The 57671-nt window shown below is 60.9% G+C and carries 46 protein-coding genes (1 of these 46 running past the window's edge); 28 read left to right on the top strand and 18 right to left on the bottom strand.

The window, feature by feature from the left end; genetic code table 11:
• The 4 genes from JIN84_RS20710 to JIN84_RS20695 form a co-directional block, all read left to right on the top strand.
• Positions 1–417, top strand: partial view of a zinc-binding dehydrogenase gene (locus JIN84_RS20710; protein WP_200353012.1) — the end only. Its footprint begins 678 nt before the window's first position; only the last 417 of its 1095 coding nucleotides appear in the window; the start codon falls outside the window, past its left edge; its stop codon occupies positions 415–417.
• A 1336-nt stretch (positions 418–1753) separates the two neighbouring features.
• The gene (locus tag JIN84_RS20705) at positions 1754–3895 is read left to right on the top strand and encodes a beta strand repeat-containing protein (RefSeq protein ID WP_200353011.1); all 2142 of its coding nucleotides are present in this window, start codon (positions 1754–1756) and stop codon (positions 3893–3895) included.
• Positions 3896–4271: 376 nt separating this feature from the next.
• Complete coding sequence (locus JIN84_RS20700) at positions 4272–6467, top strand: DUF1549 and DUF1553 domain-containing protein (RefSeq protein ID WP_200353010.1); 2196 nt, start codon at positions 4272–4274, stop codon at positions 6465–6467.
• Positions 6445–7851, top strand: coding sequence for a DUF1501 domain-containing protein (locus JIN84_RS20695; RefSeq protein WP_234043638.1), 1407 nt, complete (start codon positions 6445–6447; stop codon positions 7849–7851). The genes JIN84_RS20700 and JIN84_RS20695 overlap by 23 nt, the downstream gene beginning before the upstream one ends.
• A 31-nt stretch (positions 7852–7882) precedes the next feature.
• Here the strand turns inward: JIN84_RS20695 and JIN84_RS20690 are convergent, their stop codons facing one another.
• From JIN84_RS20690 to JIN84_RS20675, 4 genes are read right to left on the bottom strand one after another with little or no spacing between them, the layout of a single operon-like run.
• Positions 7883–8323 (bottom strand): arsenate reductase ArsC, encoded by a 441-nt coding sequence (locus JIN84_RS20690; RefSeq protein WP_200353008.1) that lies wholly within the window; start codon positions 8321–8323, stop codon positions 7883–7885.
• A gap of 27 nt (positions 8324–8350) precedes the next feature.
• Positions 8351–9019 carry an MIP/aquaporin family protein gene (locus JIN84_RS20685; RefSeq protein ID WP_200353007.1) on the bottom strand — a complete coding sequence of 223 codons (669 nt, stop codon included), beginning with the start codon at positions 9017–9019 and terminating at the stop codon, positions 8351–8353.
• Positions 9020–9023: 4 nt separating this feature from the next.
• Positions 9024–9503, bottom strand: coding sequence for a DUF6428 family protein (locus JIN84_RS20680; RefSeq protein ID WP_200353006.1), 480 nt, complete (start codon positions 9501–9503; stop codon positions 9024–9026).
• On the bottom strand, positions 9500–9880 hold the full coding sequence (locus JIN84_RS20675; RefSeq protein ID WP_200353005.1) for an ArsR/SmtB family transcription factor: 381 nt from the start codon (positions 9878–9880) through the stop codon (positions 9500–9502). The genes JIN84_RS20680 and JIN84_RS20675 overlap by 4 nt, the downstream gene beginning before the upstream one ends.
• Before the next feature lie 447 nt (positions 9881–10327).
• On the opposite strand from JIN84_RS20675, the gene JIN84_RS20670 reads away from it, so the two are divergent.
• The 5 genes from JIN84_RS20670 (at position 10328) to JIN84_RS20650 (ending at position 15843) form a co-directional block, all read left to right on the top strand.
• Entirely contained in the window at positions 10328–11620 is a 1293-nt protein-coding gene (locus tag JIN84_RS20670; protein ID WP_200353004.1) for a hypothetical protein, read from the top strand.
• Positions 11621–11687: 67 nt separating this feature from the next.
• Entirely contained in the window at positions 11688–12356 is a 669-nt protein-coding gene (locus tag JIN84_RS20665; protein WP_200353003.1) for a hypothetical protein, read from the top strand.
• Between the two features lie 8 nt (positions 12357–12364).
• Positions 12365–12937, top strand: coding sequence for a hypothetical protein (locus JIN84_RS20660; protein ID WP_200353002.1), 573 nt, complete (start codon positions 12365–12367; stop codon positions 12935–12937).
• Positions 12938–13027: 90 nt separating this feature from the next.
• Positions 13028–14530: a hypothetical protein gene (locus JIN84_RS20655; RefSeq protein WP_200353001.1), complete on the top strand. Its 1503-nt coding sequence runs from the start codon at positions 13028–13030 to the stop codon at positions 14528–14530.
• The gene (locus JIN84_RS20650) at positions 14527–15843 is read left to right on the top strand and encodes a hypothetical protein (RefSeq protein WP_200353000.1); all 1317 of its coding nucleotides are present in this window, start codon (positions 14527–14529) and stop codon (positions 15841–15843) included. Before JIN84_RS20655 ends, JIN84_RS20650 begins: the two co-directional genes overlap by 4 nt.
• Before the next feature lie 111 nt (positions 15844–15954).
• On the opposite strand, the gene JIN84_RS20645 is transcribed toward JIN84_RS20650, so the two are convergent.
• The 7 genes from JIN84_RS20645 to JIN84_RS20615 form a co-directional block, all read right to left on the bottom strand.
• Positions 15955–16650, bottom strand: coding sequence for a hypothetical protein (locus tag JIN84_RS20645; RefSeq protein ID WP_200352999.1), 696 nt, complete (start codon positions 16648–16650; stop codon positions 15955–15957).
• A complete protein-coding gene (locus JIN84_RS20640; protein ID WP_200352998.1) occupies positions 16647–18218 on the bottom strand; it encodes a hypothetical protein in 1572 nt (523 codons plus the stop codon). Before JIN84_RS20640 ends, JIN84_RS20645 begins: the two co-directional genes overlap by 4 nt.
• 209 nt (positions 18219–18427) lie before the next feature.
• On the bottom strand, positions 18428–19699 hold the full coding sequence (locus tag JIN84_RS20635; protein ID WP_200352997.1) for a hypothetical protein: 1272 nt from the start codon (positions 19697–19699) through the stop codon (positions 18428–18430).
• A complete protein-coding gene (locus JIN84_RS20630; RefSeq protein WP_200352996.1) occupies positions 19686–20885 on the bottom strand; it encodes a hypothetical protein in 1200 nt (399 codons plus the stop codon). The genes JIN84_RS20635 and JIN84_RS20630 overlap by 14 nt, the downstream gene beginning before the upstream one ends.
• Positions 20886–21071: 186 nt before the next feature.
• Positions 21072–22193, bottom strand: coding sequence for a hypothetical protein (locus tag JIN84_RS20625; RefSeq protein WP_200352995.1), 1122 nt, complete (start codon positions 22191–22193; stop codon positions 21072–21074).
• The gene (locus JIN84_RS20620; protein WP_200352994.1) at positions 22190–23395 is read right to left on the bottom strand and encodes a hypothetical protein; all 1206 of its coding nucleotides are present in this window, start codon (positions 23393–23395) and stop codon (positions 22190–22192) included. Before JIN84_RS20620 ends, JIN84_RS20625 begins: the two co-directional genes overlap by 4 nt.
• Positions 23396–23545: 150 nt before the next feature.
• Complete coding sequence (locus tag JIN84_RS20615) at positions 23546–24724, bottom strand: hypothetical protein (protein ID WP_200352993.1); 1179 nt, start codon at positions 24722–24724, stop codon at positions 23546–23548.
• A gap of 280 nt (positions 24725–25004) precedes the next feature.
• On the opposite strand from JIN84_RS20615, the gene JIN84_RS23455 reads away from it, so the two are divergent.
• A complete protein-coding gene (locus JIN84_RS23455) occupies positions 25005–27143 on the top strand; it encodes an exonuclease domain-containing protein (RefSeq protein WP_200352992.1) in 2139 nt (712 codons plus the stop codon).
• A 75-nt stretch (positions 27144–27218) separates the two neighbouring features.
• Here the strand turns inward: JIN84_RS23455 and JIN84_RS20605 are convergent, their stop codons facing one another.
• The 6 genes from JIN84_RS20605 to JIN84_RS20580 are packed head-to-tail and all read right to left on the bottom strand — an operon-like array spanning position 27219 to position 31541.
• Entirely contained in the window at positions 27219–28970 is a 1752-nt protein-coding gene (locus JIN84_RS20605) for a lactonase family protein (protein WP_200352991.1), read from the bottom strand.
• Positions 28971–28993: 23 nt separating this feature from the next.
• Positions 28994–29515: a phage tail protein gene (locus tag JIN84_RS20600; RefSeq protein WP_200352990.1), complete on the bottom strand. Its 522-nt coding sequence runs from the start codon at positions 29513–29515 to the stop codon at positions 28994–28996.
• A gap of 40 nt (positions 29516–29555) precedes the next feature.
• The gene (locus tag JIN84_RS20595) at positions 29556–30050 is read right to left on the bottom strand and encodes a DUF6916 family protein (RefSeq protein ID WP_200352989.1); all 495 of its coding nucleotides are present in this window, start codon (positions 30048–30050) and stop codon (positions 29556–29558) included.
• Positions 30051–30070: 20 nt separating this feature from the next.
• Positions 30071–30598: a phage tail protein gene (locus JIN84_RS20590; RefSeq protein ID WP_200352988.1), complete on the bottom strand. Its 528-nt coding sequence runs from the start codon at positions 30596–30598 to the stop codon at positions 30071–30073.
• A gap of 37 nt (positions 30599–30635) precedes the next feature.
• Positions 30636–31163, bottom strand: coding sequence for a phage tail protein (locus tag JIN84_RS20585; RefSeq protein WP_200352987.1), 528 nt, complete (start codon positions 31161–31163; stop codon positions 30636–30638).
• 30 nt (positions 31164–31193) lie between these two features.
• Complete coding sequence (locus JIN84_RS20580) at positions 31194–31541, bottom strand: DUF6916 family protein (RefSeq protein WP_200352986.1); 348 nt, start codon at positions 31539–31541, stop codon at positions 31194–31196.
• Positions 31542–31628: 87 nt separating this feature from the next.
• On the opposite strand from JIN84_RS20580, the gene JIN84_RS20575 reads away from it, so the two are divergent.
• The 13 genes from JIN84_RS20575 (at position 31629) to JIN84_RS20515 (ending at position 48703) form a co-directional block, all read left to right on the top strand.
• A complete protein-coding gene (locus JIN84_RS20575) occupies positions 31629–32117 on the top strand; it encodes a GNAT family N-acetyltransferase (protein ID WP_200352985.1) in 489 nt (162 codons plus the stop codon).
• 53 nt (positions 32118–32170) lie between these two features.
• Positions 32171–32965: an aspartyl/asparaginyl beta-hydroxylase domain-containing protein gene (locus JIN84_RS20570; protein ID WP_200352984.1), complete on the top strand. Its 795-nt coding sequence runs from the start codon at positions 32171–32173 to the stop codon at positions 32963–32965.
• Entirely contained in the window at positions 32962–33924 is a 963-nt protein-coding gene (locus tag JIN84_RS20565) for a sulfotransferase family protein (RefSeq protein WP_200352983.1), read from the top strand. Before JIN84_RS20570 ends, JIN84_RS20565 begins: the two co-directional genes overlap by 4 nt.
• Positions 33925–34041: 117 nt before the next feature.
• A complete protein-coding gene (locus JIN84_RS20560) occupies positions 34042–34503 on the top strand; it encodes a MarR family winged helix-turn-helix transcriptional regulator (protein ID WP_200352982.1) in 462 nt (153 codons plus the stop codon).
• A 45-nt stretch (positions 34504–34548) separates the two neighbouring features.
• Complete coding sequence (locus tag JIN84_RS20555; RefSeq protein WP_200352981.1) at positions 34549–34947, top strand: DUF1398 domain-containing protein; 399 nt, start codon at positions 34549–34551, stop codon at positions 34945–34947.
• A 178-nt stretch (positions 34948–35125) separates the two neighbouring features.
• A complete protein-coding gene (locus tag JIN84_RS20550) occupies positions 35126–36742 on the top strand; it encodes an arylsulfatase (RefSeq protein WP_200352980.1) in 1617 nt (538 codons plus the stop codon).
• Positions 36739–38094, top strand: coding sequence for a sulfatase family protein (locus JIN84_RS20545; RefSeq protein WP_200352979.1), 1356 nt, complete (start codon positions 36739–36741; stop codon positions 38092–38094). Before JIN84_RS20550 ends, JIN84_RS20545 begins: the two co-directional genes overlap by 4 nt.
• 84 nt (positions 38095–38178) lie before the next feature.
• Complete coding sequence (locus tag JIN84_RS20540; protein ID WP_200352978.1) at positions 38179–38814, top strand: hypothetical protein; 636 nt, start codon at positions 38179–38181, stop codon at positions 38812–38814.
• A gap of 5 nt (positions 38815–38819) precedes the next feature.
• Positions 38820–40298, top strand: a complete 1479-nt coding sequence (locus tag JIN84_RS20535) for a DNA polymerase Y family protein (RefSeq protein WP_200352977.1) — start codon at positions 38820–38822, stop codon at positions 40296–40298.
• Complete coding sequence (locus tag JIN84_RS20530) at positions 40295–43429, top strand: DNA polymerase III subunit alpha (protein WP_200352976.1); 3135 nt, start codon at positions 40295–40297, stop codon at positions 43427–43429. The genes JIN84_RS20535 and JIN84_RS20530 overlap by 4 nt, the downstream gene beginning before the upstream one ends.
• Before the next feature lie 193 nt (positions 43430–43622).
• Entirely contained in the window at positions 43623–45527 is a 1905-nt protein-coding gene (locus JIN84_RS20525; RefSeq protein WP_200352975.1) for a sulfatase-like hydrolase/transferase, read from the top strand.
• Between the two features lie 4 nt (positions 45528–45531).
• Positions 45532–47145 carry a sulfatase family protein gene (locus tag JIN84_RS20520; protein WP_200352974.1) on the top strand — a complete coding sequence of 538 codons (1614 nt, stop codon included), beginning with the start codon at positions 45532–45534 and terminating at the stop codon, positions 47143–47145.
• Between the two features lie 22 nt (positions 47146–47167).
• Positions 47168–48703: a sulfatase family protein gene (locus JIN84_RS20515; protein ID WP_200352973.1), complete on the top strand. Its 1536-nt coding sequence runs from the start codon at positions 47168–47170 to the stop codon at positions 48701–48703.
• A gap of 241 nt (positions 48704–48944) precedes the next feature.
• On the opposite strand, the gene JIN84_RS20510 is transcribed toward JIN84_RS20515, so the two are convergent.
• Positions 48945–49322: a hypothetical protein gene (locus tag JIN84_RS20510; RefSeq protein ID WP_200352972.1), complete on the bottom strand. Its 378-nt coding sequence runs from the start codon at positions 49320–49322 to the stop codon at positions 48945–48947.
• 833 nt (positions 49323–50155) lie between these two features.
• Here JIN84_RS20510 and JIN84_RS20505 point away from each other — a divergent pair.
• The 5 genes from JIN84_RS20505 to JIN84_RS20485 form a co-directional block, all read left to right on the top strand.
• Entirely contained in the window at positions 50156–51376 is a 1221-nt protein-coding gene (locus tag JIN84_RS20505; protein ID WP_200352971.1) for a hypothetical protein, read from the top strand.
• A 110-nt stretch (positions 51377–51486) separates the two neighbouring features.
• On the top strand, positions 51487–52422 hold the full coding sequence (locus JIN84_RS20500) for a DUF4350 domain-containing protein (protein ID WP_200352970.1): 936 nt from the start codon (positions 51487–51489) through the stop codon (positions 52420–52422).
• A 76-nt stretch (positions 52423–52498) separates the two neighbouring features.
• Positions 52499–52657 carry a hypothetical protein gene (locus JIN84_RS20495; RefSeq protein WP_200352969.1) on the top strand — a complete coding sequence of 53 codons (159 nt, stop codon included), beginning with the start codon at positions 52499–52501 and terminating at the stop codon, positions 52655–52657.
• Between the two features lie 128 nt (positions 52658–52785).
• A complete protein-coding gene (locus JIN84_RS20490; protein ID WP_200352968.1) occupies positions 52786–53742 on the top strand; it encodes a S8 family serine peptidase in 957 nt (318 codons plus the stop codon).
• A 222-nt stretch (positions 53743–53964) separates the two neighbouring features.
• A partial coding sequence (locus JIN84_RS20485) for an FG-GAP-like repeat-containing protein (protein ID WP_200352967.1) occupies positions 53965–57671 on the top strand: 3707 nt, incomplete at its 3' end.

Here is a 57671-nt window from a genome sequence, read left to right as displayed (position 1 = left end):
TCGCAGTTCGGCTCCACGGCATTCAGTCATCCTTCGAGCCTGTTGGAAGATGTCCGCGAGCGGACCCTCGGCCGGGGGGCGGATGTGACGCTTGAGTTCTCCGGATCGGCGGCCGCCGTTTCCGGAGCGATCGCCGCCACCCGGACCGGTGGTGTTTCCGTCATCGCGGGAACCACCACTCCGGGTGGAAAAATCGAGCTGGATCCGAACGATCTCGTCCGCCGGATGCTCACCATCCGCGGCCTCCACAACTACCGCCCGGAGAACCTTGTGACCGCCATTGATTTTCTAATAGAAGCCTCCGGGACAGTTCCTTTCGGCCTGCTGCAAGGTGACCGATTCGAGCTCCGAAACATTGAAAACGCGTTCGCCTCCTCCTCCTCCCGGAGTGGCCGGCGCACCGCCGTACTGCCCTGACAGCATCTGATTTCACCAACACCCGCAGGCGACCTCTGCCAATCATTCTGGCAATTTCCGTAACCGCGGCATCGTACAGCTTCTGGCTTCCACCCTTCGCTGACCCTGTATCACAACGAGGGCGTTCTGACTTTCCGACCATGCCGACTCGGCACGATCGCGCCGCTTGCTTCAAGATGCTCATAATCGGTTTCTTCGAAAACCTTCCCATCGAACGCGCCATCCCCAGCCGCCCCGCCGATTCGCTCCCGCCGCGTCGGCTACGGGCTCGAGGAGGAAACCCCGAACCGCTCCAGCCTTCCGGTCACCCGCACCCGGCGCGGCCGGAGGTGGATCGCCCTGCTGGAAACCATGGTGACCGGTATCGCCGAAGGACGGTTCCTTCCTCAGATCGGCATGGCCTGGGCAAAGTGTCCTTTCCGCAACGGATGTGCGGGGTGGTCACCAGTCTGTCATTACGGAAAGGAGTGCGGCATGACCCGATGATCCGAATCCTGCCGTCCGTCCTCTACCTGTCATTTGCCGCCTGTGAAGAAGAGCGGTCCGGCATGGGGCGGGAGGATCGAGCTACCGGGGTCGGAATAGGGAACGGTCCGGAACTCCGGTGAAATTTCCGGATGCCCGAAGGCCGCTCTTTCATGGCTGGAACCGCGCCCGAGTTATAAGCCAAGGCAGCTTGCTCCTGGCAATCTTGTGCCACAACGCAGGGTTCTGTTAGTTGCGAAGTTGCGTATCCTTAACACGATTCGTGAGAAGCGGTGTCAGTTATGTCGTTCCACAATCGAATCGCCTGAGGTGAATCCGGGATGGACTTTCATCGCCGTCGGAAACAAAGGTGATTTTTTGAAAATCGGTTTCCGTGGAGTTTGAACGAATCCAGCGCTGCCGATCCTGCTGGATATGAATTATTCAAGTCGCAATACATTTATTGTGTTGATGTTGTGAAGTTTGTTGATCTTGATTCAACAGGATTGGCCGTGTTCAAATCGGAATGAATTCCCGACAATCTAACAAGTGTGGCGGTGGTGTTCTTCAAGGTGATGATATTAGGATTTGACGCCCCGTAGTGAAGTTTGATTGCTTTCTGCAAGTGAAAGGCCCGATCCCACCGCATCATGCCAAATGGGTATCATTCATCACCGCACCGACCCTTGTGGTTTTCTGCCGGCTCTACGGACAAACGCTGGGAAAGCGGAAGCAGGGATCAGGGCTGAACGCCTCCTTCGCATGTGATTTTTTTTGCGGGTATGATTTACAAGCCGCGTGACCAGGTCCGGCGGCGCGGCATTCCGTCCCGATTCAGAATAACCCAGCCTCAATCTCTAGAAACCTCCCGATGAAAACCACCCGCCACAATCAATATCTGGCTGCCGCCATCACCCTCACCATCACCGCCTCGGTAATGGTTCCCGCCCTTCTTCATGGAGCGGCCACGCTTGATTCCAAAGACGTGTTCATTGTGACAGGAGTCGTGGATGGCAATGTCATCGTCCCGGGGGATCTGAGCGTTGTCAGGGGAATCGACCTCGGAGCCACGGCTTCCTCGGCGCTGCAGATCGATTATGTCGGAGGCTCTACGGACAGGGCGACATTCGGCACCACCGAGGCGGCCAATGAATTCCTATGGAGGGACAATGTCAACGCCACTCCGAGAAACAAGCTGCTGCTTGGCACGGGCAACATCCTGACGCTTTACAAGGCGGACGGAACGACGAATGGCATCATCCTGGCACCTGACACGGGTTCGATCGTCCTGCCGGCGACAGGTGGAAACATCAAGGTCGGCTCGGTCACGGCGTTGACGGCGGGCACCACTGGAGAACTGACTTTTCCCAGCGCTCCGACTTTCTCCAACGGACTTCTGGTTCCGGGAGGACAGCTCAACGTGAGCGCCACAACGGCATCCAACGGCCCGACCTCGGGAGCTCTCACCGTTGCCGGTGGTCTCGGTGTGCAGGGAGACATCAACGGCGTGAAAGTGGGAAGAGGCGGTGGCAACATCGCGAGCAATACGGCGGTCGGGGTCAGCGCCCTAGGTGCCAATACCACCGGTGCTGGCAACTCCGCGTTCGGAAGCCAGGCGCTTTTCGCGAACACCACCACCAATTCCAATTCCGCGTTCGGGAGCCAGGCCCTTTATGCGAACACCACCGGCTTTGACAATACCGCGACCGGTGCCGGGGCCCTACGCACCAACACCACGGGCTATTTCAACTCGGCACACGGGAGTTTGGCTCTTTATTACAATGTCGGCGGCAATTATAATTCCGCTTTCGGGTATCAGGCTCTCTATCTCAACACCACTGGCAATGCCAACACCGCATACGGGGTACAGGCCCTCCGCGGTAACACCACCGGCCAACAGAACACGGCGACGGGGACCGGCGCTCTTTACACCAACGGTACAGGCTCGGACAATACGGCGATTGGAACCAACGCGCTCTATATCAACGGATCGGGCGCTCAAAACACCGCGATAGGATCTCAGTCCCTCCGCGGCAACACCACGGGCTACAACAACTCGTCTACCGGCTACCAAGCCCTTTACACCAATACCTGGGGCAACAAGAACGTCGCGACCGGCAGGCGGGCGCTCTATTTGAACACCTACGGCAGCACGAACTCCGCGCTCGGACATCAAGCTCTCTATTCCAACACCATAGGGAATAACAATACCGCGGTCGGGGGAGATGCACTCTATTCAAACACCGACGGGGCGGCGAACACCGCAATCGGAGTCGATGCCATGCGTTCGAGCACCTGGGGGGCGTACAACACCGTGGTCGGCTATCAAACCCTCCGCAACAACTTCTACGGCGGTTATAACGCCGCTTTGGGAACCCAAACTCTCCAAGCCAATGTTACCGGGTCGAGCAATGTCGCACTCGGTGATTCCGCTCTCTATTCCAACATCTCCGGCCATTACAATGTCGCGTCCGGATCCTGTGCGCTGTTTTGGAACACCACAGGCGAGCTCAACGCCGCCGGAGGGTTTTACGCCCTCTTCGCCAATACCACCGGCAGCCAAAACACGGGTATGGGCGAATATTCGGGAGCGGGCAATACGACGGGTGGTGGCAACCTCTTCCTGGGTTCTTATGCCGGCAGATACCAAACCGATGGCACAACCGATCTCGCCGATCCCCAGAACAGCATTTACATAGGAGCCAACTCGCGGGGCAAGGATGACGGCGACGACAACTCCATCGTCATCGGCGCCAACGCCGTCGGCGAGGGCGCGAACACCAGTGTCCTGGGCAACGCCTCCACGGAAAAGGCACACGTTTTCGGACAGACCACCCTCACCAACACTCCTTGGAAAACGCGGGCCGTAGGCGTTTCCCCCCTGGCAGATCCAACCATGTCCGAATCCGACAACGGAGGCGACGCCCTGGTGATCGAAGGGCACACCGTGATGAAGGGGAAGGTGACGGTTTCCGAGCCGCAGGGCGACATTCCGATGTTCTCAGGCTACTGAGCGGGGCGTGCTTTTTCGCCGTTTCCCAATTCATTTTCCAATCCCTCCGAGCATCCCCATGTCGAGCCGCGCCATCATACCAGGCATTCTTTTTCTCTGTATCGCCTCATCCGTCTCCTCTCCGCCTCCTTAGTGGGCCTCCCGCGGTGCGACGGACTGCAATCCGAGGAATAATGATGCGCCGTTCAACCAGGTTCAGCTCAAGCGGTTACGCAGAAGGCGGTCCTGGAGCTGGATAGCAGCATTCCCGGATGAGGTTTTTTCCCTTTGTTTCCGGAAGTCTGGTTGTCCGGAATCACCAGCCATTTGGATAGTTGTGGAGATGGATCGAAAGGAGGGGAACCTTTCCACCGTTGTGGTGGTTCAATTTCCAATCATGATGAGGCTTTCACTGGCGAAACTGGTTCGATGCCGCGTGAGATCACGTCGGGTCGGCGTGATGCTGGCAGGCGTGGCCGTCGTGGCGGGCGCGAACCATTCCTTCGCCGCCGACAATCCCGGCGACCTGCTGTGGTCGCTGGCACCGGTGAACCGTCCGGTGGTGCCGGAAGGTGACGCTGCCATGACGAACCCCATCGACCGGTTTCTCGAAGCGGAACGTGTGGCCAAGGGGCTCGGGATGGTGGGTCCTGCGGACAAGTTGACCCTGCTCCGTCGCGTCCATCTTGACCTGACCGGACTCCCGCCTTCTCCTGAGGAACAGGAAGCTTTTCTCACAGACACTTCTCCGGAGGCCTACGAAAAAGTGGTGGACCGGCTTCTGGCTGGGGAACAACACGCGGTGCGGTATGCGCGGCGTTGGCTGGATGTCCTGCGCTATGCGGATGTGGATGAAAAGATGGGCCCGGGGTCGGGAATCCATCTCTGGCGGGACTGGGTGGTCAACTCCATCCGCGACGATCTTCCGTATGACCAGTTCGTGCAGCTCCAGCTTACCGGCCGCCGCGTCGGCGAGCGGACCCAGATGTCGGATACGGGCTTCCGCTCGCGCAAGGAGCCGAGACCGGGTGATGTTTTCGCATTGGGGTTTCTGGCCCGTGGTGTGGGGGCGGATCCACAGGATCTGGCAATTAATGCGGTGGACACCGTTTCGACGGCGTTCATGGGGCTGACCATCGGTTGCGCGAAGTGTCACGATCACAAGTTCGATCCCGTTTCGCAGGTCGATTATTATTCGATGAAGGCGTTGTTCGACCCGCTGGTGGCGAAAAAGGTGAATCTCGCGAGCTCCGCGGATCTGGTTGCGGCTGGAAGGGCGATGGAGGAGACGCAGAAAAAGCGGGCGCCTCATGAAAAGGAACTCGCGGCATTTCTCGATCCCTACAAGTCGAAGCTCCGCGAGGAACGGATCCAGATGCTGCCACCGGAAGTGCAGGCGGTCATCAGGAAACCCGAGAAGGAGCGGACGGTGGAGGAGCAGAAAACCGCCGACGATTATTTCCCCATCCTCCGCATCGACGACGGCAAGATCGAGGAAGTGCTGCCTGCGGAAATGGTGGGCCGGTATCGTGATTTGAAAAGGCAGGTCGAAGAGGCGGGGCGGGGGAACTCCGCCCCGGAGCTTCCGGCCTTCACCACGGTGGATGTGGACCGCGGCCGGGAGCAGATGAAAAGCTACATCCTCACCAGCGGGGAGCCGGCCCGTCCCGAGCTTCAGAACGAGGTCAAGCCCGGCTGGCCTTTTGCGGCCGGGGATTACGATTTCCGCGACGGACGTATCGAGGCATTCGCGGATTGGCTTACAAATCCATCCAACCCGCTGTTCGCCCGGGTGGCGGTCAACCGTCTGTGGCAATGGCATTTCGGCGTGGGACTGCAGAAGCTTCCCAGCGACTTCGGATTGCAATCCGATGGTCCGTCGCACCCGGCCCTGCTGGATTGGCTTGCTTCGGAATTCGTGAAACAGGGCTACAGCATGAAACAGATGAACCGCCTGATGGTGACATCGCAGGCCTACCGGATGAGCTCCGAGGTGCCGCCTGAATCGATGGCGAACCACAAGATCGATCCGGATGACACCTATCTCTGGCACTTCAGGTTGCAACGTCTCGAAGCGGAGCCGATCTGGGATTCCATCCACGCGGCGGCGGGTAATCTGGATTTGCAGGTCGGTGGCCGCTCCTTCGACCCGAATGGTGGCGGGCAGGGACGCCGTGGTGGGGATGATGCCTCCAGAACAAACGCTTCCGTAAAACGCCGTGCCGCTTACATGATCCGTGGTTATGCTCCGAGCCGTGACGTCACTCCCGGTTTCCTGCAGTCCTTCGATGTGGATGACGGACGGGTTCCCTGCCCGGTACGCACCCAGACGGTGACCGCACCGCAATCGCTTTTCCTCATGAACAGCCCGGAGATCGAGGCCGCGACGAACGGACTGGCAGAGCGGTTGAAAAACGAATCCGGTGGAGACCTGAACCGCGCGGTGGATCTGGCCTACCGCCTGACCATCGCCCGGCCACCCAGCGCTCCGGAGATCGACCGCGCCACGGCCTACCTCGAGGGCGATCCCGAGCGGCTCAAACCGTTTTCCTGGCTCCTCTTCAACCTAGATGAATTCACCTATGTCCGGTAATCCGAATCCATTCCCTTGCGGACGTATCTCGCGCCGGAACTTCCTCTTCCAGGCGGGCGGGGGATTTCTGGGCACCGCGCTCGGCGGCCTGTGGGCGCAGGAAGGCGAGATCAGGGACGCCATTCTGGGACCTCATTTCCAACCCAAGGCGAAGTCCATCATCTTCCTCTTCATGTGCGGCGGGGTCAGCCACATCGACACCTTCGATCCCAAGGGCAACGACCATGCCGGCAAGTTCATCGACGCCATCGGCTTCGGTGACAACCAGGCCTCCATGAGGCGTCCGGTCATACCCTGCCTCCGGACGTTCACCCGTTATGGAAAATCCGGCATTCCGGTGTCCGACTGGTTTCCGCATGTGGGCGGTGTGATCGACGACATTTCGGTGGTCCGTTCAATGTGGTGCCACGAGAGCAACCACTTTCCCGCCGTCATCGAAACCTGCACCGGCCACCGTGGCCGCGCTTTCGAGCACCCGACGTTCGGCAGCTGGGTGTCCTATGCGCTGGGTTCTGTAAATCGCAACCTGCCGACTTTCGTGAACATCGGCCGGCCGTCATCGCCGGTGCAGCTGACCGGTGGCTACCTCGGCGCGTCTGTCGCCGCCACGCCGTTCCAGGCCGGTGAGATTCCGATTCCGAACCTGCATCCGCCCAAGGGCAGTTCCAGTGCGGAGCGCGACCGGCAGGCGCGGGAGCTTCACGAAATGAACCGGGAATTCCGCCAGCGTTACGCGATCAATTCGGACATCCAGGCCCGCGCCAAGGCCTACGAACTGGCCGCCAGCATGCAGATGTCCGCCCCCGAGGCCGTCGATTTCTCGCGCGAGCCGGATCATGTGAAGGAACTGTATGGCATCGACAGGCCCGAGACGGTGGAGTTCGGCAAACAACTCCTCCTCGCCCGCCGCCTCGCCGAGCGGGGAGTCCGTTTCATCCAGATCTGCAATTCGGGCGGCGGCAACGGCGGATGGGACGCCCACGGCGACATGAAGACTCACGAGCCTCTCTGCCGGGCCACGGACAAGCCCATCGCCGGGCTCATCAGGGACCTGAAGCAGCGCGGCCTGCTTGACGAAACCATGGTCGTCTGGACCAGCGAGTTCGGTCGCACGCCCTGGTCGCAGAACACCACCGGCCGCGACCACAACCCCAAAGGCTACACCTGCTGGCTCGCCGGTGGCGGCATCAAGGGTGGAGTGGTCCATGGGGCGACGGACGAAGTCGGTTACAAGGCGGTGGAGAGCCCCCACTACTACAGCGACCTGCACGCCACCATCCTCCGGCAGCTCGGGATCGACCACACCAAGATGGAAGTCCCCTCCCTCGGAACCGTCTCGCGGCTCGTCGAGCACGGCGGTCCCATCAAGGAGATCATCAGTTAGCCGCCGGGAGCACGTTTTGATCGAGAACCGCTCATCGGGTTTTGAGGGCGTCCGATCTCCCCGCCGCATAAGCACCGAACACCGCCTGAATTTCATCGCGCACGCGCCTGAACATGACCATCTGCTCCTCCTCCCCGCCTTCCGCGTGTGCCGGGTCGTCGAAGGGAAAGTGATGTCTGTTCACCTGCCCGGGAAACATCGGACAGACCTGATCGGCATTGCCACAGACGGTGATCACCGTTTCAATGTCATCGCCGAGAAATTCGTCGAGATGCTTCGAACGGTTGCCGCTGATGTCGATTCCGATTTCAGACAACGCGCGGATGGCGAGGGGATGAACGTAACCAGCGGGTCTGGACCCCGCGCTTTCTATCCTGAAGCCGCTGCCAAGTTTGTCTCTCAGTATGCCTTCCGCCATGTGGGAGCGGCATGAGTTTCCGGTGCAAAGGACGAGGATGGCGGGAGTGGACATGATTTTTGGTTGTTGGGATTGGGAGAATCAAGGGTGTGGAACATGGGACCCGCAGTCGGATTGGCGCACGGCATGGCACAAGATGACCCCAATGAGAGCACCCAGGATCGTGGCCGATGGATAAAGCCATAGATCCTGGAAATTTCCGCTGACAATGGCGGGGGCGAGGGATCGGACCGGGTTCATCGACGCTCCGCTGACAGGCCCGGCAAACAACGCCTCGAGGCCGACCAGTCCACCGATCGTGATGCCGGCTGTGATGCCTTTTTCCTTTGCTCCGACCGACACACTGAGAATGACCAGCATCAGAATCGCCGTAAGCACGACCTCCAATACGAAACTTTGAAACACGCTGCCGGAGGGCATCGTGGCACCCAGGGTGGGGGAGGTAGGAAAAAGGATTTTGAGAAGAACACTCGCGGAAACGGCTCCGATGGACTGCGCGCCGATGTAGCCTGGCAGCTCACGCCACGGAAAACGCCCTGCGACCGCGAAGCCGATGGTGACCGCGGGATTGAGATGCGCACCGCTGACATCGCCAAAGGTGTGGATCATCACCAGCACCACCAGACCGAATACCAGGGCTATCCCGAGGTGGGTGATCGCTCCGCCGCTTGCCTGATTGATGACGATGGCTCCCGTTCCCGCAAACACGAGAAAGAAGGTTCCCAGAAACTCGGCGAACAAACGTTTCATCAGATCAGCAGCAACCGGCAGGGCCGCAGCAGGATGATTTGCCACCGATGGCCGGGAGGCGGTCGAGAGGAGGGAGACCGCACAACTCGGGAGCGAGGCATTCGGTATGTTTGTGCGCGAGCTTCAGAATCACGGCGTCGTCGGAAAGCTCGTGGTCTGTGATGGTGTATTGGGAGATGACCCGGTCTTCGTATTCGATTTCGACGGGGATGCCTTCGTCCGGCAGATAGGCCTTCGCCTTTTCCAGAATGGCGGCCATTTTTCCGGTTTCGATGCGGTGGTCATAATCCTGCCCGACCCAGACCTGGAGCTGGCAGGTCACGGATTCACGGAGCGTGCCGCCGCAGTCGAGAAAGGTCTTCCACACGCGGCCGACTTCGGTGACGTGGAAGGAGAGCGGGACCGGGTTACCGTCGGGCAGGGAGATGCGGAACAGGCGGGCGGAATGATCGCTGAGAAGGGATTTGAGTTCGGAGAGGTTCATGCTTTGGCGGGTTTCCTGAGTGTCAGGGTTTTCGGACCAGGGCAGCAGCTGGTTTCACGTTGGGCCAGCCGCTGGATCGAGCGTACGGTGTCGGTTTGGGAAATGAGGTTGTCCGAGTCGCTGAAGAATTTGGCAAGCGACCGGATGATCTTGCGGTAGTCGCCGTCGATCTGGAAATAGGTCCATTTTTCGCACTTCTCGCTCTCCAGGAGGCCGGCCTTGCGGATGATCTGGACGTGGCTGGAAACGGACGACTGGGGCATTTCCAGAATGTCGGCAAGCTCGCACACGCAAAGCGCCTGATCCATCACCAGCCGGATGATGCGCCAGCGGGTGGGGTCCGCGAGGGCTTTGGAAAACGTGACGATGTTTTTCATGACGGGAAGATTCATAACGATAAATATCGTTATGTAAAGAAGGAACTTTGCCCGGTAGACAGATCGTGTTGCTTGTGGGCACCCCCGCAATGCCAAGGCTGCCAAGGGATGGCGGGACGGGATGGCTTTCTAATTTCTCCAAGGGCGGCCTTCGCCATTCTCAAAGGAGAAGCGGCTGCGAAAGACCCTCTCCATGGGATGGATTATCCATGGAATCCAACAACCCGGGAGCTGATGTATCCTGACATTTCTTTTTATGTAAAACATAACAAAGCTCTTGTGCTGCCCGAGCGGTAGGGGTGGGCTTTCGACGGAATTTCGCCGGCGCTTGGCAGGTGTGGCTTCTTGTGTTGATGTCATTTTGAATTCTGATAGACAATCATTCCGCGCGTCGGTGTTCTTTGAAATGAGGAAAGGTTTTTAACAAGCCGTTCTCATTTTCATCTCATGAAGAAATCTATCAGAATATTGTTGTTGGTGGTGCTGGTCGCGGTTTTCGCCATCATCTTGACCGGAAAGCCACAGAGCGGGAATCCGTCCGCGGATGTGAAAAGCGATGCTTCCGGCATCGTAACGCGCGCCGCCGGCCGGGAGAAGACGGATCCGGAACTGGAGGCGCGGCGCAAGCGGTCGATCGATCTGGCCGCGCAGAAGTGGTATGAGGAACTGCTCGAAAAATATCCGGATATGAAACCGGTTTACAGGGATGTGCCGGATGAGAAGAACGGTTATCTCCAGCTTCTCCAGCTGGCGGAGAGCATGGAGAAGCCTCCGTTGGATGATGAGTTGAAAGATATGATTTCAGGAGCCGCGGGAGAGTGGGATGCCGGAAAGTTCAAGGCGTGGCAGTCGGAGAATCAATGGTACTTCGATGAGTTGCTGCGGATCGCGGAGCTGCCGGACCGATCGACAAAAGGGATCGCCATGGATCGGATCTTCGGAGCTCCGGCGCGGTATGGTTCGGTATTTGGTAGCATCCTCAGGGCATCCGCACGCGTCGCCTTCGAGAATGGGGATCAGGAAACAGCGCTCCGTCATTTGAAAGCCTCGACAGCCATCGGCGACCACATCGTGGATACGGAAGTGACTTCCATGCTGGGTGAGGTTATTTCAGTGGGCATCCGCAATTCCGCCCGGGACTTGCTACAGGTGAATTTCCTGCCCGTCCTCGCGAATGATCCGGAGTCTTTGAGTCGATGGAACGAAGTGGTCTTCCGTAACGAAAAACCGGCTGCTGAATATGCCCGTGTGATTGCCGGGGAGTGGAATGCCAGCATCCGCAGTCTTATTCTGCCGGCACTCCTTGGAGATCCCTCGGCAGTCGAGTCGTTGCCCGTGGGTGAAGTGCATGATGTGGAGGAACTGCTCGGTTCCTACACCCGGATGCTCCAGCAGACCGCCGAGGGAATACAGCATTCCGGGAGCGACAGGTTTGACGTGGAGAGGGCGACCGATGCTTTTCCTCCCGCCGAGAGTCTGGTGAACCGAACCGGTGAGGAATCCCACAAGGTCACCGCCGAGGGGATGCTGATGTCCCTCCGGGGATTGCCGGTGGCATTTGGAAAGAGCACGACGCGGACGGCGATGGCCTCCGCCGCGATTTCCATCCTGCTGGGAGAGGAGCCGCCCGTGGATCCGGTCAGCGGAGAGGCGTTTGTGTGGAATGCGGAAACGAGAACATTGAGCGCGCCCGGTGACGGGGAGGAATTTGAACCGATCGTGGTTCCCGGGGGACATTGAGACGAGAACGCGAGGCGGTTCTTCTTACCGACAACGTGGGACCGATCGATTGAATTTCACCTATCCGATGATAGTGAACCGAGACACCACACTCACTCTCCTGACGGGAATCCTCATCGGCGCCTCGGGCGGTTGGCTGGTGAAACCAGGGATTCCCGCAAGAACCGGCACCGAACCCGGGTCGGCAAGGACAGAGACAAAACGAACCACACGACAGGATGCGGTCGCGCTGCAAAAAAGCCGCGACGCCACACGATGGGCGGAGCGGATCGACAAGGACGGGGTGGTGGATGTCGTGAAGGAGATTCCCACCGGAGACATCCGGGCTGTGTTGGAAAAGATGATGGCCTCGATGTGGGCCGGGAGGGATGACCGGCGGGTGAACCAACTGATGTCCCTGACAGGGACATGGGCCGAGCGGGATCCGGAAGGTGCGTTGGCATGGGCCAGAGGACGGGATGTGCCGGGGCAGAGGCAGATCGCCCTGACAGGGGTGTTGTTGGTGGTGGGAAAGACAGACCCGATGGCGGGTTTTGAAATTTACACGGAAGTTGGGGAGGAGCATGTCCCCATCAGCAGCGAAAGATTGAGCGACCTGATGAGGGATGTGTATGAACTGGCGCAGGAAAAAGGACTGGATGCGTTGCTGGACATCGTAAGAAGAACTCCGGAAACCAAGGGATCGCTGGAAATGGTGCATGTCGCCTATCCGGACGGATTTGATTTTGCAAACTGATCGATGGCTTGGCGAAGTTGGGCAAGGTGGGCAAGGTGGGCAAGGTGGGCAAGGTGGGCAAGGTGGGCAATGGTCCGTGGGTGTCGAAGAGTTTCAGTCCCGACAATCCTTTGGGCAAATGGGCGGTCAAAGATCCGGATGCGGCGTTCGACTACGCCGTGACGCGGAGCGGAGAGGGACAGTATGTGGCCTTGGGCCAAATGGGTTACGAGATGGGACGGGAGTCAGGCTCGCTGGAAGCGGAGAGGTGGATGGGAGAGAAGCTCGCGTCCCTCGACTCCGGCCAACTCGCCGCCCTCCTGCCCAAGTCGGGACTCTTGAACAGCTCGGGCCAGTTGCGGAACTACATCCGGGTGATGCCCGAGGATGTCGCGGATGAGTTCCGCTTCCAAGCGATCAAGGCTGAGCCTTATGTCATGGAGATCCTGCAGGACGTTCCCGATGTCGAGGACAGGCTGGCGGTGATCGAACGCTTGCGGAATGTGAAGGATACGGGGTTCATCCGCAGCGTCATGAAACAATGGCAGGTCCCTCAGGACAGGGGTGAACGGGTGTTGGAGACTGTGAGGCAGACGGAGTAGGTTGACCGTTACGGGAAGAATTCCACCTTGTATGGTCGATGGGTTTCATTCAGTTGTGAGGTCATCCATATGATGTCCGGGAATCGCCGATTGATCCTCACAGGAGTTACCCACTGCGCCGCCTTGTTGTCAGGTTGGGCGGGGTGGAAACTGCTTGATGAGGGAGTGCATGGCTCCGGGACACAGGCCGCCGAGACTCAACGGCCGCGGACCGGAGAGGTAAGATCGTCGGACGAGATCCTGGCGATCATCGCACCGGAGAGACCCCGTCCCAAGCTGTCTCCCGCAGAGTGGCGGGAAAAGCGCGCGGCTTATCTGAATGGGCTTCCCGAACTGGTGAAGACAATGCCGGTGCCGGACGATCTGGAGGCGGCGCTGGAAGAGGAGGTGAAAGGGTGGAAGGAGGGTGATCACGGGCCTTCGGCGCGGCTTGCCACCCTGATGTATCAGTGGGCGGCCAAGGATATGCCCGGCCTGCTGAAGTGGCTGAAGGAAGGAGTTGGCCCGGACAATGCCAGAGGAGCTGCCGCCGCAAGCCACCTGGGAGATGTGGTGCAGCAACTGGCCGGCGACAAAGGGGTGGATTCCGTCCTGCCGTTTTTCGATGGCGGGTTGGAATCCGAGACCATCTTCGCGACCTCGCGGACGCTTGGCGAATCGGGGAACCTGAAGCTCCTGGCGGAATTCAAGGGAAAGTTGGTCCCGGACCAGTGGAACAGCATGAAGTTTTTCCTAAGCAGCCAGTGTCCGTGGGAGCGGAGATCGACTATCGTCGAGTTCGCGCGTTCCGAAAACCAACCCGAAATTGTGGCGAACTTCGGCAGGTTTCAGAAAGAGAACTCCTCGGAGGCCGCCGCATGGATTCTGGAAATGCTCGGTGACGAATCCCTTGACGCGGAGTTCCGCGAAAGACTCTCCGATAACAACCGGCTGAATGAAATCGCCCTTTCCAGTGCGGTCCTGCCGATGGACCAGCGGATCGCCCTCATGCGAAAGGGAGAGGCAGGGCCGGCCGATCAGAACCTCTATGACGAACTGGCGAGGACGGATGTCGCAAAGATCCTGATCCACGGGCGCGATTGGACTTACGAATTCCGCCACGGAAATGTGGAGGCTGGCGAAGTTCTGGCCAGCATCGCGAAGGAACTTCCAGAAACAAATTTGAAGGCGGCCGAGGCGGTCCGGGTGGCTCTTTTTCAGAATCTGGCGGAGGAGGATGGCGGACGCGCGATCAAGCTGCTGGAAGGTCTCACGCCCACGCGGCGCGCGGAGGTGGTCCTGGATACCGCCCGGAATGGTTTCCATTACGTCAACCCCGAGGCCTTCCTCACCGCTCTGCGGCAGGTCCCCGAGGATGACCCGCAATATCGGGACGCACGGCTCGATGCGTGGGTCCGGCATGGTCCGGAGAATTATGAACGCCTGGATGAGGGCTATGTGAAGTGGGTCAGGAACCTGCCTGAGGGGTTGGACCGGGACATGGCCCTTTATTCGCTCTCGCTGGCTTCCGCCAAAAGCAACCCCTCGCTTGCGCAAAGCCTCCGTTCGGAGGTGAGGGATGAGGAACTCAAGCGAAGGATGTCGAACCCATGACACGTGCCCGAAGCATCATGAGCCATCTGGTGGCTGCGGGCATCGGTGTGGCGATCGCCGCCACCTGGTTTTCCACAGAGAGATACGTTGGCGCAGGTTTGCCAAAAAAGGCCGGGACTGTGTCCGGGAGAGGCGGCGATGCCGAATCGTTTCGGGGACGCAAGGACGCGAAGCGGCAGCTATCGAAGAACGATTACAAAATCGCATGGGCCGCAGTGCCGACCCGCAGGCTCAACAGGCTGGATCGGATCACGCTCCAGCAAGAGATCATCGGAAAATGGGCGGCGGTGGATTTGCAGGGCGCTCTTGATGCCGTGATGAAAGAGGCGTGGGACGAGCGCGGACAGAATGTCGGAGGGACATATTATTTCCCTCCACCGCTGTTGGAGGCTTTTTCCCAAGCGTTTTCCGACCGTCCGTTGGATGCCTGGGAACTCATCCAGAGCGGCCGGTATGGCGTGGCCACGGAACTGCTCCGCCGACAGTGGGTGGAATCCGTGGTCAAAACCGATGGTTTCCTGGTGGCTTCGATGCTCTCCAACCTGTCGGAAAATCTGCGGAAAGAAGCGATCACCGGCATCGTGCGGGGGGCCAAGACCGCCGACGAGCGCGCGGCGGTTGTTTCCCGGATCATCGATCTGGCAGGGAAGGATCACGGCGATTGGATCCAGCAGGCGTTCAATCAACTTCCCGGTGGTGATGATCCCGGAGAATTGCGGAAACGTTGGTCGTCATTGCCGGAGGGGACGACGCGGCGGATCACCATGATGGAGTGGGGCGCGAGTTTGAAAAAGATGAAATCCGCGAATCTATCCGCCGAACTGGATCAAATTCCTCCGGATGCGCGGGAAAAGGCGAGCCAGGTGATCCTCTCCCAGCTCACCTCGGACTATCCGGGATTGCTGACCGTGCTGGACTTCGCCATCTCCGCCGGGCAGTTGGAGGTTGTTTCGAAACTGAGTCCGGCGGCGATCGCGGATTTCGCCGAACGGGGGCTCGTGAAACCCGAAGAACTCGTGGAGTGGGCATGCAACCTGCCGGAAAGCCCCGATACCGTGGAGATGTTCTATAAAGCGGTGGGCCGTTACATCCGGGACGATCTACCCAGGGCCAGACAGTGGCTGGAAGCGATGCCCGAAGGATCGTGGCAGCGGGAGAACGGTTTGGCTGAGTTTTCCCAACAGGCGCTCTGGAGAAAAAACGATCCCGCCGCCTCTCAGTGGGCGCTTGATGCCATCACAGACCCAGCCGTCAGGGCGAATGCGGAAAAGTGGCGGATGGATTGGGAAAAACAGAATGCCCCGACTCAATAGGCACTTTCAATTGATGGAGATGAACTGACAAGACCGCCTTGCCGCGTCTTGCGGAGCCTCCCAAGTGAGAAACTTTACAGCGGGCGGTTTTTCAGGAAAAAGCCGGCAGCGCTATTTTTCGGCGAAAGCTTCAAGCTGTTTTTCGGTCAGGACGCCTTTGGGGAGTTTCGAGAGAATTTTCAAAGCCGCTTCACGGACCCCGTCGTCATTAATATCCGCAGAACAGGCGTTGAGAGCTTCCTGACGGCTTTCCGCAGGAAGGTCTCCAATGCGGGCGGCCAGGAAAAGCGGATCCTTATCCCCGGCGGTTTCTATCCAGAAGTGTCTCAGCAGACCGGTGTCGATCCCGAATCTTCCGCTCGCGACCAGATCCCACACCTCTTGTGGATGCGTGATGAAAGGACCGTAAAACGCTTCAAACAGGGTCTCTCTCAAAGCGTCTTCACCGGGCTCGTCGTTCCATTGCCGGCCGAGCGCGGCTTCAAGGGCCGAGGCGAGGTCCCGTGCAGCCCAATTCTGGAGCATGTTCCTGCGTATTGCGGTGCGTTCGGGCTTTGTGAGCGGCGCGCGTCCGAGTGCTTTCCACGCACCGGCGAATTCACGGGTGCTCCATGCCCCGGTGGACTGGAAAGCCTCGGGGGGAGTGCTCACGGCGGCGCGCGGGCGCACAGGCCTTTTGATCGATACCGCCTGTGGTTCATCCGGCGGGCGGGTGGCTTCGCCGCCTGAGGGACGTCCGAACCACAGGCCTGCGGCAATCACCGCCAGATGGCTGGCGACTGCCAGTGATAGGAAGCGGTGGTTCATGGGTCTTTTTTGGAAAGCTGTTCGCGGTATTGCCGTGCCCGCTCCGGATCGGGCGTGGAGTAAACCACGGAATCCACCGCGGCGTCCCTGTCGAATCCCGGTGGCATCTGTCTCACCCATTCCACATATTCCCTGCCATACCGCTCAAGATATCCAGAAGTCCTCATCCTCCACCCTCTTGTCCGGTCGTCTTTTTCCGCTGCCGTCACGGGTTGGGGAATCTGTTGTAGAAATCCCAGAAAGTAGTCCGGACGGGCGTTGTCATGGCTTTCCCAAGCCGTATCAGAAAGAATCCCGCGCCGCATTTCCTCCGTCATCGTATCCAGCAAGGGCAGCGCCTTCGCGGGGTCTTCGACGCAGAGTTGGTAAAACAGGGCTTTCCGCAGCGCCTGCTCTCCTTCGGGAGGAATGTTAGGGAGATTCTCCTTCACCTCTGTCAGGACATCCTCGAGCGATGTCGCCCCATTTTTGAATTCATGCCCCCAGTCTCGGCCCTGATCGAGCAGGGTTCCGACATCAGCCATGACCAGATCGTCCATGAGGGCTTGTCTGGATCGGGATTCATTTCCGAGAGCCAGCCGCCGCGCCTCCAACCGGGCGTTCATTTCCATGTCCGGAAGATTCACGACGGCATCTCCGATCTCACGCTTCAGCCTCGCGGCCAGGCCTCCTTCGAAAACACCCCGTGCGATGAGGTCCAGCAGCCATGGGGCGGCACGTGCGTCGGAACGGGCGAATCCCGACAAGAGGAGTTGCTTGCTGACTTCGTCCGGCTGCCGCTTCACGAAATCCAGCAGCTTCTCTTTTTCGTCGAAGGGAATGTTCTTACCCGCTTCTTTAAAGAACGGAGGGCCGTCGTCGTATGGATTCTCGGAAAAGTCCGAGGCTTCCTGCGTGGAGGTCCGGTATTGGTCTTCATAGGGATTGCCTTTCATCGCCTCCTGCAGCGCCGTCAGGGTGGCCACACCACCGCCCGTTTTCATCTCATCGACAGCGCAGGTGCCCAAGGCACCCAGCAGATCCTCGCTTTTGGTCAGCCAGGATATGGATGCGATCACCCCGTGTTCGTGGATCACGTCCTTGAAAACCCTTTCCACGAGCAAATTATTCAGCCCGATCAACCGGCACACGGGATTTTTCAGGGCGAAATCGACCGCCTTGTCCGGCTCCCGCAACATCCAGTCCAGCATCCGCACTTCGAAAACCGCGAGCAGTTCGTTGACCTCATTCCGCGTCAGCCCGGTTCCGTCGGCTTGTTCCAGGCGGTCGCCGTATTCGGTGACCGCCGCCAGAGCAGCCGCTTCCAGGTCCGCGGCCACCGGGAGGGTTTCCTTCAGTTTTTCGTATTCCGTTGGAGGGTCGATCAGTTGCCCGTCGAAGACCTCCATCAGGCGATCTGCGTCATGACGGTTCATCTGTGGTTCACGATGGGAGACTTTCGACTTCAGTCGCGGCGTTTCGGGGACGGTCCGGGGCGGCGCGGGAGACATCACGAGTTTCGCGGTCGCAACGGCACCTGCGAACGCAAGGACGTGGGTGGCGATGAGGATCTGGAGGCGGCGTGACATGAAGGTGGAATACGAAAGCGGGGCGGGCGGGACAGTGACGGCCTATCTAACGGATTTATTCGAAAGAATGTCGAAGTCGGTTTTCATGGCTGGCCGCCAACCCTGTCGATGCGGGTGGAAATCCATTTCACAGGATGTTGCTTCCACACGGCATCGCCTTCTGGATTCCCCGCCTCTCCAACGGGTGAATGTGGTCGGGAGCGGCCGGTTCACTTTCCCAACAGCGTCCGGTCTTCGGGAGCGAGGTTCTGTCTCCACTTTTCCGCCGCCTCGTGGTTGACGAGGGACCAGCGGAGGTCGAGAGCCTGCAGCGCGGTGGCGCGGAGGGCCGGTGTGTCGATGGACGTGGCGATTCCGGCGGCTTTGTCGAAGTGTTCGAATCCAGCCAAGGCGGGGATGCTGGACGCATAGAGCGCGTCACGCTTTTCTCCCGCAGGTTGACCGTCGAGCCATTTGATCGCGGGCTCCGGCTCGGGCCAGAACCATGATCCGATGGCGAATACGATGGGTTCCGGGATGCCGTTCGAGACATCGCTTTTCCGGAGCCATTCGTCGAATGTGGCCTGCGGATCTTTTTTCGCACGGCCCACTGTTTCGGCGAGTTCGAGCGCGGCACGTTCGGCCGCATCGAGTCCTGGGGTGTCGATGATCGCTCTGGCGGCTTCGGGATCCATTTCCCCGAGGACCGTCACCAGGATGGTCCGGACTTCCTTGATATCCCCGGAATCGCCAGTGCTTGAGGCGTAATCCAGCAGTCTCTTTCTTACTTCCGGGTCTTTTCCGTGAATGCCCGCCCAAAGTTGCAGTTGCTTGGAAACATCCGCCGGTTCCATGCGCGGGAGTTCCTGCATCGCTCGGTCGGGTTCGGTGTCCATGAGAGACATGAGTGAATTGAGCCTGATGGTGGACGCCCGCTTCTTCAGTTCGGGAGGGAGGTTTTCATCGTTGACCCAAGCGAGCGCGGCGTCCGGATCGACGGTGGCCCATTGCATGACCATGGAGGTGGTCTCCATGCTGTCGCGACTGCCGGCGGCATGGGGTTCCGCTCCCATGTATGCCAGCGCGGCGGACCCGTCCTGGAGCACCCAGCAGGAGAGGATGATCCTCCGCAGCTTCCACTCCGCTCCGGGTGCGAGGGATTTCAGGAATTCCCCGATTTGTGACGAGGACATGTTGGAGACCAGGCGGCTGATCTCCGAGGAGGCCTCAGGGTCATAGTCCGGGTGGGGGCTTTCCTTCCAGGCCTTCCACAAGCGCTGATAGGTTTTGTCCACGGATACGGTTTCATCTTTTTCCGATGGTCCGCGTGCCTTTTCTGATGAGGGAGTTGCGACGCTTGCAAGGGGGCGGGTATCCCGGGTGCGGTTGTCCTCTTTCGCGTCCGCGAGGCCTTTCAAGTGTCCGCCGACACCCGATAGGATGATTACGAGAATGCCGATGGTGATGGTGCGGCCGTGACGGGAGAAGTCAGTTTTTTTCATCGTTGTCCGGGGATTTCAGCCTTTCTTGCAACGCAGGGTCCACGGATGCGAGCCAGGCGGAGGCTTGCCCGGGATCATGGGTGGTCCACAGGTCGTAGTGGGTTTTCAGGCGTGAGAACAGCATCGCGTCCGAACGGGAGTTGCGTCCGAAGGGAATCCACCCGCCCTGGTGGTAGGAGGCAAGGAGGTTTTTCATAACCGTATCCCGGAAGCCGGGGGACAGCTGGGAGAGGTTTTCAAATGCCATGGAGGCATCTTCCGGAGCCCGTTCCGCCCACTTTTGATAGATGGCGACCTGCTCCTTCACGGGTTGTGGATTTTCACCGCTGGTCATCCACGCGATGACCGCGGCGGGATCTTTCTCAATCCAGTTGTTCAACAACTGCCGCCGGGTTTGTTCTCGGACTCCTCCATCCAGTTGAAGATCGTCCAGTCCGTCCAACGCTGCGGCGGGGTCTGAATCCGCCCAAGATCGGACGAATGCTTTCAACGCGTATGCGGATTCTCCGGGGGCGACGCCGCTGTTTGCGAGCATGGTGAGGAATTCCGCCCGTTCCTCCTCCGTCTCCGCCATGGCGTTGCCGATCCGGCCGAGAAGAAGGGTTTTCACCTGCGGATCGCAGGCCTCGGCTTTCTCCAAGGCTTCGGCCGGTGGCAGAGAATAGAGGAGTGTCGCCATCTCCAGCGAAGCCAGTTTTTTGTCAATCCGGGAGGATTTCATGGCCCATTGGTAGGCCGCGTCCGGGTCCTTTTTCATCCAACCGGTGAAGGCGCTGTGGAGGGTCTGTTTTTCATCCTTCCCCCCTGCCGCCTCCAGTGCCTCCAGAGGATCGATCTGGGCCCAGCAGAAATAAAGCATCGCCTCCTGATCCATGGCCGCATCCGTGCGGTCGCCCGCGGAGATCTCCGCCAGGGCTTCTCTGATCTGCCGGATGGAAAACCTGCTGATGACGGTCCATGCCTCGCCGGAGGTTTTCAGATTGAAGGGACGTTCCCGCAACAGGCGCAGCTCTTCCAGTGGTTCGCTTTTCGTGTCAGCCGGACGCGTGCGGCGGGCGTCCTGGCGGGCGGCTTTGGTGATGGCGGGTGGGGGCGGCAAAGGAGGGTGTGCCTGACGATAACCCAGCCAGCCTGCCACGAAGGACCCGGCGGCGGTGAAAAGGATGATCCACATGCGGGACGACATGATGGAATACTGTTTGATGACACCGCCGGTTGTCGATGGACAAGTGGGTGAAATTTCCCTTGGCTAGTCGCCCCCTAAACAAAACAAGCCGATCCGGGAACCAGCACATCATTCCACCGGGAGTTCCGGCCTTTTTCATCCGTTCAACAGTCCGTTTGACTCATGCGGGAGGGAACAGTCATCGGGTCATCTTTTCTCACTTTTCTCCCTCAATTCAAGAGCTTGATTTCTCAGTCGCCCGTTGGGGAGTTGGTTGATCCAGCCCGGGTTTTTCTGATCCCAGTCCTTGTTCCGATTCAGCCAGGATTTCAGTGCGATTTCCTGTCGGTAGGTGGAGGTGTAGGTATTGAGAACTTCGGAGAGTTCGGCGGGAGATATGGGATCGGTGTAGTGATCTGCAGAGGTGAAAACCATGCCATCGAGCAGCCGGTTCCGGGCGAGCGGTGGCAGCGATCCGACCCAGGCGAGCATTTTCACGCGCTCCGATGCGTTGGCACCCGGATAGGCCGACCCGACGAGCGAACTGCTGAGATTTCCATCGTAGATGCCATTGCTGCCCCGATCCCTGAGGACGGCTTGTAGGTTTTCCGTCGTCGGCTGGGCATAGAGGCGGGCCTGCAGGATGTAGGCTTTGTCATAGACGGAACCACCGGCTTCGTCGGGGATGCGGTGGAACAGCTCGGATGCGCGCTCGGGGTGGACTTTCATGAGTTCGCTGAAAAACTCCACACGCAGGGTGGTTTTGTTGAGAGTGTTGAGAAAATCGAGAAACGCGTCGGGTCGCTTGTTCGCGGCGTCCGCGTATAGAGGTATCAAGGCGAAATTCGCATCGGCTTGGATTCCGACCTTGAAAACTTCCCCGTCGGGCAGGACTCCGGCCTTCGGCTTGATGTAGGCTGCCCACGCGATGTCCCTCAGGTCGTTATTACTGATGTTGTTCAGCAGCGCGATGATCTTCGCATCGTCCCATGGGAGTTGCGCGGCCGCGTCCCGGATGAGGTCCTCCACGCCGGGCAGACCGGGGAGTTTGCCGATCAATTTGAAAAATGCCACGGGGTCGGCGCTGGCAAGTTGGCGCAGCAACACATGGGCTTCGTCGATTTTTCCCGCCCGCAGCGATGCACGCACGGCGGCGGAGGTTTTCTCCGCACGAACCGCCTTGGTGGGGTGAACGGGGGATTTTTCAGTCACCGATTCAGCGGTCGGTGTCCTGACGGGGGCCGGGGAAGTGGATTTTCTGGAAATGATTGTCACGGTCAAGGACAGGGCGAAGACCACGACTGGCAATGTTTTCCGTGTGAGGCTCATGGCTGGAACGTGGTGGCGATGCGTGCGATCTTTTCCCGTAGCGCGCCGGCAGGGAGAGTTGCCACGTAATCGAGTGCCTCCTCCGGATCTTCCTGAGCGAGTTCGGTGAGAAGTTTTTCCTCGAACTTCGCACGTTCGTCAGCATCCGGGATGCGGCCCGCCCAGTCGAGGGCTGACCGAATGTCGCCTTCACTCCCCCAAACCAACCCGGCGGCGTCTTTCAACAACGATTGTTTTTCCTGAGAGGTGAGATCGAGCGATTCGAGTTGATCGACGCACTGCCGGGCGGCCTCGGGCCGGAATTCCATATTGTATTGTAAATATCTCTCTATCCCGATCTTGCGGAGTTCCGGCGGCAGCTGGGTGAGGGTTGTGAGCGGGATGGAGGTGCTTGAGTTCCACGAGTTTCTCAAATACTCGGTGAATTCGGCCGGCTTGAGTTTTGCCAGATCCTCCACTTGCGGCGGAGCTCCGGCAGGGGCCTTGTCCACGAGTTCCTGCTGCTCGTGGAGCGTTTTGAACTGGTCGAGATCATTGCTGAAACCGGGCGGGAATGTTTTTTCCATTTCCCGCAGCCCATCCTTATCGGTGTGCTGAAGGACGAACCAGGCACGTCTGACGAATTCCGGCGGCTCACCTTTCCAGCGTCCTGATTTCCATTCCTCAAGGATACGTCTGGCGTTTTCCTCTCCCCGGGGGAAACGAAGTTGTCTGGCTATGTCCTTTTCGGAGAAACCCAGCGAAGGGTCGAGCAGCGTGTCCGCAACGAGCGGTGAGCCGCCGCAGTAACCGAGAATTTCAAGTCCCTTGCGATGCTCGATCTCGACGTCCGCCAGAGCCGCCTGCCGCGCATAGGGTGAATGACGGATCAATTCCCAAGCCGCATCGGGTGAAAGAGCGCCGAGTTTGAAAATCGTGAGCCGGGCCAAAGCGACCCGCCGGTCTTCCGGTAAGGTAAGAATGAATTTGTCCAGCCAGACCGGGTCGGAAAACAGCGCAAGCGCGAGCCAATCGGCGATTTCGTCATCCTTCGCTTCTGCTGCGAGAAGTTTCTGGAGTTTTTTGCGTGCCTCGGTGCTGCGTCCGGCGATGGTGGCGATTCTGATGATGGCGGGATCGTCGGGAAGCGCTGCCTCGGCTTTTACCGCAACGGGTGGCGAAGGGAGCCCGGGTGCTGTCGGGGGTTGCTCCTGCCTGGTCATGACGAGGCCAACGGAGATTCCTACCAAGGCTGGCAGGACGCATGACTTCAGAATTGTTGCTGGATCGGGTCGTTTGATGGCGTCTTTTGAACTATCCGAATGCTGTTTGGTGTCAAGGTAAGGAGAATTTCCGCCCCGTCCTGCCGATTTTCAGCGCAACTGGTCTCTCAGCGATTGGTCCGGAATGCTATCCGCCCACTCGCGGGCCGCGGCGGGATCCTTATGACGCAGATAGGCCATCACCACCGTCGCCGCCTGGAGGCTGTTTTTCTGGTTGGGGTTCTCCTTCACCCATCCACTGGCTGCCTCCAGATCCTTTTCACACCAGCCGGAGATGGCGAAATGCATGGCGTCTTCCAGACCTGTTTCGACCGCCCACCGGACAGCCCCTTCGGGATCCTGCCGTGCCAACGCGCGGGCCGTGTCCACCACCATTTCACTGTCCTTCACCCAAGCTTCGCCATGGCGTTCTCCTATCCATTCCGCTGTCTTGGCCGGATTCATGGAACGCGCGAAAGCTGCCAGATCCTTGTCGGGCACCGTCGTCGGATCCAATTTGAAAAACCAGGACTCCAGCCCCTCCTGGCCTCCATTCCGTCGGAAAGCCGCGACAATTTTTTCGTATTCATCGCCCATGGCCAGGCCGTTCCGGAACAGCCAGTCCGCCGCCCCTCCGGGATCCGTATTCGCCCATCCTTCCACGAGCCCGTATACCATGGCGCGATCTCCGTTCATGAAGCCCTCATCCGCCTCGACAAAGCGGCGGGCCATCTCCGGATCGGCATGCGCCCAAGTCGCCAGCGTGCGGTTCCTTGCTTCCCCCAAGGCCAGGGGGCTCCATCCGGTCCAGTCGTAGGTCGTGAAAAAGTCGATGGCCGACTGCGGGTCGCGTTCGGACCAACTGACCCAAATGCGGGTCCACTCGTCGCCCGAGTCATTTCCGCGCAGGTCATTCTCGCGGATGAGGGCGACCAGCTCCGGCAAGCGATCGACCCCGGTTTTCTCGACCAGTTTCTCGAATCTGGCAATACGCCGTGCCTTGACGTTTTCCTGGAAAATGGCACGGGCAGACCGGGCCAGATCCTCGGAAACCTTTTTGGAAGCGGCCGTCTCCCGGTCACGGCGTCCATCGGACGTGTTGGCTCCGGTGATGTCCTGCTGCGCGCCGCCATTCGCCGCCTGAGATTGAGCGGGGGACGGGTGAAGCGGTTCCGCGGTTCCGTAACCCGCCGTGCGACCCAACGACCAACCGCAGATAAGTCCCACGCCCACGCCGATGGATAACAAGGCGAGAGGATGAAAGCGGAGGAATTTGAACGGAACCTTCATATGGTGGATTTGCTTCCCATGTTTCCGCATGATCTATCAGGACGGGGACATGGGCACAAGAGGTGAATTCTCCGCTGCCTTGATCCACAGGTTCGTGAGTGCCGGGCCGACTCACCGGCCAGCCGAGGGGGGATCTGCGGGAAGGCGCTATTATGGACCTAGCGGCGGAGTTCCGGCGCGCAACGAAACGGCGGATACATCCAAGCGGATAGCGTCGCGCTCCGTAAGGAAGAGTTCGCTTGAACAATGTTTGTCGTGGGTTAGCGTTCCGCACCCGTCCGTGCCAGGAATCCCCGTCAAGCTCCACCCGTTCTATTACCTCGATCATTTCGAGGAAATGCTCTCGTTTCTTGAGAAGAACTGCGCCGCCCTGCTGGGGGAAGGGGAGCAGGCCTTCGTGCGGGATTTCCGTGCGCTGCCTCCCGACGCCCGTGCCCTGGTCGTGAGGTTGGCGAACCGGAGTGGCAGCCATGCCCGGATCTCCAATCTCAGATACAACGAACTGCGGGAGATCCCTGCGGTTCTGGCACTTCTTTCGGAAGCGGGGTTCATCCGTTACCCCGGCGGGCCGGATCACACCGACCTAATCCTGACGCTCACCCGATCCGAGATCGTGAACCTCTTGAAGCCTACCAAGGGCCTGTCCTCGAAACCAAAGGCGGAACTCCTGCGGATGGTTTTCCAAGGTGCGGAAGCCATCCGGTTGCCGGATGACATGCTTGCGGACTTCGTGATCCAACAGCGTGTCGAGACAATCGGGTTCCTGTTTTTCCTGTTTTTCGGGAAGCACCGGAAGAATCTGCAACCGCTGGCGCTGAGGGATCTGGGCATTATGAAGACCCGCACGGGTCAATCCTCCTTCGAGGTCCGTTTCAAGACGAGGGAGGCCGCCACGCATGGCTTTTTCTACGCGAGGATTTCCGCGGAGATCGGTTCGGGCGAGGGGGCGGGGCTGGTTCATCTCGCGGAGTCCGTGCCGGATTGGCCCGTGTGCTCCGAACCGGCGGCTGAGGGCGTCAGGGACCGGGAGATCTGCCGTCTCGGTGCCAGGCTGGAACAAGCCGGATTGGCCGACGATGCGATGAAGGCCTACCTCCACGCAACCGGACATCCGGCACGGGAACGGATCTGCCGCATCCTCTTCTCCAAAAATGAAACCGGACGGGCAAAGGAGCTTTTGGAGCAGATCATCTCGAATCCGTCATCGGACGAGGAACTGCTTTTCGCCGAAGATTTCCATGCGAGAAAATTCGGCACGCGGAAACTCAGCCGTCTCACCCACCTCCTGCGCTCGGCACCGGTCATCGAAATCGATGAAGCCTTCCGCGACAGTGCCGAGGATGCCGTGGTGGAACACTTCAGGAAGGAGGGGGAAAGGGCTTTCCGGACGGAAAACCAGCTGTGGATCTCGCTTTTCGGCCTGTTGTTCTGGGATCAGCTCCAAGGCGGAAACGGCGAGACAAAGCACAACGAGTTCGAGCACCGGCCGACCCAGCTTGCCGACGGAACGTTTTTCACCAGGAACGAGGCCGCCATCAACCGGCAGCTCGCCCTGCTTCATGCCGGCTCCGTGCTTCCACATCTGGAAAGCGTCATCGAAGCGCATGAGGGAAAACCGAATGGTGTGTTCGGATGGAGGAGGGACACGCTGCCCCTCATCCGGGAACTCATCAGTCATGGACCACCGGGAGCCATCGAAGCCATCCTGAGGCGGATGGCCGTGGATCCCTCCATGGGCGACGCCGGATTTCCGGACCTCATGGTTGTCGCCGGAGGCAACCTGCGTTTCGTCGAGGTCAAGGCGGAGGGAGACCAGATCCGGAGACACCAGTTGGTCCGGATGCAGGTGCTGGAAAAAGAAGGATTCACCGTGGAGGTTGTCCGCGTCCGGTGGTTTGCCGACCCTGACCAGGAATATGTGGTTGTTGACGTGGAAACCACGGGTGGCCGGGCGGCCCATCACCGTGTGACCGAGATCGGCGCGGTGAAAGTGCGCGGAGGCCGGGTGATCGATCGATTCAGCACGCTGGTGAATCCCGGCAGGAGGATCCCACGGGAAATCACCCGCATTACGGGGATTTCGGATGCGATGGTGGCGGATGCACCGGAATTTTCAGAAATTTCCGGAGCATTCCGGGAATTCGTGGGAAAGGCGGTGTTCGTCGCCCACAACGCCCGGTTTGACCACGGTTTTCTACGGGAGGAATATCACCGCATCGGGGAGAATTTCCGCTGTCCGACCCTTTGCACCGTTGTGGCGATGCGGAGGTTTTATCCAGGTCTTCCTTCCTACAGCCTCGCCCGGCTGGCAGGGCATTTCGGCATCCCCCTTGAATCCCATCACCGGGCGTTGTGCGATGCGGAGGCGACCGCGGAACTGCTCCGTCTCATCAACGCAAGGCGGAACGGGATGGATTGATCGCAGGTGACGATAGCCATGTTTCGATTCCCGGGACGTCCCGGTCCAAGCCGGATTGTTCCGCCTTTCAAAAACTCATGGATCGGTCACCTTCAAGCGCAGGAAGAGCCGGGGATTGTTGCCGGCGGGAATGCTGAAAACGTGCTGGGGCGGGATGCCGGTGTCCGGCACCGCCTGCCAACTGCCGGGCAGCAAGGTCGTACTGGATTCCGCGCCGTAGGTGATGCCGCCGACTCCCGAGGGCTGGGTGAAGCTGGTGCTCAGATTTCCACCGATGCGTTGGATTTTTGGCAGCAGTCCGATGCGTGCGGTGGCTGGATTCTGATTGGGGCCGAAAAAGGCGAAAACGTGGAGGTTCTGGATTCCTGTTTTATAGGGGTCCGCGGTATCCTTGGCGTTTCCACTGCTGGCAGGGGTTCCATACCACGTCTGGCGCCAGCTTTCGATGGGAGTTGGAATCAGGTAGGAACGCACCAATCCATCGGAAATCGCGCCGGAGTTCTCGCTATCGCCACCGATGGCGAAAAGGGAGGTTCCCGCCGTGGTGAGGAGATTTCTGGAGAGGAGGAAATCATTGTTGTGCGCGGTCCCGTCAAAGACGGTGTCGTCAGCGAAGACTCCCGCTGTCGTGAAGCGGGAAACGAGGATGTTCGATTTGTTTGTGGGGTCCGCCACGCAACCGGCGGTGAGCACATCGTCGCCAAGCAAGCGGACGGAGAAAAAAGCATCCGTGGCTTCGGGAAGCGTGTTGCCGCCATTTTTGGCAAACGACCAGGTCACGGAGCCGGTGGCACCTGCGAGTTTCGCGATATATGCCGTCTGGCCGGTGGCGGAGTTCCTCAGGAGGCCGGCCGCATAGAGATTGTTGGATGTATCCCTGACGATGTCGTAGGCGAGGTCGCCGCTATTGGCGGAGCCATTGACCTCACGTATCCAGGTTGAACCGCCGCCCGCTCCGGGGTAGCGCGCGACACAGAAGTTCTGCCCGCCCGTCGCACCGGTCACGTAGCCTGCGACGGCCAGATCTCCTGTGCTCAGGAACGTCACGGCATTCCAAGCGTCATAACCATTTCCCGCGCCGTTGTAGGTCTGCGACCAGTTGACGGTGCCGGTGCCGCCAAGGCTCACGACAAACGCGTCCTGGCCGTTGCGTCCCGCGACGGCCACGTTGCCGGATGGGTCGGCCGCCACCGCCGCGGCATCCGTGCCATCGATGGTGCTGGTGTGATTCCATATCTGGCTGCCGGTGGAGGAGTTGATTTTCGTCACCCGCAGGCGGCTGCCGCCGTTCACGGGATTGGTCTCCATGCCCGCGACGACGATGTTGTTGTCCGGGGTGAACGTGATCGCGCGGGGCTGGTCGTTGCCCGTGGTGGCGTAGGTGTGGCTGGTGGTCCAGGCAAGGGTGCCGTTGTTGCCATTGATTTTGAAAACGAGCCAATCGAGACCGTTCAACGCCGAGGCGGAGCGTGCGGCAACGAAGCTGTCTCCGGTCGACGGATCCACGGCGATGGCCACCACGTCATCAGCAAGTCCGGCAGCGCCCACATCACGTGTCCATGATGCCGCACCGCCCGCGCCGGGGAGACGCTGGACGCGGATCTGCGCGCCCGTGCCGGAAGAGATCTGGGAGGCGGCGATCACATCCCCTCCGTTCGTCATGCCCACTGCCTTGATGCGGTCGCTGGTGGACGCGCCGGTGTCGACGGGCGTGCTCCATTTCAATAGGGGAAGGGCAAAGGCGGGGCCGGCGATTCCGAGCGATGCCACCACGCCTGCGGGGAACCGCAGCCCGATGCTGCAAAGGGTGGTGAACAAGCGATTCATGGCTGGTGGAACGGATGGGGCACTCAGTTGCGGGAAGGGAAGACGCCGGAGAGGGCGATGCAGAAATTGACGCAGGTGTAAGGCTGCATGTTGCCGTGGGGCTGGGAGCCTCCATCGGTGCCGGTGTTTACCGCACCGCCGAGGACACCGGTGGACGTCGTCGAAAAGGAGTTGCCGCCATCGGTTGGAACCGCGAAAACCCGTCCTGCGGGATCGGTATCGGTGGCGGGTTTGTCGCTGGCGCTGCCGGTGGTGCCGACCGCATGAGAGTGAGGGGCCAACTGGGAAGCGAGCAGGGTCACGCTCTCGGTCCCCGCGAGTTCCCCGATGGTGTGCGCCACCGACTGGTGGACAGGAACCCTGCCACGCAAATCCGGCAGTGCGAAGGTGGTCTGGCCGTTGCCGCCGTAGGTGGTGCCCAAAAGGCTGAAGAGCGCGGTGTTCTGGGCAATGGGCAACAGTTGTCCGTTGCAGAGCGCCCAGTCTTTCGGGGCGAAGTTTCCGCCGAACATCATGATCTGGCCGACTAGAGGTAGCGCTGGCATGGCTGGGTATGAAAAAGGGTTGGTGGGTGGGGACGGAAAATCAGGAAAGAAGGACGAGCGAGCTGACGACGGCCTCACCTTTCTGCTGCCCTTCGAACCGATCGGCCGAGCCCACCGGCGAGATGAAAAGCTCCAGGTTGCCGAGGACCGGGTGGCGAAGTTGATGGATACGGCTCTCGATGCGATGCCCGGGAGGCGCGTCGAAACGAAGTGAGAATTGTTCGCCGGCAAAGCCCCCGGCTTTTCCCAAGGCCTCGGCCTTCGCAAGAGTGAAATGAACCGGGGGATGCGACTCCGTGGCCGCCGCCACGAACAAGCTGCCGAGATGGGCTTCGAAAGCGGCCAACCCGGGCAGCGCGGCGGTTGGCGGAACCTCCGTCGAAGCAACCGTCGCCGGACGACGAAGGCGGCTGGCGATGCCAGCCGCGAGCGGCACCGCGCACGTGACCGCCGCCCCTGCGCAAAGAGTCAGGAAATCGCGGCGACCGGAGGCGGAAGGGCAGATCGTTTCACCGCTCGTGGTGGATGCGTTCATGGGTGTGGAGAAGGGTGCCTTCAGTTCCGGGAAGGGAAAACGCCTTGAGTGGCGATGATGAAATTGACGCACAGCGAAGGCATCAGGTTGTTGTGGGGCTGGTTGCCACCGGAGGAGGCCAGACTGGTGACGGTGCTCGCGGCCATCTGCGTGCCGGTGGTGCCGGAGTAGGGAGTGCCACTGGCGGGAACCGCCGGATAGCGGCCGAGGGGGGACGGACTGTCCGCGGCCGAACCAAAGCCCTGGCTGACGGTGTGGTTGTGGCTTGGCAAATGTGAGGTGGTCAGTGTGACGGTCTCCGTCCCGGACTTTTCCCCAAGAACGCGCTGGGTGAGGCCCGGCCCTTGCCCGGGGTGCATCGGCAGCCTGCCCTGAAGATCTGGCAAGGCGAAGGTGGTCTGACCATTGCCGCCGTAGGTGGTGCCCAGAAGGCTGAAGAGCGCCGTATTCTGGGCGATGGATAACAACTGCCCGTTGCAGAAAGCGTAGCCACGAGGCGCGAAGTTTCCGGCAAACAGGGTGATTTCAGCGACGAAAGGAGTGGCCATGATAAGGACGATTGAAGTGTGCCGGGTGCAATCCGGGCTAGTTGCGGCTGGGGAAGATGCCTTGCAGGGCGATGCAGAAGTTGACGCAGAGGTAAGGCTGCATGTTGAGATGCGGTTGGCCGCCACCGACGCTGGAGATGGAAGGCGCGCCCAGGCTGCCATTGCCGGTATCCGCGTAGAGAGGGCGCGGTGTCACCGCCGGAACCATCCCTGACGGACTGCTGCTGCCACCGGCAGCGGGACTGGCCGACATGGGTGCCACGACTCCGCCATGGTTGTGAGCGGGCATTTCCGGCACCGAGAGGGTCTGGTTTTCCGTTCCCAGAACCTGGCCCAGCGTGCGTGAAGTGAGGCCGCCGCCCGCGCCGGGATGCATCGGGGCGCGGCCTTGCAGGTTCGGCAGCATGAAGGTCGTGGTGCCGTTCCCGCCATAGGTGGTGCCGAGGATGGAGAAAAGTGCCGTGTTCTGGGCGATCGGGAGCGTCTGGCCGTTGCACTGGGCCCAACCCCGCGGCGCGAAATTGAAACCGAAGGTGGCGATTTGAGCGATGAAGGGTGTGGCCATGACGTTGGTGGCGGAGGGAAAGTGTTCCCGTCAGGGGACGATTTCACGGTTGATCGATGCCTCATACCAATTCAGGTCGTGATCCGGCGACATGACCGGGGTGATGAACAGTTCGAAGTCTCCGAGCGTTTCGTGCCTGAAGCCGTGGATCCCCTGTTGCAAGGGCCTCTCCGGACCGGCGGTGAAAATGAGTGAGAACTTCTCACATTCGACGGGCCGGTGGCCTCCGACGGGACTGGCTTCCGCCAGCCGCATGGTCACCCGATCGTTGCCGCGCGACAGATTGAATTCGTCGCCCACAAAAGGCGCGAAGGTCTCCAAGCGGAGAAACCGGGCGGGTTCCTCGGGTTTAGGAACTTCCAAAATCACAGATACCATCTAATGTTCGGGAGGATGGATTGCAATGTAAATTAATGCTTCGGATCCGGCGATCCATGCGTTAGATGAATGCTGTCAGCCGATGTCATGTCTGTCGATGCACCTGTATCCCACCGGCTCCGTGCCGCTACCCGCGACGACCTGGAGTTCCAATTCCGCCTGTATGCCAGCACGCGGCAGGAGGAACTCGCCGCCGCCGGTTTTCCGGAGGCGATGAGGGAATCATTTCTTGGCATGCAGTTCGAGGCTCAGACCTCGCACTACTCGCTATGCTATCCGTCAGCCGAGTGGCTGATCATCGGGTCCGGAGGCGAGGATGCGGGACGGCTCATTCTGGATCGCGCCCCGGATCATCTCCACATCATGGATATCGCGCTGCTGCCCGGGTTCCGCGGACGGGGCATCGGGACGGCGCTGCTGCGGCAGGTGCTCGCGGAGGCTGCGGAGAAACAGCTTCCCGTGCGCTTGTTCGCCTTTACCGGAGAGCGCGCGACGGGACTTTACCGCCGCCTGGGCTTTGAAAGCATCATGGACGACGGCATCCACACCGAACTGGTCTGGCGGCCGGCCAAGTGACCCATCCCGCTCTCTTTTACAAACACCGCCGAACCGGCATTTCCCGACACGACATGGCCGAAACCCATCCCATCCCGCCCAAGGCGGCCCGTCTTCCCCTGAACTTCGATCCCGCGGCCCTGCAGGAGGATCTGGCGGCGCTTGGATCGGGGGAATGGGTGGCGCACTTCAACACCGGATTTTTCAGCGGTGACTGGAGTGGTGCCGCACTGCGCGCGGTCGCTGGATCGGCCAACGCGATGGTTGCGGACACGCATCAGGGAGAGTTTTCCGATACGACGTTGCTCGGCCGATGCAACCACCTGCGCGGGGTGGTGGAGAGTTTCAAGTGTCCCTTGCGCTCCGTCCGTCTGCTCCGCCTGACGGCAGGCTCGAACATCCGCGAGCACCGGGACTATGATCTGGGTTACGACGCGGGCGAGGTGCGGGTCCATGTACCTGTGATCACCAATCCGGGGGTGGAGTTTTTTCTCGATGGAAAACGCATCATCATGAACGAGGGGGAATGTTGGTATCTTGATCTGAACCGGCCGCACCGGGTGCGGAACCGGGGTGAATCCGACCGGATCCACCTGGTGATCGACTGCCAGCTCAATGACTGGCTGCGCGGCATGATCGCGGAGGCCACGCCCGACGAGGGGAGCGAATCCGGCTTCGAGCCTTTCCGCCGCCTGGTTCTCTCCGAATCCGCGATGCAGGAAGAACTCGGCGCGATCACCGACCGCGGGATTTTTCTCAGCCATGCCGTGGAGCTTGGCAGGAAACATGGTTTCGACTTTCTGGAAGACGACGTCGAGGCCGCTCTCCAGGATGCCCGCCGCAAGTGGATGGAAAGGTGGATCGCATGAGCCTGCCGGATCTCCAGGGTTGGCTGCCGGTCGGCATCACGCGCCATACGAGCGAGCCGCTGGTGGACTGGTGCCGGATGGGATCCCGGCGTTTCACGGAACCATTCTTCGACCATTCCGTGGAGGCGGCGATGCAGGAGCCGTTCAACCTGCTTTTCCGCCACCAGCTTCCGCTTGATTCATTGATCGAGTGGCAGGAACGCAGCCCGGGACCTGTTCCTGACGGCTTTATCTTCCATATGTCGCGCTGTGGCTCGACACTGGTGTCCCGGATGCTCGCCGCGCTGCCCGGCCACATCGTGCTTTCCGAGCCGCCGCCGCTGGACGCGCTGCTGCGCACGGACCTGCGGGGAGCGGACGACGAAATCCGCATCGCCTGGTTGCGCGCGTGGGTCGGGATCATGGGCCGGCCGCGCAATGGAGAGCGCGGTCTGTTCGTGAAGCTTGACGCGTGGCATGTGTTCGACCTGCCGCTGTTGCGCCGCGCCTTTCCCGACACGCCGTGGATTTTCCTCTATCGAAATCCCGTGGAGGTAATGGTCTCCGCGATCGGCAACCCCGGCATGCATCTGGTTCCGGGAATGATCGGCGTGACAGTGCCGGGAATCGATCCGGACGAGGCGATGCGGATGCCGCAGGCCGAATACATCGCCCGCGTGCTTGCCGCTGTCATGCTTGCGGGCCTGGAACATCTCGGCCCGCTGGGTGGCAAGGCCATCAATTACGACAGTCTGCCCGAAGGGGTGTTTTCCTCCATCGCTCCCCACTTCGGCTTGTCCCTGTCCCCGGCGCGGATGGAGGCGATGAAGGCCGTCACCGCCTTCCACGCCAAGGCCCCGTGCTTCAATTTCGAACCCGATTCCGAAAGCAAGCGTAATGCCGCCGGCGGGGAGGTGACCGCCTTGTGCGCTGCCTTGCTGAACCCGATCTATGAACAACTGCGCAAGTTGTCGGAATGAGTCGCCCGTTTCCGGATGGGATTGCCGTCAACGCCGGCAGGCCGTCCGGTGGAGATTCATTTAATGATTGCCAAGGCAATCATTTGAATTAGTTTCCTTGGCAACTTGTTACGCCGCATGCCCGAGCCAGCAAATATTCCCGAACTGACCGACCACCTCGGGTATTGGATGCGTGTCGTATCGAACGCCGTTTCGTTTTCATTCGCCCGCAAACTCGAGACCAAAGGAATCACGACTGCGGAATGGGTCGTGATGCGGGTGTTGCACGATCTCGAATCCGCGCCGCCGAGCCGCGTCGCCGGAAGGATGGGTATGACCCGGGGGGCGGTCAGCCGCCTGACCGACCGTCTGGTTGGGAAGGGGATGGTGTCGCGGAAGGATGATCCGGCGGACGGCCGGGCGCACAACCTCAGTCTTACCCCGGCCGGGCGACGGCTCCTGCCCGAGCTGGCCGCGCTCGCGGAGCGGAACGAAGCCGAATTTTTCGGAACATTCACCCGGCGGGAAAAATCTCAAATCGAGGCTTTTTTCAAACGTGTCATCAAGGAACGGGGCATCGACGGGACCGCCACGGACTAAATCTCCTTCGCATCCGAATGGGGAAACCAATCAAAGATAAAGACCATGAATGATAGGATCAAGAGAATCGCAGAAAAATGCCTGAGGGCCAGCCATCAAGGCGACATGGTGTTCCCCGAGGTGCTGTCCACCCTCGCCGGAGCCGGAATCGAGGGCTATCTGGTGGACTATCGGAAGGAAACCACCACCTACTTTCTTCCGTCCGGGGAATTCGTGGAGCTGGCACACCCGGATTCGCCAGGCCCGGCCGTCGCGGGCGAGTTCCGAGCCCGGACCGTGGAGGAGAACGTAAGGAAGTCGCAGGCGAACCTGCACACCTACAAGGAATTTTCCGCAGCCGTCCGTGAGGCGGGTTGCGCGGGATATATCGTCTCGCTTCTGGGAAAACGCGTCACCTACTTCGGCAGAACCGGCGAGACCCATGTCGAACTGATGCCATCGTGAACCGCCCTGCGGCACGCCGGGGGCTGGCTGACGGCGGCATCTGATCCAAAGTGTTCCGGAATGGTCCGTCCGCAGCACCCGTGAAGCAAAAATCCTTTTCCCGGGACCGGAAACGCGCGAATATTCCGATTTTTCGGAACACCCGCCCGACTTGTGAAATGATAGAGTTGTGATCCCGATGAAGCCGTTCCTCCTGCTATGCGCCCTGTTTGCCACTCCGCTGACCGCGGCGGAAAAACCCAATGTCGTCCTCATCATGGTCGATGACATGGGCTATTCCGACATCCGTCCCTATGGCGGTGAGATCGACACTCCCAACATCGACGCCCTTGCGAAGAACGGGCTGCGCTTCACCCAGTTTTACAATTCGGCCCGCTGCTGTCCCACCCGCGCCACGCTGATGACCGGGCTCGCACCGCACCAGGCCGGCATCGGCCACATGACGGGCGAGGAGTCCGCGGACAACAAGGAGGTGCCTCCCGCTTACGCGGGCAATATCAACGACTCGTGCGTCACTCTCGCCCAAGTCGCGAGATCCGCCGGCTACGCGACCTTCATGGCGGGCAAATGGCATCTCTCGGGCAAGGATCAGGGGGATTGGCCGCTGCAGCGCGGTTTCGACCGCTACTACGGCTGTCTGGCCGGGGCGACGCACTTCTTCGAACCCTACGGCGCGCGCATCATGTATGACGGCAACACACCGGACCCCGCTCCGAAGAGCACCACCGACCGCCCGTTTTACACGACCGACGCCTTTGCCGATCACGCGCGGGCCTTCATCGACGGGCACGCGGCGGGGGTGGGAAGGAACAGGCCGTTTTTCCTCTACCTCGCCTTTACCGCGCCGCATTGGCCGCACCACGCGCACGATCAGGAGCTCGAAAAGTATCGCGGGAAATATGCGATGGGCTGGGACAAGCTGCGCGAGCAACGCTTCGCCCGGCAGAAGGCATCCGGGCTGGTTCCCGCATCGTGGCAGCTTTCTCCCCGCGATCCGGAGGTGCCCGCATGGGATTCGCTTGATGCGGAGCAACAGGCCGCGTGCGCGGACCGCATGGCCGCCTATGCGGGGATGATCGACCGCGTGGACCAGAAGATCGGCGATCTCGTCGCCACTCTGAAAAAGAACAACGCTTTTGAAAACACGCTCATCCTTTTCCTGTCCGACAACGGTGCCTGCGCGGAGGGATCGATCCTCGGCAAGGGAGACCCCGTGAAGGATCGGGCTCCCCGGACGGATCTCATGCTGCCGAGCTACGGCCAGTCCTGGGCGAATGCCTCGGCCACGCCCTACCGTCTCTACAAGCATTTCGCCCACGAAGGCGGGGCGAACACACCGTTCATCGCCCACTGGCCCGCACGGATCAAGGCCGGGCGCGACTGGTTCCGCGAACCCGCGCAGCTGATCGACATCATGCCCACCTTGATCGATTTGGCGGGGGCTTCCTACCCGGAGGAATTCCAAGGGCACAAGGTCACCCCCATCGAGGGCATCCCGCTGACATCCGCCTTCGATGGCAAGCCGCTCGGACGCAAGCAACCGATCTTCATCGAGCATGAAAACAACGCCTTCGTCCGCGACGGCGACTGGAAGCTCGTCGGCAGGGGCGTCACTCCGCCGCGAGGACTGCAGAAGGACAAGTGGGAGCTCTACCATCTGTCCGAGGACGGTACCGAACTCCACGACCTCGCGAAGGAACAACCTGGGAAAGTCGCCGCACTCTCGGCGCAATGGGAGGCCTGGGCGGAGCGCTCCGATATTTACCCCAAGACGACCCCGAAAAAAAATCCATGAAAAACCTGCTGGCCCTTTCCCTGCTCCTGGTCGTCTGCGCCGCCACCGCGCGGGCCAAACCGAACTTCGTGCTCATCATCGCGGACGACTGCACATGGAGTGATCTCGAAATCCATGGCGGGCAGGCCAAGACTCCGAACCTGAAAAAACTTGCGGAAGAGGGCATGACCTTCACCCGCTGTTTCCAGAGTTCCCCCACCTGCTCGCCCACGCGGCACAACCTTTACACCGGACTCTATCCGGTGAAGTCAGGAGCATGGCCGAACCACACGATGGCCTACGACCATGTGAAGAGCATCGCCCACCATCTCCAGGCGGATGGATACCGCACCCATTTGTCAGGCAAGACCCACATCCTGCCGGAATCCGTGTTTCCCTTCGAATACTCGGGCGGGGGCGGGAACCCGGACATGGCGGCGATCCGGACCTTCTTCGGCGAGTGCAAGGAGCGGAAAAAACCCTTCCTGCTGATCGCCGCATCCCGGGAGCCGCACTCGCCGCACGACAAGGGAGACCCGGACGCTTATCCGCCGGGGCAGATCAAGCTCTCGCCCATCCAGGCGGACACCCCCGCCACCCGCAAGGCGCTCTCGGCCTATTTCGCGGAGATCACCTATTTTGATTCGCAGGTGGGACAGGTGCTCTCCGCTCTCGACGGGCAGGGACTGCGCGACGAAACCTTCGTCATCGTCCTCAGCGAGCAGGGATACGACCTGCCTTTCGCAAAATGGACCTGCTATGACGCGGGCCTGCACAGCGCGTGCGTCATCCGCTGGCCGGGCAGGGTGAAACCCGGGTCCTCATCACGGGCGATCGTCGAATACACCGATGTCGTCCCCACCTTCCTCGATGCCGCCGGATTGCCGCGCCCGGAGGTGCTCGATGGGAAATCGTTCCTGCCCGTCCTGACGGGGGGCGCGGAGACGCACCGCGAGTTCACCTTTTCCCAGGAAACCTCGAAGGGGATCATCGCCGGACCGATTCACTACGGCATTCGTAGTATCCGGGGCGGGCGCTACCGTTACATCCGCAATCTCACCCCCGGGGTGACATTCAAGAATGCGGTCACGCCGGGCAAGGTCTTCCAAAGCTGGGTCCGTGCCGCGGCGAACGGCGACGGACGTGCGGCGGAACTGACGAAAGGTTTCCAGCATCGCCCGGCGGAAGAACTCTACGATTGCGAGGACGACCCGTGGAACCGCCGCAACCTGATCGGCGACGCCTCGCTCGCCCCGGTGGTGACGGACCTCAAGGCACGGTTGGAGGCATGGATGAAATCACAGGGTGACGAAGGCCAGGCCACCGAGGAAAAAGCCCTTACCCGCATGCCGAAGAAGGGCGGGGGGGATTGAGCGGGCTGCCAAGCAAGTTCATCGGTTGGAGTTGGCTGGAAACTGTTCTCTTGAACATTTTGGATTTCGAGGCAGTTTTCCGGCATGGCCTCTGCGGCAGCGGAAATCCTGAGACGGCAACTGCGTGAGAAATTCCCGCAGGCGCATGGATTGCGGACCGGGCCGGAGCTGCCTGATGCGGGAAGAAAGCCGTTCGAGATGGAGGCTTTTCCCGCAGGTGCGATTTCCGAGGTGGTGCCTGCCGGGCCGGTGGCGGGGATTTCGTTGATGATCGCGGGGCTGATGGGGGCTCCGGAGGAATTTTGTCCGCAGCCGGAACTGGTGCTGGTGGACGGTGCGGATGGCTTTGATCCGGATTCCCATGAGGATGCGGCGTGCTCGAAGCTGCTCTGGGTGCGGTGCCGGTCGGCGTTGGAAATGGTCAAGGCGGCGGACCTGCTGGTGCATGACGGGAACCTGCCGTTCATCCTGCTGGATGCCACCGGGTTGGACCGCAGGGATCTCGCGGGCATCCCGTCCTCGGCGTGGCTGAGGATGAAGCAGGCCGCCGGGCGGAACGGCAGCAGGGTGGTGATCATGGCTCCGTATCCCTTGGTGCCGTGCGCGAGGCTCCGTCTGACACTTTCCGCCGATTTGTCGCTCCATCACTTCGATGTTCCGCGGTCAGACCTGCTTGACCGGCTCGGCATGGTTTCCGAATCGCTGCGCCGCGCCACTTGATTCCCATGTTCGCCTCGCTGCATATTCCGGATTTCACGATGGCGGCGGCCTTGCGGGCCGCTCCGGGGGCGCGTGGTCATGCCTGCGCGGTGCTTGCCGCGGGAGGGGCGTCTGCATCACAGGAAAAGCTGCCGCTGCTTGCGGTCAATCTGCAGGCGAGGGATGCCGGGATACGATCGGGCTGGCCGCTCAACCGCGCGTTGATCCGTTGCCCGGATCTCCGGGTGGTTGCGCGCGATCCGGTGGCGGAGTCCGCGTTGCGAGGGGAGTTGATCGCATTGGGTGAATCACTTGGCCCGGACCTGGAAGTCACGGCACCGGATACGGTGACCATCGACCTATCCACACGCCGTGGACCGTTGGGTGACGGGCTGGCGGCTTTAGAACTGGAGGGTGCCGCCATCTGGCATGCCCGCGCGCGGACCCCGGATCTGTCGCATCTGGCGGCGAAACATGAGGCGACACAGGGGCGGATCGTAGAACCCTGCGATCTGGTTTCCCTGCCGGTGGAGATTCTCCATTCCTTGGCATGTGGGAAGGGACCGATGGAGATCCTGAATTTGTGGGGGATCAGGCGGCTGGGGGAGTTCATGGCGTTTCCGCGCCAAGCGTTGGCGGAGAGGTTGGGACCTGAGGCGGGGCATTGGCATGATGTGCTGCATGGGAAGTCCTGCCGGCTCCTGCGGCTGCACCGCCCGCCGGAGTCGTTTGTGCAGGAGTTTGATTGCGATGACTCGATCACCTCACTGGAGCCGCTGGTCTTCGCGCTGAAGCGGATGCTGCACACTCTGGCGGGGCGGATGGCATCGCGGCATCTGGCGGCGGGCGTGCTGCATTTCCGGCTGGATCTGGAATCCGGCGACGCGGTCGAGAGAAGCGTGAGACTGCCCGAGCCCCAATCGCAGGTGGAGGGCATGCTTTCGCCGCTGCAGATGTGGTTGGAGTCGCTGCGGCTTGATGCTCCGGTTTCTCGAATGCGGCTTGATGCGGGAACGACCTTCGCCGCTTCCTCCCAGCGGGAGTGGTTCGGCCGGCAGATGCCCCAGCCGGAGCGGTTCGCGGAGACGCTGGCGAAGCTGGATGCGTTGTTGGGGAACGGGCGTGTCGGCATTCCGGCCCATGGTCCTTCATTCGCGGCGGATTCCTGCGTGATGCTTCCGGTGATGGGGGCGAGGGGGGCGGGGCCGGTCGGAACAAGCCGCCCGGAGTGCCCGGTGCCCTTGCACCGGTTCCGACCGCCACGGAAGATCGCGGTGGCGCATGAGATGCGTGATGGCACGCCATGGCCCATGGCATTGCTAAACGGATCGCATCCCGGCGAGATCATCGACCGGCGCGGACCGTTTCCGATGTCCGGCGACTGGTGGCGGACGGAGGATTCGTGGGAACGGCTGGAGTGGGACATCCAGCTTGCGGGCAGGCACCTCCTGCGGCTGGTGTGGCTCCGGCAGGATGATTGGCAATTGGATGGCATCTACCGATGAGCGCGGCATTTACAGAACTGCACGCGTGCTCGGCGTTTTCTTTCCTGTATGGCGCGAGCCTGCCCGAGGTGATGGTGGAGCGGGCGGCCGACTTGGGGTATGATTCCATCGCCATCACGGACCGGGCCGGGTTTTATGCTTCGGCACGGGCGCATCATGCGGCGGTGGAGCATGGCATCCGTGCCATCGTCGGGAGCGTGCTGGATCTGCCGGATGGTTCGCGGTTTCCGGTGTTGTGCGCGACCCGCGATGGATACCGGATGATGAGCCGCCATCTCACGGACAGGCATCTGCTGCCCGAGGTGGAACATGCGCTGCGTCCGGCGGCCGGGCACCTGATCGCGCTGACCGGAGACCGCGGCGGACCCATCTGCCGGCACCTGCTGAAAAATGACAAACCCGGCGCGCTGGCGGCGGCGGAGCGCATGGTGGGGATGTTCGGCAGGAACAACCTCTACGTGGAACTCATCCGTCAGGGACTGCGTGACGATGGCCGCTTGAACCGTCTCCTGATGGATTTGGCCGGGCATCTCAAACTGCCCGTCATCGCCAGCAACGCGCCGTTGTATGCGAACCGTGAGGATCGGATTCTGGCGGACGCGTTCACCTGCCTGCGGCATCACGTCCCGCTGGACGGCGCGGGCAGGCTGCTGGCACGCAACACCGAGCGCCATTTGAAGCCGCCGCAGGAGATGGCCGCCTTGTTCGCGGACCTGCCGGAGGCGATCATCAACACGCGGAGGCTCGCGGACCGGATCGGCTTCACGTTGGAAAACCTCGACTACCGGTTTCCGGATTTCCCGGACGAAAAGGGCAATCCTCTTTCCATTGACGGGCAGGCGGCGCTGCTGCGGCGGCTGGCGTATGAAGGGGCGTCGCATCGTTACGGTAAATGCAGTTATGAAGTGAAGGAACAGTTGGAAAAGGAGCTCGGTCTCATCCACCAGTTGGGTTTTCCGGGTTATTTCCTCATCGTGCGCGAGATCGTGGAATACGCGCGCGGACGGGGAATCCTGTGCCAGGGCAGGGGATCCGCGGCGAACTCGGTGGTGTGCTACGTGCTCGGGATCACGGCGGTGGACCCGGTCAAAAACAGGCTGTTGTTCGAGCGGTTCCTTTCGGAAAACCGCAGGAGCTGGCCGGACATCGACATCGACTTTCCCTCTGGCGAAAAGCGTGAGGAGGTCATCCAGCACGTATTCAAAAAATACGGAGAACGGGGAGCCGCCATGACGGCGAACGTGATCCGCTACCGCAGCAAGCTGGCGTTCCGTGAAATGAGCAAGGTGCTGGGGTTCCCTCCTTCGGTCGCGGAAAGATTCTCCGCCACGCCTTCCTCATTCAAGGGCGAGGGCTCGAATGGGAAGAGCAGGGAGGAGCGTGAATTGGATTTCGATGAACGCGTGACCAGCGTGATCCCTCCATCGCATCCCAGGCTTGAGGCACTCACCCGGCTTTATTTTGCGGCGGTCGGCATGCCGAGGCATCTGGGACAACATCCGGGCGGAATCATTGTTTGCGACCACGGGCTTGATTCCAGCGTTCCGCTACAGCCCGCGACCATGCCGGGGCGGAACATCGTGCAATGGGACAAGGATGACTGCGATGAGATGGGGATCGTGAAGATTGACCTGCTCGGTCTTGGCATGCTGGCCGCCATCGAGCATGCGCTGGAGATCCGCACCCGCCGGGGCGACCCGATGGACCTGGCGGATATTCCCACGAATGACAAGGCTGTGTTTGATATGCTCTGCCGGGCGGACACCATCGGCACCTTCCAAGTCGAGTCACGCGCCCAGATGGCGACGTTGCCGATCATGCGACCGAAGAAGTTTTACGATCTGGTGATCGAGGTGGCCATCATCCGCCCCGGTCCGATTGTGGGTAATCTGGTGCATCCTTATCTCAACCGGCGCAGCGGACGGGAGAAGCCGGATTATATCCATCGTGCTTGTAGGAAGACATTGAAGCGCACGCTGGGCATCCCTCTCTTCCAGGAACAAGTGCTGCGCATCGCGATGGAGGTGGCGGGTTTTTCGGGAGGGGAGGCGGACGAGCTGAGGAAGGCGATGGACTTCAAGCGGGATGACAGCCGGATGCAACGCGTGACGGCGAAACTCCGGCAGCGGATGGACGAGCGCGGCATCGATCCGGTGGTTCGTGAAAAGGTGGTGGATTCCATCGGTTCCTTCGCTCTGTATGGTTTTCCCGAAAGCCATGCCATATCCTTCGCGATGATCGCCAATGCTTCGTGCTGGCTCAAGGTGCATCACCCGGCGGAATTTTACACCGGACTCATCAACAACCAGCCGATGGGTTTTTATTCGGTGAACACCCTGATCCAGGATGCGAAACGCCACGGCATCCGCATGCTCCCGGTGTCGTGCGTGTGGAGCGAGGAAGTCACCGCGGTGCTGGATGATTCCACCCTGCGGCTGGGCCTGCTGCGGTTGAAGGGCCTGGGCCGCGTGACAGCGGAGCGGATCGTCAGGGAGAGGAAAGCCAGGCCATATGATTCCCTGGAGGATTTCTTGTCGCGTGTCCGCCCGACGGAAAAGGAGAAGCGGTTGCTGGCTCATGCGGGCGCGCTGAACGATCTGCCGCAGGTGGAGCATCGTCGGGAAGCCCTGTGGCAGGTCGAGCTGCCGTTGTTCGATGATCTGCTCACATCCGGAAATCCCACCCACCACGGAATCATGCCGCGGATGGAAATGGCGGAGCGTCTTTCCTCCGATCTTGCGACGCAGGGAGCTTCGATCGGTCCGCATCCGATGCGGCTGTGGCGCGAACGAATGGGAACAAGACAGTACCAACGGGCGAGGGATCTGCACTATCTCCCTTCGGGCTTTCCGATCAAGGTGGCGGGAATGGTGATCTGCCGGCAACGTCCGGGCACCGCGAAAGGGCATTGCTTCATCTCGTTGGAGGACGAGACGGGTATCGCCAACCTCTTCGTCAAGAAGGAGACGTTCCACGCTTTCCGTCTCGTGATCACCAGCGAATCCTTCCTCTCCGTGGCAGGCCGGCTCCAGCGGTCCGAGGGCGACCAGCCGACGGTTTACGTCACGGGTATTTCGCCTCTTGAGGGAATGGACCGCGGCCATGCGGCGGAGTCGCATGACTTTCATTGAATGAGGAATAGGGACGGCACCGTATTCAAACAGTGAATGTTTTTAAATCATTATAATGTTGCCTGAAATTGTATTCTTTGGGTTGACCCCATGCCCTATGCTTTCTAGCGTTGTCGCCGGAGGACATCGGGATCCTCCTGTTTCGGTAGAAGACCAGACCTCTGGATGATCCGGCTTACCTCGCTAAATCATCATGAGAAAACCACCGCTTTCCCTGCTCCTCGCTCTCGTCGCGCTTTCATCCTTGGTTCATGCCGCGCCACGGAAGCCGAACATCATCCTGATCGTGGCGGACGACCTCGGTTATGGCGACATCGGCCCGTTCGGATCGAAGAAGAACCGCACGCCGCATCTGAACCGTCTCGCCTCGGAAGGCGCGAAGCTCTCCAGCTTCTATGCGGCTCCGGTCTGCACGCCCTCCCGTGCCCAGATCCTCACCGGCTCTTATGCGAAACGTGTCTCACTGCCGCAGGTCCTGGGACCCGCCGCACCCATCGGCCTTGCGAAGGACGAGCCCACGCTCGCCAGCGTCCTCCGGCAGGAGGGGTACGCCACCACCGCGATCGGCAAGTGGCACGTGGGGGATCATCCGGATTTCCTGCCCACCGCCCATGGCTTCGACAGTTATTTCGGGCTGCCGTATTCGAACGACATGGGCGGCGGCCCGGGCAACGGACGCCGCCCCAACCGGCCGCCATTGCCCTTGGTGAAGGACGCCACCGTTGTCCAGACCATCACGCCCGAGGACCAGAAGAGCCTGACCGCCCGCTACACCGAGGCGGCCGTCTCATTCATCCGGGAAAAGAAGGATCAACCATTCTTCATCTACCTGCCCCACACCGCCGTCCATGTTCCGCTCCACCCGGGCAAGGACTTCGAGGGGAAGTCGGCGAACGGGCTTTATGGCGATTGGGTGGAGGAGCTGGACTGGAGCGTGGGAAAGATTGCCGACACGATTCGAGAGCTCAAGCTTGATGAAAACACCCTCATCCTCTTCAGCAGCGACAACGGCCCCTGGCTGACCAAGGGCAGCGAGGGTGGGGAAGCCGGTCCCCTGCGCGGTGGCAAGGGCGGCACCTACGAAGGAGGCGTACGGGTTCCCACCGTCGCCTGGTGGCCGGGGCACATCCCAGCCGGCCGCACCATTGGTGCGATCACCGCCAACTTCGACCTGCTTCCCACCTTCGCGGCGGTGGCGGACGGAAAGCTTCCCGAGGGCCACAAGATCGATGGCAGGAGCCTCCTGCCGCTGCTCCTCGGCGAGACTGATGAGAGTCCGAGGAACAACCATTTCTACTTCGCGGGCAACAACCTCCAGGCCGTGCGTTCCGGCCCGTGGAAACTTGCCGTCGCCCGCCAGAACGAGGCCAATGGCAAGCCGGACGCGGACGGCGGCAAGCCTTTCACACCTACACTCTACAACCTGGATGAAGACATTGGAGAAACCCGCGATCTCGCCGCTGGGAAACCGGAAATCGTGGCGAAGCTGCGTGAACTCGCCGCGACGGTGGATGCCGATCTCGGCAAGGAAGGCACCGGTCCCGGAGTCCGCCCGCCGGGCAGGGTGAAAAATCCCACCGGCTTGTGGCTGCCCGGCCACCAACCGTCCGCCGGCGAGCTGTCCGCCCACTACGACGCGAAGCCGCTGGCGGATCTCAAGCCCGGTGCGACGCTCGCATCCGGTGCTGCCCCGCAGATCGGCAACAGGCCTTTCACCGTCTCGGCGACCATCGAGCCTTCCAAGCCGGATGGCATCATCCTGGCGCAGGGTGGCAGCGCCGCCGGCTACGCCCTCCATCTGGTCGGCGGCAAGCTGCACTTCACCGTCCGCACCGGCAGCGGCGAGGCCACCGTGGTTTCCTCCCCGGCACCGCAGGCCGCGAAATACGCCATCGAGGCGCGGCTGGCCCCGGACGGCACCGCCACCCTCGCCATCGATGGCAAACCGGCGGTTTCAGCGAAAGCGCCGCGGCTCATCCCCCGCCAGCCTGCGGAGGATTTCGCGCTGGGTCACGACAACGCCGCCCCGGTGACAGACTATCAGGAAGCGGACCGTTTCTCCGGTGCGATCAGCCAGTTGAAGGTCTCGATCGACTGACCCTATGAAAACGCTTCTCCATTTCGCCCTGCTTCTCACCTTCGCCGCGCTCTGCAAGGCGGCACCGGATGCCAAACGCCCGAATGTCCTTTTCATCTTCGCCGATGACTGGGGCCGCTACGCGGGTATCTATCACAAGAACGCCGCTCCGGGATCGCCGTTGTCCGCGCTCAATGCTTTCGTGAAGACACCGAATTTCGACGCCATCGCCTCGCAGGGCGTCCTTTTCCGCAACGCGCATGTCAACGCGCCCTCCTGCACGCCCTGCCGCAGTTCGCTGCTTTCCGGTCAATATTTCTGGCGCACCGGTCGTGGCGCGATCCTGCGCGGGGCCGTGTGGGATCCGGCCATTCCCTCGTTCCCGCTGCTGCTCCGCGACTCCGGCTACAGCATCGGCAAGAGCTACAAGGTGTGGAGTCCCGGAACTCCGGTAGACGCCCCCTTTGACGGCCAGAAATACAACTATCAGGTGGCCTCGCGGCGTTTCGGCCAGTTTTCCCAGCATGTCACCAAGCTCATCGGCAACGGCAGATCCAGCGACGCCGCCAAGCAGGAACTCTACGACGAAGTGCGCGGGAATTTCCGGCTGTTCCTCGACAAGCGCGACCACTCGCAACCGTTCCACTACTGGTTCGGCCCCACCAACACGCACCGCGCGTGGGAGAAGGGCAGCGGCAAGGCGCTTTGGAACATCGATCCGGATTCGCTCAAGGGAAAGCTGCCGCCATTCCTGCCCGACGTGCCCGAGGTGCGTGAGGATCTCGCCGATTACCTCGGTGAAGTCGCCGCGCTGGATGCCGCCATCGGCACGGTCATCGACGAACTGAAGAAATCCGGTGAGTATGACAATACGCTCATCATCATCAGCGGGGATCACGGAGCGCCCGGCTTCCCGAACGGCAAGTGCAACCTCTACACTTTCGGCACCGGCGTCTCGCTCTCCATCAGCGGACCCGGCGTCAAGGGCGGCAGGGTTGTCGATGATTTCGTGAATCTCACCGATCTGGCTCCGACGATCCTGGAGGCGGCGCAGGTTCCCGTGCCAGCCGCCGTCACCGGCCGCAGCCTTTGGAGCATCCTGCGCTCGGAGAAATCCGGCCAAGTGGATCCGGCCTGGACATGGACGGTCACCGGTCGCGAACGTCATGTGGCGGAGGCCCGCGAGGGATACCTGCCATATCCACAGCGTGCCATCCATTCCGGACAGCATCTCTACATCATCAACTTCAAGCCCGACCGTTATCCCATGGGCCGCTTCGACCTGCTGGATACGGAGAGCGCCAAGCTCACGCCCGGGCTGATCCTCAAGGAAACACGCTCCGTCATCGCCGACATCGATGCCGGTCCCACCAAGTCCTGGCTCATCGCCAACCGGTCCACTCCGCAGGGCAAACCATTCTTCGACAGGGCCTTTGACAAACGGCCCCGCGAGGAACTGTATGATCTGGCGAAGGACCCGTACGAAACCGTGAACGTCGCCAGCGACCCGGCCTACGCCGCCATCCGCAAGGATCTCGAGACCCGGCTTCTCGCCGAGCTGAAGCGCACCGGAGATCCACGGTTGGAGAACGACGGAGCCTACTTCGAAAATCCGCCGCTTTCCGGCCCCGCTGATTGAGCCTCTTTTTCCCGCCATTGCCATGCCCGCACCGCATTCATTCCTTTCCCGCCTCACGTTCGTTTCGCTCGCATTGTCCGCCATCGCCCCGGCAGCCGACAAGCTGCCGAACATCGTCCTGATCTATGCCGATGACATCGGCTACGGCGACATCGGCAGCTACGGGGCCAAGCGCATCTCCACGCCGAACATCGACAAGATCGCGGCGGCGGGCATCCGGCACACCAACGGCCATTCCGCCGCCGCCACCTGCACCCCTTCGCGCTACTCGCTCATGACCGGCAGATACGCATGGAGGCAGCAGGGGACCAACATTCTGCCGGGCGATGCGAATCTCATCATCCGTCCCGGCTCGCTCACGCTGCCCTCGCTGCTGGCGAAGGCGGGCTACGAAACCGGAGTGGTCGGCAAGTGGCACCTGGGTCTTGGCGATTCGAAGATCGACTGGAACAAGGAAATCAAGCCGGGCCCTCTGGAGATCGGCTTCGGCTCCGCTTTCATCATCCCCGCCACCGGCGACCGTGTGCCGACCGTCTTCGTGGAGGATCACCGCGTACGGAATCTGGATCCCGCGGATCCGCTGGAGGTGAGTTATCAGGAAAATTTCCCCGGCGAACCCACGGGCAAGGATAATCCCGAACTGCTCCGCGTGCGCCACAGCCACGGCCACAACCAGTCCATTCACGGCGGCATCGGCCGCATCGGCTACCAGCGCGGAGGCAGGGCGGCGCGTTGGACGGACGAGAACATCGCGGACGACATCACCGCCAAAGCCGTCAGCTTCATCGAGGGACGGAAGGACAAGCCGTTCTTCCTGTTCTTCGCCACCCACGACGCGCACGTGCCACGCACACCGAATCCTCGCTTCGTGGGAAAAACCCCGCTGGGACCGCGAGGCGATGCCATCGCCGAATTCGATTGGTCGGTGGGTGAGATCGCCAACACCCTCGACCGTCTCGGTCTGGCGGACAACACCCTGGTCATCATCTCCAGCGACAACGGTCCGGTGCTGGATGACGGCTATCAGGATGGCGCTCCGGAGAAAAACGGCGACCACCGTCCGGGCGGTCCTTGGCGCGGCGGCAAGACCAGCGCCTTCGAAGCCGCGACACGCGTCCCGTTCATCGTGCGCTGGCCCGCACGGGTCAAACCGGGTGTCTCCGGCGCCCTCGTCAGCCAAATCGACCTCACGGCCTCGCTCGCGTCCCTCACTGGTCAAGCCCTCGCGGCGGACGACGCACCGGATAGTTTCAACCAGCTCGCGACGCTCCTCGGGGAATCCAAGAAAGACCGGGATTATCTCGTCAGCCAGGGCTCGGCGGCCTCGATCACACGGGACGGCTGGAAATACATCGAACCTGTGAAAGGACAAAAACCCACGAAGATCGCGGCGAGCACCAACACGGAAACCGGCCGCGACAATGTTCCGCAGCTTTACCATCTCACAGAAGACCCCGGCGAGACCACGAACGCGGCTGCCGAGCATCCCGGACGTGTTGCCGAATTGGTGAAGCTGCTGGAAGAAGTCAGGTCCCGGAAAAGCACACGTCCGGAGTGATGGGGGGACAGGATGCCCCCGGAGCAGTCGTCAGAATGACGACGCCCCGCCGCCTGCCATCGAAAGCAGACCGTCCATCCAGAGCAGCGCATTATCCAATGGAGCGCGTTCATCCTGAACGCTACGTGCCCTGGACATCCTGTCCGGCGGCCGGATGAGGCGTGATCCCTGTTACGGAACCAGAGAATTGGACACCTTCTTCAATCCGTAAATCAGTGTAATCAGTAGTTAAATGATCCCCTCAAGACTGCCACTGGCCACCCAACTCCGCGAGCTGGGGGTGTGCGGACTGCTCGGGAAACTCCGCTTGGATCGCCTGGAGCGCCATGGCGATCAACAGGCACCAGGGATTGTCCCCGATGAGCGCCTGCCGCAGCTCCTGGCCATTCAAAACCTTCGAGGCCCGGCCGAGAGCTTCCTCCACCTGCGGGTTTCCCGACTCCTTGCCGACGAGCAGGAATCGGGTGAAACCACTCGAACTGTTCCTGCCGAGGAGATCCAGCAGCCTGCCTTGGGAAGCGGCTTCGTGGATCTCCTGGAATGAGAATGGCGCGGGCCTTCTCGCGTCGATCTGTGAAATGGCTTCCCAGATGATGGCGGTGAAATTGGTGACTTTCATGAATGGTGGGATTTGAGATTTTTGAGCCGTGGCGAGGGACCGGTTTCCGCCCTTCCGTGGAAATCTCCGGCGGGGATTCCGACCAGCAGATATTTCCCCGAAACGAAAAACCAAGGTGTCTGATGCGGATGCCGTGGCGGGAGCCGGAACGTACGGATCACCAGGTGCTGCGCGGGGTGGTCACGCTTGGCGACAAAGACGGTGTTCCGTCCCTGCGAGCAGGGCGAAGAAGGATTTGATCAGCCGGTAAACACTCATTGATTTCGATTTCATCATATCAAATGGGGTTTGGTTCGCCTCTCGGGCGCACGTCTGGATAAACCAGATTCTACGGATTTGTCAAACAAATATTACCATATTTAGCAATTTGATAATGAATTGAATGGTGAAACATTATAAAATTGCCCAATTAAATATGTTTTAAGGTTGACTCGGAGTCTGCCTCCTGCTATTCCCCCGCAGGGACAGTTCCCCAATTACCCGAATTTCGGAAGAAGACCAGACCTCTGGATGATCCGGCCACCGCTTTCATCATGAAAGATCTGTTATCGTCTTCGCTTCCATTTTCCTTCCGTCACGCCCGTAGCCAACGGTCCCTTCCTGTCGGAATGGGGCCATGCACGCCGGGGCCGGGCTTCGGAGAATAACGACCGCCACATCAGGTCGGGAATTTTCCGGCAGGCTGGTTCCCATCTCCGGTATCCCGCGGCTTTTCCAAATGGCACCGAGTGGCGGCTGATACCTCGAATCACTCCTCCCGAATTTTTCCGCCGTGTTCCGACAACGTGACACCAAGCGGTTTTCGGGTCCCTCCAAACACACCACATCCCCACATGTATCCACACTTCAAGCATACCGTCCCAGCCCTCGCGCTGTCCCTCATCGCCCTGTCGACCTCCTCCCGCGCCGCCACCTACAACTGGCTGGCCACCCGCCCCGCAGGCCTCGGCACCGGAGAAGGATTGTTCAATCGTGCGAACTACGCGACACCGGAAGGCGGCGTCAACTCGGCGTTCACCCCCACCAGCGCGGACGTCATCAGCCTCAATACCGGTGCCCGCGCGGCCACCGTCAACGCGGCCGGCACCATCGGCCAGCTTTCCATCGGCTCCGGCTATGGCGTGACCAACGTCAACCAGACCAACGGCAACATCCTCACCATCCAATCCGGCGGAGTGGCCGACGCCGGTGTCCAGATCCAGAGCGGAAGGACCGGAAATACGAACATCCACGCCCGCGTCAATTTCCAGGGCGACGTCACCATCGCCAACAACGGAGACTCACGCGTCCGTTTCGGCAATCCCGGCGACCTCGCGACCCCCACCGGCAACGGAGGCATCCAAGGTTCCGGGACGCTGGCCATCACCAAAGGCACCGTCCTGCTCGGGGAGTATCTGGCGGGCGGGCACACCTACAGCGGAGCGGTCACCGTCACCGGAAGCAACAGCGTCCTGCAGGTGGCGGGCGGAGGGGTTTTCAACACCTACAGCAGCCTGACCGTGGTCGCGGGCGCATCGATCACCGGCGGAGGCACCTTTGGTTCCGCCGATCTTTCCGACGGTGGACGGGTATCTCCCGGAGCCGAGGGTGGTTTCGGTGCGGGTCCCAACACCCTGACCTTCACCAATCTGCTCAACCTGCAAGCAACGGGCCTCGCCGTGCTGGACATCCGCGCCGCCGGCACCGACAGTATCAACGTGACCGCCGGAACCATCAACCTCGGCGGTGAACTCCGCCTCCGCCTCAACAGCGACTATGCCGGCGAGGGTGTGTATCAGCTCTTCACCGGTCTCACTCCTTCCAGCGGAAATTTCGATACCGTCACCATCCAGACCGACGCGAACACCGTCAGCGCCATCACGCTGGAAGATGACAATGGAGACGGCCAGTGGGATGGCTACTTCGCCTCCCGAGGATATGGCGTCAGCTTCGATGCGAATACGGGCCTCCTCAACCTCACCTCCATCCCCGAACCACACACCTTCGGTTTGTCGTTGATCGCCACCGGTTTCCTGTTCCTGCGGAGGGGGCGCCGGCAAACCTCGGCGCTCTGACAAACCCGCTTTCACCAGAGACCGTCACCCGGCATGGGGACGGTCTCTGGTGGGCCTTTCGTTTCCAATATTAATCCGGCCTACCGTGCCGCCCATTCCGTCCCAGCCACATGAACCGCGGATTCCTCCTCATCGTTACCGGCTTCATCTCCGCCATCTCCACCTTGAGAGCGCAGCAGGTGTCCGACACCAGCTACCAGCCCGGGATCGGAGATCCCGCCTACGGTTCCGGGCAGGGACCCCGCGTGGGGATCGATGAGGCGCACCACAATTTCCATACCGCCGGAGGGCGCTACCAGCCCTTCGCCAATCTTCTCCGCCGCGATGGTTACCAGGTCGGAGGCTTCACCCGATCGCTTTCAGCGGACGCGTTGAGGGAAGTCGATCTCCTCGTGATCGCGAACCCCGTCAACGAGAGGAATGCGAAGGACTGGTCGTTACCAACACCTTCCGCGTTCACGAAGGAAGAGATCGCCGCCCTGCATGACTGGGTGGAGAAAGGCGGCTCGCTGCTGTTGATCGCGGACCACATGCCCTTTCCCGGCGGAGCGGGGGAGCTCGCGGAATCCTTCGGCGCGGTGTTCAGCAACGGCTACGCGAGAACAGGCCGCCCGCAGCAGGAACGCGGGCCGGATGTTTTTAGAACAGGAGAAGGGCTTGCGGAAAATTTCATCACAAAAGGGCGCTCGGAGGATGAGAAAGTCACGCAGGTGGCGACCTTCGGAGGCTCAGCATTCCGGCTGCCGGAAGGAGCCACACCCATCCTCACCTTTTCCACCGGTTCCATCTCACGGGAAACGAGGAAGGCTCCCGGCATCACGCCGGACGCGCCCGTCGTCCGCATCGAGGGCTGGTCACAAGGCGCGGTCCTCACCCTCGGCAAGGGACGTGTCGCGATCTTCGGCGAGGCCTCGATGTTCAGCGCCCAGCTTTCAGGCCCGGAGAAAAAACCGATGGGCATGAACGCCCCCAAGGCGGAACAGAACCACCGGCTGGTTCTCAATCTCCTCCACTGGCTGAGCCGGGCGGGAGAGGCGGGCCGGTGATCCCCCATTCCTGGAAACGTCGGTTGGAAGGAGCGCATTCCGTTGACCTGACGCCCGACCTGGTGTTTATTATAACATGAAAATCCGTGAAAAATTCGAAGACTGCGCGATCGGTGAGGGCGTGAAGGCCGCATCCGTGGCCATATCCGGTTCTCCTTATCCCATCGACATATGGGACATCAGAAAGGTGCCGTTGGAAAACGGCGACGAATTTGTTTGGGTGAGAAGAAGATGAAAATCGCTGGTGACCGCGAATCCCCGCAAGGTCGATCTAATCGCGTGACGGGGCGGTTCTCACAACAGGCAGGATAATGCTTTTTCCTTGTTGAGGCCGTCGCCCGGTATTCACTAGGTGGAGATCTGATGATTGTGGCAGGAAATGGAATCATCGCAGCGAGCGCGGCGGCTTTTGCGCTGGGTTTGAGCGATTTCGCGCTTGCGGAAGATCCGGGACGCAAGCCGTCCGCAGAAATCGTTGTGGTGATCGACAGCGGAGTGGCGGTGGATCATCCGGCATTTCAGGGAAAGTGGTTGGATAATGACGCCGTTGGAAAAAAACTGCCCGCTCCCATGCAGCGGGGAGACGGGAAGTATTGGTTCGGTTGGGATTTTGTGGAGAATGATGCGACTCCTCAGGATCGGACCGGACACGGCACTCATGTTGCGGGCCTGCTGGCGGCGGAACTGGGAACCGCTGAAGCTCCCGTCGCTCGATTGGTGATGTTCCGGACCGGCGACAAGCATCAGGAGTTGTCTCAGGTGGCCCATGCGCTGGAGATGGTTTCAGCCCTGCGAAGTGCCGGGTGGGACATCCCTGTGATTCTCTGCGCCTTCGACTATCGGAAATCCCCAGCCGACGGAGATGCATACGACCGGTTCGCCTCAGCTCTTGGCAAGCTGCTGGACTCGGGCGTCCTCTGTGTCTGTGCGGCTGGAAACTCCGGATTGAATCTCGATTCGCCATCGAACAACGAGGTTCAATATCAAGCGGTCCTGCGTCACCGGAACATGATCACTGTTACGGCGTGCAGTGATGAAGGACAATTGCTCGCCACCTCGAATTATTCCGGAAACACGGTCCTGCTGGCCTCACCCGGCCTTGCCGCCTCCTCCGCCACACCTGATGGAAAAATGGCGGGATTGAGCGGATCGTCCCAAGCCGCCGCCCGCGTCGCCGGTCGTCTGGCCAGGCAGGCCTCGGTCCCCGGATATCGCCAGCCCGGGAAGCTCAGGGAGTGGCTTCTCCAAAACGTCAGGCAACATCCCAGCCTCGTTGGCAGGGTGGGGAGCGCCGGCTTCCTGCCAGCGAAGGTGGATTGATTTTCCCGGGGGAGGCGGCGTTCGAACGGGCGCGGCGGCTCTTTCTAACAAAATGCACGATTTCAGGGGGAGTACTCCAACAGTTAACAATTCCAAAATTTCCCCGGACGCTAAAGTCCCTTATAAACCGGGATCTCATGCTGAAATGTTGACGCCCCGGACCCAACTCCGTTAGGAATTGGAGGTATGACGACGGTAAGAAACGTTGCCTGTATGTTCCTCATGGCTATCGGTTTGGCCTCGGCCCAACCGATGCTCGATTTGCAGGAATCCCCTCCGGCCAGCGGCTTGCTCACGGCCCGACTGACGTCTTCTTATACCACCACCGGGTTCGGAGGAGCGAAGATCTGGACGTTCAATGCGGAGGCAAACGACCGCGTGACGTTCCTGGTCCGCACGGACTCCGGTATCAACGCGAATCCGGTCATACGCCTTGTTTCGCCTTCCGGTTCCACCGTGTCCCAGGGGGGCGGTTCGTACGATGGTTTCGCATCGTTGGAGAATGTGGCTCTCCCGACTCCCGGTGTCTATCAGGTTGCCATCTACTCCGACTCGAAGGCATCCGCTTTTTCCTTGAGCGCCCTGCTGGGCCGTGGAGTCGAACTGGAATCGGAAATCAACGACATCCGCACGCTGGCGGATAGGTTCCGTTTTTCCCCTCAGGGTGGAGGTTTCCGTGGGACGGTCGCCGGTGTCCTCGATCGGGATGCGGACTGGATTGATCTGGGAACCCTGATCGCGGGGCAGACGGTCAATCTTTCGTTGCAGCCTCCCGCGGGTTCCTCGTTATCCGCTTCAGCGGTGGAGCTGGCGTTGTTCAAGGATTCGGACACGTCCGCATTGCTTGTCGCAACGGGCGGTTCCTTGGTCCACTCCGTTGCCTCGGGCGGCAATTACCGGGTCAGGGTCAGGGTGCCGGACCTGGACGGGCGCAACCTGCGTTTCGAAGGTTCGCAGTCGGTCTCGTTGGGAAATCCCGAGGCTCTCAGGATCACCGGGAGCCAGACGATCGAGTTCTGGATCAAGCCCGACAATTTCAACTCCCGTCAGAATCCCTATGCCAAGGCGTATGCGGGCGAAGGTACCATGACGATCGAAACCGACGGGACGGTCAATTATTTCTATGGCACCGGTGGCGGCAATACCGCCCCCTATCAGACGTTCAACACCGGCACGCCGTTGCGCGCCGGACGCTGGCAGCATCTCGCGCTTGTCCGCGACTTTTCCTCCACCCCCAAGCAACTCCGGTGGTATCTTGATGGCAGATTGGTGGCACAAGCGGAAGCCAGTCATTTCCCTGCGGTCGCCAGTTCCTTGGACGCGACCATCGGCACGGGCTATGCCGGAAATCTGTATGGTAGCATGGATGAGATCCGCATCTGGAATTCTCCACGCTCCGGAACCGAGATCCTCGACAACCTGGACAATTCCCTGGCGGGCACGGAATCCGGATTGGTCGCCTATTACCGGTTCTCGGAAGGAGCGGGCGCCAGCACCGCGGATGGCAGCACCAGCGGGATCACCGGAGCAATCGCCGGAGTACCCGCCTGGGAGGGGACGGCATCTGCGAATCTGCCGGACTTCATGATCCAAGGGCAGAACTCGAGCTATTTCCTCAACGCTTCGGTTTCGGATACCTCGGCACCCTCGGTGACCGCCGTGGATTTGATTCCCAACCGGGGTCATCTCATCGAAGGCACTTCCTTCGCTCCGTCCAACATGTCCGCCCTCGCGGGGAACCAAGGGCAGTCCTATCTCTACACACTCCAGGGAGAAACGGGCGGCTCGATCGCGGGTACGGACACGTACTCCGTGGATTCCTCGTTAGGAAAAGCGGCGGTCCACGCCGGGATCTTGTTGCCTTCCGAGATTGGAGCGGTTCGCGTCACGATCCAGCCCGGTTTGTCGTTCTATTACGCGAGTTCGCGCAACGGGGTTTCCTCGGCATCTTCCGGAAGCGGCGCCGCCAGCTACAGGATCGAGAGATATGTGCCCGCGGTGCCTTTCGCGTTGGATGCGATTTATTCCAGTCTCAGCATCTCGTTCGACGAGGAAATGGACGAGGCGTCGCTGGCTTCGGGAGTGACATTGGCCGCTGCCGGACCGGATGGGAATTTGGGGAATGGCGACGATATCTCCTATCCTTTGACGTTTTCGAGTTTCACTGGAGATCGCCGTTCGATTTTCCTGATAAACGACAATCGGCTCCTTCTTCCCGGTGCCTACAGGTTGACGGTTCCCGCCACGGTGTCCGATCGCGCTGGTAACGTGCTTGCCTCGGCTTATGTGAAAAATTTCACGGTGCTGGGAATCGGGGGTTATGCCAATGAAGATGGGGACAACGGATCTCTGGCGACGGCGGACACGGTCTCGACCGGGGTGCTGGTGCAGGGGGACGGCTCGTTCCTCGACGCGGGGCGGACGGTGGCGACGGCGGGCTGGCCGTTCGACATCGAGACGGCGGACCTGGACGGCGACGGCAGAACCGACGCGGCGGTGACCCACCTGGGATCGGTCGACGGGCTGCGGATCTATCCGGGCAACGGGACGCGCGGGTTCGGCACGCCGGTGGTTTTCGACGGGATCGCCGACGAGCCGTACGACGTGCAGCTGGTCGACTGGGACAAGGACGGCGACATGGATCTCGCGGTGACGCTGGCGGGGACCGACGAGGTGGGCCTCTTCCGCAACGACTCGACGCCGGGGAACCCGGTGTTCGTGCGGCAGGCGGATGTGGCGGTGGGCGACTATCCGCGGCGGCTGGCCCCAGGGGATTTCAACGCGGACGGTTATCCGGACCTGGTGGTCTCCAACAACGGGACGGACGGGACGACGGGCTATTCGGTCTCGGTGCTTCTCAACGACAAGGCGGGTTCGTTCACCGAGAGCAGGCTCGGGTTGTCGCTGGCTCCGAAGATCCGGCCGTGGGGGATCACGTCGGGGGATTTCAACAAGGATGGCAAGGCGGACCTCGCGGTGGGCGACATGGACAACGGCGACCGGCTGGCGGTGTTCCTCGGGGTGGGGGACGGGACGTTCGGCGCGCCGTCGTTCCTCGACATGCCGGACGGTCCGAACGTGTCGGACCTGAAGGTGGCGGATTTCAACCGTGACGGCAATCCGGACCTGGTGGCGGTGGCCAACGACAACCCGGCCTACAGCTACTGGATCTTCCCGGGCAACGGCGACGGGACGTTCGGGACGCGGGTGGATTTCCTGTTGAACTACGGCTACTACAACGAGTTCGTGAAGGTGGCGGATGTCAACGGGGATTCGTGGCCGGACCTGCTGCTGGGCGGCTACGACCACCTGACGGTGGCGTCGAACCGCGCGGACGGGACGTTCGGTTTCAGCTACGTGCGGCGCAACTGGTACAACACCTACGGGGTGGCGGCGGCGGACCTGGACGGGGACGGACGGGCCGAGCTCGTCGTGGCGGACAATGACGAGCATGTGCTGCGGGTGCTCGACGGCAACGCGCGGGCGCCGCTGGCGGCGGACGACACGGCGACGGGGATCCGCCACGGCTTCGGGCGGGGATTTTTGTCGGACGACCCGGACCGCGATTATTGGAGTTTTACGGCGTCGCGGGGCCAGGTGCTGACGGTGGCGGTGGACCACTCGACGGCGACGGAGGCGGCCGGGCTGGGCTGGGAGGTGCTGGACGAGACCGGCGCGGGTCTCACCAGTTTCGCCAACACCAATGCGGGCTGGCGCGGCGAGAGTCCGCCGGTGGTGATCCCGCGCGACGGGACCTACTACGTGCGGGTGAGCCCCTACTACGGTTATCGTGGCGAGTATCGTTTCCGGGCGAGCCTGGCCCCGGTGGGGACGCAGGTGGAGAGCGAGGGCAACGACCAGCTTTCGCAGGCGGACGGGGTTTCGTTCACGCTGTCGGGCAACTCGCTCGGCGCGACGGTGGGCGGCTA

This window comes from Luteolibacter yonseiensis, assembly GCF_016595465.1.
GTDB lineage: Bacteria > Verrucomicrobiota > Verrucomicrobiia > Verrucomicrobiales > Akkermansiaceae > Luteolibacter > Luteolibacter yonseiensis.
The sequence above is the reverse complement of the archived record's forward strand: the minus strand, read 5'-3'. Positions and strand labels throughout refer to the sequence as shown.

What these genes read in the sequence shown, in the direction of transcription:
- JIN84_RS20705 (WP_200353011.1), top strand. Translation starts at nt 1,754, where the DNA reads ATGAAAACCACCCGCCACAATCAATATCTGGCTGCCGCCATCACCCTC.
- JIN84_RS20700 (WP_200353010.1), top strand. Translation starts at nt 4,272, where the DNA reads ATGATGAGGCTTTCACTGGCGAAACTGGTTCGATGCCGCGTGAGATCA.
- JIN84_RS20695 (WP_234043638.1), top strand. Translation starts at nt 6,445, where the DNA reads ATGAATTCACCTATGTCCGGTAATCCGAATCCATTCCCTTGCGGACGT.
- JIN84_RS20690 (WP_200353008.1), bottom strand. Translation starts at nt 8,323, where the DNA reads ATGTCCACTCCCGCCATCCTCGTCCTTTGCACCGGAAACTCATGCCGC.
- JIN84_RS20685 (WP_200353007.1), bottom strand. Translation starts at nt 9,019, where the DNA reads ATGAAACGTTTGTTCGCCGAGTTTCTGGGAACCTTCTTTCTCGTGTTT.
- JIN84_RS20680 (WP_200353006.1), bottom strand. Translation starts at nt 9,503, where the DNA reads ATGAACCTCTCCGAACTCAAATCCCTTCTCAGCGATCATTCCGCCCGC.
- JIN84_RS20675 (WP_200353005.1), bottom strand. Translation starts at nt 9,880, where the DNA reads ATGAAAAACATCGTCACGTTTTCCAAAGCCCTCGCGGACCCCACCCGC.
- JIN84_RS20670 (WP_200353004.1), top strand. Translation starts at nt 10,328, where the DNA reads ATGAAGAAATCTATCAGAATATTGTTGTTGGTGGTGCTGGTCGCGGTT.
- JIN84_RS20665 (WP_200353003.1), top strand. Translation starts at nt 11,688, where the DNA reads ATGATAGTGAACCGAGACACCACACTCACTCTCCTGACGGGAATCCTC.
- JIN84_RS20650 (WP_200353000.1), top strand. Translation starts at nt 14,527, where the DNA reads ATGACACGTGCCCGAAGCATCATGAGCCATCTGGTGGCTGCGGGCATC.
- JIN84_RS20645 (WP_200352999.1), bottom strand. Translation starts at nt 16,650, where the DNA reads ATGAACCACCGCTTCCTATCACTGGCAGTCGCCAGCCATCTGGCGGTG.
- JIN84_RS20640 (WP_200352998.1), bottom strand. Translation starts at nt 18,218, where the DNA reads ATGTCACGCCGCCTCCAGATCCTCATCGCCACCCACGTCCTTGCGTTC.
- JIN84_RS20635 (WP_200352997.1), bottom strand. Translation starts at nt 19,699, where the DNA reads ATGAAAAAAACTGACTTCTCCCGTCACGGCCGCACCATCACCATCGGC.
- JIN84_RS20630 (WP_200352996.1), bottom strand. Translation starts at nt 20,885, where the DNA reads ATGTCGTCCCGCATGTGGATCATCCTTTTCACCGCCGCCGGGTCCTTC.
- JIN84_RS20625 (WP_200352995.1), bottom strand. Translation starts at nt 22,193, where the DNA reads ATGAGCCTCACACGGAAAACATTGCCAGTCGTGGTCTTCGCCCTGTCC.
- JIN84_RS20620 (WP_200352994.1), bottom strand. Translation starts at nt 23,395, where the DNA reads ATGACCAGGCAGGAGCAACCCCCGACAGCACCCGGGCTCCCTTCGCCA.
- JIN84_RS20615 (WP_200352993.1), bottom strand. Translation starts at nt 24,724, where the DNA reads ATGAAGGTTCCGTTCAAATTCCTCCGCTTTCATCCTCTCGCCTTGTTA.
- JIN84_RS20605 (WP_200352991.1), bottom strand. Translation starts at nt 28,970, where the DNA reads ATGAATCGCTTGTTCACCACCCTTTGCAGCATCGGGCTGCGGTTCCCC.
- JIN84_RS20600 (WP_200352990.1), bottom strand. Translation starts at nt 29,515, where the DNA reads ATGCCAGCGCTACCTCTAGTCGGCCAGATCATGATGTTCGGCGGAAAC.
- JIN84_RS20595 (WP_200352989.1), bottom strand. Translation starts at nt 30,050, where the DNA reads ATGAACGCATCCACCACGAGCGGTGAAACGATCTGCCCTTCCGCCTCC.
- JIN84_RS20590 (WP_200352988.1), bottom strand. Translation starts at nt 30,598, where the DNA reads ATGGCCACTCCTTTCGTCGCTGAAATCACCCTGTTTGCCGGAAACTTC.
- JIN84_RS20585 (WP_200352987.1), bottom strand. Translation starts at nt 31,163, where the DNA reads ATGGCCACACCCTTCATCGCTCAAATCGCCACCTTCGGTTTCAATTTC.
- JIN84_RS20580 (WP_200352986.1), bottom strand. Translation starts at nt 31,541, where the DNA reads ATGGTATCTGTGATTTTGGAAGTTCCTAAACCCGAGGAACCCGCCCGG.
- JIN84_RS20575 (WP_200352985.1), top strand. Translation starts at nt 31,629, where the DNA reads ATGTCTGTCGATGCACCTGTATCCCACCGGCTCCGTGCCGCTACCCGC.
- JIN84_RS20570 (WP_200352984.1), top strand. Translation starts at nt 32,171, where the DNA reads ATGGCCGAAACCCATCCCATCCCGCCCAAGGCGGCCCGTCTTCCCCTG.
- JIN84_RS20565 (WP_200352983.1), top strand. Translation starts at nt 32,962, where the DNA reads ATGAGCCTGCCGGATCTCCAGGGTTGGCTGCCGGTCGGCATCACGCGC.
- JIN84_RS20560 (WP_200352982.1), top strand. Translation starts at nt 34,042, where the DNA reads ATGCCCGAGCCAGCAAATATTCCCGAACTGACCGACCACCTCGGGTAT.
- JIN84_RS20555 (WP_200352981.1), top strand. Translation starts at nt 34,549, where the DNA reads ATGAATGATAGGATCAAGAGAATCGCAGAAAAATGCCTGAGGGCCAGC.
- JIN84_RS20550 (WP_200352980.1), top strand. Translation starts at nt 35,126, where the DNA reads ATGAAGCCGTTCCTCCTGCTATGCGCCCTGTTTGCCACTCCGCTGACC.
- JIN84_RS20545 (WP_200352979.1), top strand. Translation starts at nt 36,739, where the DNA reads ATGAAAAACCTGCTGGCCCTTTCCCTGCTCCTGGTCGTCTGCGCCGCC.
- JIN84_RS20540 (WP_200352978.1), top strand. Translation starts at nt 38,179, where the DNA reads ATGGCCTCTGCGGCAGCGGAAATCCTGAGACGGCAACTGCGTGAGAAA.
- JIN84_RS20535 (WP_200352977.1), top strand. Translation starts at nt 38,820, where the DNA reads ATGTTCGCCTCGCTGCATATTCCGGATTTCACGATGGCGGCGGCCTTG.
- JIN84_RS20530 (WP_200352976.1), top strand. Translation starts at nt 40,295, where the DNA reads ATGAGCGCGGCATTTACAGAACTGCACGCGTGCTCGGCGTTTTCTTTC.
- JIN84_RS20525 (WP_200352975.1), top strand. Translation starts at nt 43,623, where the DNA reads ATGAGAAAACCACCGCTTTCCCTGCTCCTCGCTCTCGTCGCGCTTTCA.
- JIN84_RS20520 (WP_200352974.1), top strand. Translation starts at nt 45,532, where the DNA reads ATGAAAACGCTTCTCCATTTCGCCCTGCTTCTCACCTTCGCCGCGCTC.
- JIN84_RS20515 (WP_200352973.1), top strand. Translation starts at nt 47,168, where the DNA reads ATGCCCGCACCGCATTCATTCCTTTCCCGCCTCACGTTCGTTTCGCTC.
- JIN84_RS20510 (WP_200352972.1), bottom strand. Translation starts at nt 49,322, where the DNA reads ATGAAAGTCACCAATTTCACCGCCATCATCTGGGAAGCCATTTCACAG.
- JIN84_RS20505 (WP_200352971.1), top strand. Translation starts at nt 50,156, where the DNA reads ATGTATCCACACTTCAAGCATACCGTCCCAGCCCTCGCGCTGTCCCTC.
- JIN84_RS20500 (WP_200352970.1), top strand. Translation starts at nt 51,487, where the DNA reads ATGAACCGCGGATTCCTCCTCATCGTTACCGGCTTCATCTCCGCCATC.
- JIN84_RS20495 (WP_200352969.1), top strand. Translation starts at nt 52,499, where the DNA reads ATGAAAATCCGTGAAAAATTCGAAGACTGCGCGATCGGTGAGGGCGTG.
- JIN84_RS20490 (WP_200352968.1), top strand. Translation starts at nt 52,786, where the DNA reads ATGATTGTGGCAGGAAATGGAATCATCGCAGCGAGCGCGGCGGCTTTT.